55 protein-coding genes, 1 tRNA gene and 1 pseudogene (2 of these 57 only partly in view) are annotated in these 55,421 nt (G+C 62.0%); 36 read left to right on the plus strand and 21 right to left on the minus strand.

Annotated features, from left to right (window positions below):
• The 3 genes in view from ABLE86_RS12920 to ABLE86_RS12930 are tightly spaced (at most 17 nt apart) and all read right to left on the minus strand, a layout consistent with a single transcriptional unit that may run on beyond the window.
• Positions 1-397 carry the 5' portion of a TIGR04290 family methyltransferase gene (locus tag ABLE86_RS12920; protein WP_348779367.1) on the minus strand. The gene continues 356 nt to the left of window position 1, outside the view, so 397 of the gene's 753 nt are visible here — the first part of the coding sequence; it begins with the start codon at positions 395-397; its stop codon lies beyond the left edge, outside the window.
• A 17-nt stretch (positions 398-414) separates the two neighbouring features.
• Positions 415-1,026 (minus strand): histidine phosphatase family protein, encoded by a 612-nt coding sequence (locus ABLE86_RS12925; RefSeq protein WP_348779368.1) that lies wholly within the window; start codon positions 1,024-1,026, stop codon positions 415-417.
• Complete coding sequence (locus ABLE86_RS12930; protein ID WP_348779369.1) at positions 1,023-2,126, minus strand: inositol-3-phosphate synthase; 1,104 nt, start codon at positions 2,124-2,126, stop codon at positions 1,023-1,025. The genes ABLE86_RS12925 and ABLE86_RS12930 overlap by 4 nt, the downstream gene beginning before the upstream one ends.
• Positions 2,127-2,201: 75 nt before the next feature.
• Between ABLE86_RS12930 and ABLE86_RS12935 the strand changes: the two genes are divergently transcribed.
• Positions 2,202-3,998, plus strand: coding sequence for a hypothetical protein (locus ABLE86_RS12935; protein WP_348779370.1), 1,797 nt, complete (start codon positions 2,202-2,204; stop codon positions 3,996-3,998).
• A gap of 15 nt (positions 3,999-4,013) precedes the next feature.
• Here the strand turns inward: ABLE86_RS12935 and ABLE86_RS12940 are convergent, their stop codons facing one another.
• Entirely contained in the window at positions 4,014-4,574 is a 561-nt protein-coding gene (locus tag ABLE86_RS12940) for a sigma-70 family RNA polymerase sigma factor (protein WP_348779371.1), read from the minus strand.
• Between the two features lie 118 nt (positions 4,575-4,692).
• Here ABLE86_RS12940 and ABLE86_RS12945 point away from each other — a divergent pair, with 118 nt between their 5' ends.
• The gene (locus ABLE86_RS12945) at positions 4,693-6,102 is read left to right on the plus strand and encodes an Nramp family divalent metal transporter (protein WP_348779372.1); all 1,410 of its coding nucleotides are present in this window, start codon (positions 4,693-4,695) and stop codon (positions 6,100-6,102) included.
• 52 nt (positions 6,103-6,154) lie between these two features.
• On the opposite strand, the gene ABLE86_RS12950 is transcribed toward ABLE86_RS12945, so the two are convergent.
• Positions 6,155-7,567: a UDP-glucose/GDP-mannose dehydrogenase family protein gene (locus ABLE86_RS12950; protein WP_348779373.1), complete on the minus strand. Its 1,413-nt coding sequence runs from the start codon at positions 7,565-7,567 to the stop codon at positions 6,155-6,157.
• A gap of 176 nt (positions 7,568-7,743) precedes the next feature.
• Between ABLE86_RS12950 and ABLE86_RS12955 the strand changes: the two genes are divergently transcribed.
• Genes ABLE86_RS12955 through ABLE86_RS12990 form a run of 8 tightly spaced genes read left to right on the plus strand, consistent with a single transcriptional unit; the run spans position 7,744 to position 16,702 of the window.
• Entirely contained in the window at positions 7,744-8,841 is a 1,098-nt protein-coding gene (locus ABLE86_RS12955) for an SDR family NAD(P)-dependent oxidoreductase (RefSeq protein WP_348779374.1), read from the plus strand.
• Positions 8,838-9,938, plus strand: a complete 1,101-nt coding sequence (locus ABLE86_RS12960; RefSeq protein WP_348779375.1) for an SDR family NAD(P)-dependent oxidoreductase — start codon at positions 8,838-8,840, stop codon at positions 9,936-9,938. The genes ABLE86_RS12955 and ABLE86_RS12960 overlap by 4 nt, the downstream gene beginning before the upstream one ends.
• A complete protein-coding gene (locus ABLE86_RS12965) occupies positions 9,935-11,236 on the plus strand; it encodes a TIGR04295 family B12-binding domain-containing radical SAM protein (RefSeq protein ID WP_348779376.1) in 1,302 nt (433 codons plus the stop codon). Before ABLE86_RS12960 ends, ABLE86_RS12965 begins: the two co-directional genes overlap by 4 nt.
• 20 nt (positions 11,237-11,256) lie before the next feature.
• Positions 11,257-12,342: a glycosyltransferase family 4 protein gene (locus ABLE86_RS12970; protein WP_348779377.1), complete on the plus strand. Its 1,086-nt coding sequence runs from the start codon at positions 11,257-11,259 to the stop codon at positions 12,340-12,342.
• On the plus strand, positions 12,339-13,469 hold the full coding sequence (locus ABLE86_RS12975) for a glycosyltransferase (protein ID WP_348779378.1): 1,131 nt from the start codon (positions 12,339-12,341) through the stop codon (positions 13,467-13,469). The genes ABLE86_RS12970 and ABLE86_RS12975 overlap by 4 nt, the downstream gene beginning before the upstream one ends.
• The gene (locus tag ABLE86_RS12980) at positions 13,466-14,560 is read left to right on the plus strand and encodes a glycosyltransferase (RefSeq protein WP_348779379.1); all 1,095 of its coding nucleotides are present in this window, start codon (positions 13,466-13,468) and stop codon (positions 14,558-14,560) included. The genes ABLE86_RS12975 and ABLE86_RS12980 overlap by 4 nt, the downstream gene beginning before the upstream one ends.
• Complete coding sequence (locus ABLE86_RS12985; protein ID WP_348779380.1) at positions 14,557-15,702, plus strand: glycosyltransferase; 1,146 nt, start codon at positions 14,557-14,559, stop codon at positions 15,700-15,702. The genes ABLE86_RS12980 and ABLE86_RS12985 overlap by 4 nt, the downstream gene beginning before the upstream one ends.
• The gene (locus ABLE86_RS12990; protein ID WP_348779381.1) at positions 15,671-16,702 is read left to right on the plus strand and encodes a UDP-glucuronic acid decarboxylase family protein; all 1,032 of its coding nucleotides are present in this window, start codon (positions 15,671-15,673) and stop codon (positions 16,700-16,702) included. The genes ABLE86_RS12985 and ABLE86_RS12990 overlap by 32 nt, the downstream gene beginning before the upstream one ends.
• Here ABLE86_RS12990 and ABLE86_RS12995 read toward each other — a convergent pair.
• Positions 16,699-16,902: a hypothetical protein gene (locus ABLE86_RS12995; protein ID WP_348779382.1), complete on the minus strand. Its 204-nt coding sequence runs from the start codon at positions 16,900-16,902 to the stop codon at positions 16,699-16,701. The genes ABLE86_RS12990 and ABLE86_RS12995 overlap by 4 nt on opposite strands.
• A gap of 496 nt (positions 16,903-17,398) precedes the next feature.
• On the opposite strand from ABLE86_RS12995, the gene ABLE86_RS13000 reads away from it, so the two are divergent.
• From ABLE86_RS13000 to ABLE86_RS13015, 4 genes and pseudogenes are all read left to right on the plus strand, one after another.
• Positions 17,399-18,004, plus strand: a complete 606-nt coding sequence (locus tag ABLE86_RS13000) for a (2Fe-2S)-binding protein (RefSeq protein ID WP_348779383.1) — start codon at positions 17,399-17,401, stop codon at positions 18,002-18,004.
• Positions 18,005-19,033 carry a xanthine dehydrogenase family protein subunit M gene (locus tag ABLE86_RS13005; protein ID WP_348779384.1) on the plus strand — a complete coding sequence of 343 codons (1,029 nt, stop codon included), beginning with the start codon at positions 18,005-18,007 and terminating at the stop codon, positions 19,031-19,033. It begins immediately after the preceding gene.
• A pseudogene (locus tag ABLE86_RS13010) lies at positions 19,030-21,304 on the plus strand (xanthine dehydrogenase family protein molybdopterin-binding subunit). The gene ABLE86_RS13005 and the pseudogene ABLE86_RS13010 overlap by 4 nt, the downstream one beginning before the upstream one ends.
• A gap of 161 nt (positions 21,305-21,465) precedes the next feature.
• The gene (locus tag ABLE86_RS13015; protein ID WP_348779385.1) at positions 21,466-21,942 is read left to right on the plus strand and encodes a hypothetical protein; all 477 of its coding nucleotides are present in this window, start codon (positions 21,466-21,468) and stop codon (positions 21,940-21,942) included.
• A 121-nt stretch (positions 21,943-22,063) separates the two neighbouring features.
• On the opposite strand, the gene ABLE86_RS13020 is transcribed toward ABLE86_RS13015, so the two are convergent.
• The 3 genes from ABLE86_RS13020 to ABLE86_RS13030 form a co-directional block, all read right to left on the minus strand.
• The gene (locus tag ABLE86_RS13020) at positions 22,064-22,879 is read right to left on the minus strand and encodes a Ku protein (RefSeq protein ID WP_348779386.1); all 816 of its coding nucleotides are present in this window, start codon (positions 22,877-22,879) and stop codon (positions 22,064-22,066) included.
• Positions 22,880-22,939: 60 nt separating this feature from the next.
• A tRNA-Leu gene (locus ABLE86_RS13025) sits at positions 22,940-23,024 on the minus strand.
• Positions 23,025-23,130: 106 nt separating this feature from the next.
• Positions 23,131-23,982 (minus strand): alpha/beta fold hydrolase, encoded by an 852-nt coding sequence (locus tag ABLE86_RS13030; protein WP_348779387.1) that lies wholly within the window; start codon positions 23,980-23,982, stop codon positions 23,131-23,133.
• Positions 23,983-24,249: 267 nt separating this feature from the next.
• Here ABLE86_RS13030 and ade point away from each other — a divergent pair, with 267 nt between their 5' ends.
• Positions 24,250-26,061, plus strand: coding sequence for an adenine deaminase (gene ade, locus ABLE86_RS13035; protein WP_348779388.1), 1,812 nt, complete (start codon positions 24,250-24,252; stop codon positions 26,059-26,061).
• A 33-nt stretch (positions 26,062-26,094) separates the two neighbouring features.
• On the opposite strand, the gene ABLE86_RS13040 is transcribed toward ade, so the two are convergent.
• Both ABLE86_RS13040 and ABLE86_RS13045 read right to left on the minus strand, forming a co-directional pair.
• On the minus strand, positions 26,095-27,273 hold the full coding sequence (locus tag ABLE86_RS13040; RefSeq protein ID WP_348779389.1) for an alpha/beta hydrolase: 1,179 nt from the start codon (positions 27,271-27,273) through the stop codon (positions 26,095-26,097).
• Between the two features lie 117 nt (positions 27,274-27,390).
• Positions 27,391-28,848 (minus strand): TrkH family potassium uptake protein, encoded by a 1,458-nt coding sequence (locus ABLE86_RS13045; RefSeq protein WP_348779390.1) that lies wholly within the window; start codon positions 28,846-28,848, stop codon positions 27,391-27,393.
• Between the two features lie 226 nt (positions 28,849-29,074).
• Between ABLE86_RS13045 and ilvA the strand changes: the two genes are divergently transcribed.
• The gene (gene ilvA / locus ABLE86_RS13050) at positions 29,075-30,331 is read left to right on the plus strand and encodes a threonine ammonia-lyase IlvA (RefSeq protein ID WP_348779391.1); all 1,257 of its coding nucleotides are present in this window, start codon (positions 29,075-29,077) and stop codon (positions 30,329-30,331) included.
• On the opposite strand, the gene ABLE86_RS13055 is transcribed toward ilvA, so the two are convergent.
• On the minus strand, positions 30,324-30,689 hold the full coding sequence (locus ABLE86_RS13055; protein ID WP_348779392.1) for a hypothetical protein: 366 nt from the start codon (positions 30,687-30,689) through the stop codon (positions 30,324-30,326). The two genes, ilvA and ABLE86_RS13055, sit on opposite strands and share 8 nt — an antisense overlap.
• Between ABLE86_RS13055 and ABLE86_RS13060 the strand changes: the two genes are divergently transcribed.
• Positions 30,673-32,049 carry a DEAD/DEAH box helicase gene (locus ABLE86_RS13060; protein WP_348779393.1) on the plus strand — a complete coding sequence of 459 codons (1,377 nt, stop codon included), beginning with the start codon at positions 30,673-30,675 and terminating at the stop codon, positions 32,047-32,049. The two genes, ABLE86_RS13055 and ABLE86_RS13060, sit on opposite strands and share 17 nt — an antisense overlap.
• Positions 32,050-32,131: 82 nt before the next feature.
• On the opposite strand, the gene ABLE86_RS13065 is transcribed toward ABLE86_RS13060, so the two are convergent.
• Positions 32,132-33,106: an alpha/beta fold hydrolase gene (locus ABLE86_RS13065; RefSeq protein ID WP_348779394.1), complete on the minus strand. Its 975-nt coding sequence runs from the start codon at positions 33,104-33,106 to the stop codon at positions 32,132-32,134.
• 119 nt (positions 33,107-33,225) lie between these two features.
• A complete protein-coding gene (locus ABLE86_RS13070; RefSeq protein WP_348779395.1) occupies positions 33,226-34,047 on the minus strand; it encodes an SDR family NAD(P)-dependent oxidoreductase in 822 nt (273 codons plus the stop codon).
• A gap of 222 nt (positions 34,048-34,269) precedes the next feature.
• On the opposite strand from ABLE86_RS13070, the gene ABLE86_RS13075 reads away from it, so the two are divergent.
• From ABLE86_RS13075 to ABLE86_RS13100, 6 genes are all read left to right on the plus strand, one after another.
• Positions 34,270-35,304 (plus strand): cysteine synthase A, encoded by a 1,035-nt coding sequence (locus ABLE86_RS13075; protein ID WP_348779396.1) that lies wholly within the window; start codon positions 34,270-34,272, stop codon positions 35,302-35,304.
• The gene (locus ABLE86_RS13080) at positions 35,304-36,047 is read left to right on the plus strand and encodes an alanyl-tRNA editing protein (protein WP_348779397.1); all 744 of its coding nucleotides are present in this window, start codon (positions 35,304-35,306) and stop codon (positions 36,045-36,047) included. The genes ABLE86_RS13075 and ABLE86_RS13080 overlap by 1 nt, the downstream gene beginning before the upstream one ends.
• A 258-nt stretch (positions 36,048-36,305) precedes the next feature.
• The gene (sseA, locus tag ABLE86_RS13085) at positions 36,306-37,157 is read left to right on the plus strand and encodes a 3-mercaptopyruvate sulfurtransferase (protein WP_348779398.1); all 852 of its coding nucleotides are present in this window, start codon (positions 36,306-36,308) and stop codon (positions 37,155-37,157) included.
• A 2-nt stretch (positions 37,158-37,159) separates the two neighbouring features.
• A complete protein-coding gene (locus tag ABLE86_RS13090; RefSeq protein ID WP_348779399.1) occupies positions 37,160-37,726 on the plus strand; it encodes a GNAT family N-acetyltransferase in 567 nt (188 codons plus the stop codon).
• Between the two features lie 127 nt (positions 37,727-37,853).
• A complete protein-coding gene (locus ABLE86_RS13095) occupies positions 37,854-38,411 on the plus strand; it encodes an OmpA family protein (protein ID WP_348779400.1) in 558 nt (185 codons plus the stop codon).
• Positions 38,412-38,760: 349 nt separating this feature from the next.
• Positions 38,761-39,030 (plus strand): hypothetical protein, encoded by a 270-nt coding sequence (locus tag ABLE86_RS13100; RefSeq protein ID WP_348779401.1) that lies wholly within the window; start codon positions 38,761-38,763, stop codon positions 39,028-39,030.
• Between the two features lie 125 nt (positions 39,031-39,155).
• On the opposite strand, the gene ald is transcribed toward ABLE86_RS13100, so the two are convergent.
• Complete coding sequence (gene ald / locus ABLE86_RS13105) at positions 39,156-40,271, minus strand: alanine dehydrogenase (RefSeq protein WP_348779402.1); 1,116 nt, start codon at positions 40,269-40,271, stop codon at positions 39,156-39,158.
• Positions 40,272-40,420: 149 nt separating this feature from the next.
• Between ald and ABLE86_RS13110 the strand changes: the two genes are divergently transcribed.
• Both ABLE86_RS13110 and ABLE86_RS13115 read left to right on the plus strand, forming a co-directional pair.
• Complete coding sequence (locus tag ABLE86_RS13110; RefSeq protein ID WP_348779403.1) at positions 40,421-40,894, plus strand: Lrp/AsnC family transcriptional regulator; 474 nt, start codon at positions 40,421-40,423, stop codon at positions 40,892-40,894.
• A 235-nt stretch (positions 40,895-41,129) separates the two neighbouring features.
• Entirely contained in the window at positions 41,130-43,109 is a 1,980-nt protein-coding gene (locus ABLE86_RS13115) for a bifunctional 2',3'-cyclic-nucleotide 2'-phosphodiesterase/3'-nucleotidase (protein ID WP_348779404.1), read from the plus strand.
• Positions 43,110-43,188: 79 nt separating this feature from the next.
• Here the strand turns inward: ABLE86_RS13115 and ABLE86_RS13120 are convergent, their stop codons facing one another.
• Positions 43,189-43,551: a hypothetical protein gene (locus ABLE86_RS13120; protein ID WP_348779405.1), complete on the minus strand. Its 363-nt coding sequence runs from the start codon at positions 43,549-43,551 to the stop codon at positions 43,189-43,191.
• A gap of 256 nt (positions 43,552-43,807) precedes the next feature.
• Between ABLE86_RS13120 and ABLE86_RS13125 the strand changes: the two genes are divergently transcribed.
• The 3 genes from ABLE86_RS13125 (at position 43,808) to ABLE86_RS13135 (ending at position 45,208) form a co-directional block, all read left to right on the plus strand.
• A complete protein-coding gene (locus ABLE86_RS13125; RefSeq protein ID WP_348779406.1) occupies positions 43,808-44,101 on the plus strand; it encodes a Dabb family protein in 294 nt (97 codons plus the stop codon).
• Positions 44,102-44,506: 405 nt separating this feature from the next.
• Positions 44,507-44,755, plus strand: a complete 249-nt coding sequence (locus tag ABLE86_RS13130; protein ID WP_348779407.1) for a ParB N-terminal domain-containing protein — start codon at positions 44,507-44,509, stop codon at positions 44,753-44,755.
• Positions 44,756-44,962: 207 nt separating this feature from the next.
• Positions 44,963-45,208: a hypothetical protein gene (locus ABLE86_RS13135; protein WP_348779408.1), complete on the plus strand. Its 246-nt coding sequence runs from the start codon at positions 44,963-44,965 to the stop codon at positions 45,206-45,208.
• 42 nt (positions 45,209-45,250) lie between these two features.
• Here the strand turns inward: ABLE86_RS13135 and ABLE86_RS13140 are convergent, their stop codons facing one another.
• Positions 45,251-46,783, minus strand: coding sequence for an acyl-CoA carboxylase subunit beta (locus tag ABLE86_RS13140; RefSeq protein WP_348779409.1), 1,533 nt, complete (start codon positions 46,781-46,783; stop codon positions 45,251-45,253).
• Between the two features lie 138 nt (positions 46,784-46,921).
• Positions 46,922-47,362, minus strand: coding sequence for a VOC family protein (locus ABLE86_RS13145; RefSeq protein ID WP_348779410.1), 441 nt, complete (start codon positions 47,360-47,362; stop codon positions 46,922-46,924).
• A 217-nt stretch (positions 47,363-47,579) separates the two neighbouring features.
• Between ABLE86_RS13145 and ABLE86_RS13150 the strand changes: the two genes are divergently transcribed.
• The 6 genes from ABLE86_RS13150 to ABLE86_RS13175 all read left to right on the plus strand — a co-directional run bounded on the left by ABLE86_RS13150 (position 47,580) and on the right by ABLE86_RS13175 (position 51,852).
• Positions 47,580-48,173, plus strand: a complete 594-nt coding sequence (locus ABLE86_RS13150) for a cold-shock protein (protein ID WP_348779411.1) — start codon at positions 47,580-47,582, stop codon at positions 48,171-48,173.
• A gap of 124 nt (positions 48,174-48,297) precedes the next feature.
• Positions 48,298-48,804: a DUF192 domain-containing protein gene (locus ABLE86_RS13155; protein ID WP_348779412.1), complete on the plus strand. Its 507-nt coding sequence runs from the start codon at positions 48,298-48,300 to the stop codon at positions 48,802-48,804.
• Positions 48,805-48,838: 34 nt separating this feature from the next.
• Positions 48,839-49,609 carry an alpha/beta hydrolase gene (locus ABLE86_RS13160; protein WP_348779413.1) on the plus strand — a complete coding sequence of 257 codons (771 nt, stop codon included), beginning with the start codon at positions 48,839-48,841 and terminating at the stop codon, positions 49,607-49,609.
• A 327-nt stretch (positions 49,610-49,936) separates the two neighbouring features.
• Entirely contained in the window at positions 49,937-50,428 is a 492-nt protein-coding gene (locus ABLE86_RS13165; RefSeq protein WP_348779414.1) for a Spy/CpxP family protein refolding chaperone, read from the plus strand.
• 236 nt (positions 50,429-50,664) lie between these two features.
• On the plus strand, positions 50,665-51,513 hold the full coding sequence (gene cysE / locus ABLE86_RS13170) for a serine O-acetyltransferase (RefSeq protein ID WP_348779415.1): 849 nt from the start codon (positions 50,665-50,667) through the stop codon (positions 51,511-51,513).
• Positions 51,514-51,648: 135 nt separating this feature from the next.
• Positions 51,649-51,852, plus strand: coding sequence for a DUF3126 family protein (locus ABLE86_RS13175; protein ID WP_348779416.1), 204 nt, complete (start codon positions 51,649-51,651; stop codon positions 51,850-51,852).
• A 20-nt stretch (positions 51,853-51,872) separates the two neighbouring features.
• Here ABLE86_RS13175 and ABLE86_RS13180 read toward each other — a convergent pair whose 3' ends face one another.
• Positions 51,873-52,607, minus strand: a complete 735-nt coding sequence (locus tag ABLE86_RS13180; protein WP_348779417.1) for a hypothetical protein — start codon at positions 52,605-52,607, stop codon at positions 51,873-51,875.
• 163 nt (positions 52,608-52,770) lie between these two features.
• On the opposite strand from ABLE86_RS13180, the gene ABLE86_RS13185 reads away from it, so the two are divergent.
• On the plus strand, positions 52,771-53,298 hold the full coding sequence (locus ABLE86_RS13185; protein ID WP_348779418.1) for a gamma carbonic anhydrase family protein: 528 nt from the start codon (positions 52,771-52,773) through the stop codon (positions 53,296-53,298).
• Between the two features lie 120 nt (positions 53,299-53,418).
• Here ABLE86_RS13185 and ABLE86_RS13190 read toward each other — a convergent pair whose 3' ends face one another.
• Positions 53,419-53,937 carry a transglutaminase-like cysteine peptidase gene (locus ABLE86_RS13190; protein ID WP_348779626.1) on the minus strand — a complete coding sequence of 173 codons (519 nt, stop codon included), beginning with the start codon at positions 53,935-53,937 and terminating at the stop codon, positions 53,419-53,421.
• A gap of 421 nt (positions 53,938-54,358) precedes the next feature.
• On the opposite strand from ABLE86_RS13190, the gene ABLE86_RS13195 reads away from it, so the two are divergent.
• Positions 54,359-54,829 carry a nuclear transport factor 2 family protein gene (locus ABLE86_RS13195; RefSeq protein ID WP_348779419.1) on the plus strand — a complete coding sequence of 157 codons (471 nt, stop codon included), beginning with the start codon at positions 54,359-54,361 and terminating at the stop codon, positions 54,827-54,829.
• A gap of 7 nt (positions 54,830-54,836) precedes the next feature.
• Here the strand turns inward: ABLE86_RS13195 and ABLE86_RS13200 are convergent, their stop codons facing one another.
• Positions 54,837-55,421: the 3' portion of a PilZ domain-containing protein gene (locus ABLE86_RS13200; RefSeq protein ID WP_348779420.1), read on the minus strand. It continues 21 nt past the right edge of the window; 585 of the gene's 606 nt are visible here — the last part of the coding sequence; its start codon lies beyond the right edge, outside the window; its stop codon occupies positions 54,837-54,839.

The following is a 55,421-nucleotide window of genomic DNA, read 5'->3' on the forward strand; positions in this document are numbered from 1 at the left end:
GATAGAACACGCCCATGAACAGGACGATGTCGAACTTCCGCGCAAGGACACCCACGTCGTAAACGGAGAGCTGCCGGAAAAGGATGTCCACCTCAAGCATGCTTGCGGCGAATCGGGCCTGGGCGAGATATGCCTCGTCATGGTCGATCGCGACGACGAGGTCCGCTCCCCGGCGTTTCATTTCTATGGCGTAGAAGCCCGCATTGCACCCGATGTCCAGAACCGTGCAGCCGCGCAGGTCATCGGGAATTGCCGTGCAAAAGCGTCGCCACTTCACGTTCGGATAGTCGCCCAGATAGTGGTCCGGCGCCGTCTGGACGCCGGCGATGTTCATGTTGTGGAACCAGGGCCCAAGCTCTGCAATGCGTCGTCGGACCTCTTCCCGACTGAGCTGCATCAAAACCCACTCCTTTGCTAACCCGGAAACTCCTCTGCGGGCTCCTTCAGGCTCACCAATCCAAATTCCCCATCCCTTGCCTCCAGCTCACACAGGCAAGCATATCCAACCTCGAACCGGGACCAGTTGGCGGCGGACAATCCAAGACAATGGAATATCGCAGCCCTCACGATTTCCGCGTGGGTAACCAGAACCACGGCGCCTCCCTGGTGCAGCGCGGATAGCCTTAAGAGGCAGGTGCGCAGCCGGTCCTCGACATCATCCATTGTCTCGCCTGCCGGCGTCGCGGCCTGATCGCGAAGACTGTTCCAGCGGCGCCAGCGCGGGTCGTCCTGCAACTCGGTAAAGCTCTTGCCGGACCATTCACCGAAGTCGATTTCATCCAGCGCCGGTTCGATTGCCGGCTGCCCGGCTCGGCAGCCTGCCGCGATGATTGAAGCGGTTTGAAAGGCGCGCGTTCGTGGACTGGACACTACGCAGGCAACGTCTCTGTGCTGCAGCCGTTCTGCCAGACGTGTCGCCTGGGCGATCCCCTCGCGGCTGAGGGCAGCGTCGACCATGCGGCCGAGGAGCACGCCTTCACCAGCTTCGTGCGCGGCATGACGAACGAGGAAGAGGGTGCAACTCACGAAAGGGAATCCCGATGCAGCGCGCGATCGCCTGCTATGAAGGCGAGGGTGCGCTCGCGCGCTTCCGCGTCTGTGAACTGCTGCGGGGGAGATTTCATGAAATAGCTGGAGGGTCCGACAAGGGGGCCGCCTATACCGCGGTCCAGCGCAAGCTTGGCACAGCGGACAGCATCGACCACGACCCCAGCCGAGTTTGGGGAGTCCCAGACCTCGAGCTTCAGTTCCGCGCTGAGCGGCACCCCACCGAAGGTCGTACCCTCAAGCCGGATATATGCGCATTTGCGGTCTGCGAGCCAGGGCACGTAATCGCTCGGACCGACATGTATGGCCTCGCGCACCAGCGGCATGCCCAACTGGCTCGTCACGGAATTCGTCTTCGAAATCTTCTTCGACTCCAGCCGCTCGCGCTCGAGCATGTTCATGAAGTCGGTATTGCCGCCGAAGTTGAGCTGATAAGTGCGGTCGAGCCGAACGCCGCGCTCGCGGAAAAGATTGACCAGCTGCCTGTGGACAATGGTCGCGCCGACCTGGCTTTTGATGTCGTCTCCCACCAGCGGCAGGCCGCGGCTCTCGAAGCGCTCGGCCCATTCGCTCCTTGAGGCGATGAACACCGGGATGCAATTGACGAAAGCGCAGCCGGCTTCGAGCGCGCGCTCCGCGTACCATTCGGTGGCTTTCTGGGAGCCCACCGGAAGATAGCAGACCACCACATCGGTTTCGGCCGCAATCAACGTCTCGGTGACATCGGCCTCCGGCTGATCCGATTCATCGATCGTCTGGCGCAGATATTTTCCGATGCCATCCAGTGTTCTGCCCCGCTTGACCACGACGCCCAATGTCGGAACATCGGCAAAGCGGCACGTGTTGTTGGGAGGCAGGTAGATGGCTTGCGATACGTCCGTGCCGACCTTGTTGGCTGCGACGTCAAATGCGCAGGCAACCTCGACATCGGAAACATGATACCCTCCGAGGTCGACATTCATGAGCCCGGGCACGGGTTCGTTGCCGGGGGCTTCGCGATAGTAAGTCAGGCCCTGCACCAGCGACGAAGCACAGTTCCCCACCCCCACGATACCAATCCGAACCTTGCCGCGCGCCATGGGGCTCTCACTCCGGTTTCGCCTTGCTCTAACTTGTTCGCAGGAACTTTGTTCCTCGCTGGTCGGATCGCGGGCATGGATCAATTGGAGCGCGGGGAAGTTCGGTGCGACTTCAATCCAGGCAGCTCGCAAATGCTGATTTACGGCGACAGGTCTTGGGAGTCGGATGTGGAGACGTTGCGATCCTCGATCCGCAGAGCCCTGCGGATCGTCCAGGATCTGCCGCCCGGCTTAGGCCGCCACGCAGCGCTGGTGAATGCGCTCATAAAGGCCGGTGAACTGGCGCAGGCAGTAGCCGATGCCGAATTCAACAAGACGGGATTTGATCATCCGTCCGGCAGCAGGGCGTTGACCATTCGACTGGTTCGCCTGCTTGCAGCGGATGTTGCGCTTTCGTGGGAAAGCAAACTCGCAGGAGAGCTGAAAAATTCGCATCTGGAATTTCGGATCCTGAACCTTGTGCAGGAATGCAAACAAGTCCTGCTGCCTCGCAAGGCCGAAGGCTTTTCATATTACGCTGTCTATCCGGAGGCCTATTACGAAGCTGCCCGGCGATCGAACCTGTGCCGAGACAGCTCGGTGATAGGCATTCGCAGCATTGGCGCCAGCCTGGCGTGTATGGTCGCCGCGGCACTTGGAACGCGCAGGATTGAAACGGTTCGCCCCTGCGGAACGCCCTTTCAGCGAAGAATTGCCGCCAGCGAGTCATTCGCCAGACGCATCGGTGTGACGGATGGCAAGCGCATGTTTGCAGTTGTCGACGAGGGACCGGGACTGTCCGGAAGCTCCTTCGCGTCAGTCGGAGAATGGCTGGAACGGTTCGGTGTTACGAACAGGCAAGTTCATTTCTTTCCCAGCCATTCGAACGATCCCGGAAAACACGTCGCTCCGGCACAACTGCAGCGGTGGAGAACCAGCCAGAGGCACGTGTGCCGGTTTGGGGGCACCATTCTGGCGCCGCGCGATCCCGCGCACTGTCTGGCCTCTTGGGTTGAAGATGTCATCGGGCCGCTCGAGGGCCCCCTGATAGACATGTCCGCCGGCGGCTGGAGGGAATTTGCGGCGGGAAATGGCACCCTCCCATGCGACGCGAGCCTGGAGCGCCGAAAATATCTGGCACTCGCGTCCGGAGAGAGATGGTTGCTGAAGTTTGCCGGATTGGGTGAAGACGGAGAACGGAAGCTGCACACTGGTCGGTTGCTGGCTCGCAACGGTTTCATTCCGGAGGTGATCGCGCTTTGCCACGGCTTTCTGGTGCAGCGATGGGCGGAAGCCGAGACGCTTCACACTGCGCGCGTGCCGAACGAACGGCTGCTGCCGCGCCTTACGCAATATCTCAGCTTCCGCGCGCGCCTGCCGGCACCGGGTTCGGGCGCCAGCTTGAAACAACTTGTCGAAATGGCATGGCTTAACGTCAGCGAAGCCATGGGCAATCGGCAGGCAGACCGACTTGAGATTTTCTTCCGGCGTTTCGGCTCGGTCGAAGGCGTAAAACCGCGCCGCGTCGATACGGACGGCCGCCTGCATCCGGGCGAATGGCTGCATCTTGCGGACGGCACCCTTCTCAAGACAGATGCCCTCGATCACAGCAGCGGGCACGACATCGTAGGTTGTCAGGATATCGCCTGGGATATTGCAGGGGCTGCGATCGAGCATGAACTGGCCGCCACACAGCTGAAACGGCTTTGCCGGCAGATGGAGGGCGTCGAAATTGAAAGGGAACTCGTTCAGCTCATGATGCCCTGCTACATAGCCCACCAGCTAGGCAGTTGGACCTTCGCAAGGGAGCGAGCGAGCTCTTCCGACAAAGCAGCTATCGATACTCTATTGCGCAAATACCGGGCTGCACTGTTCGCTTTCCTGGAGGGATGACCACGCGAGCGCGGGTCAGCCGCGCCTGTCTACTTGCGAGAAACCTCGCGTAGCCGGCTCTATGACGGCCTCCGTAGAGTGTTCCCCCAGGTCATGAAGAAGGCCGGTCCGCGCACGGTTCAATCGGCTTTTGACGGTGCCGATGGCACAGCCGCAAATATCGGCGGTTTCCTCATAGCTGACGCCGAGCACACCTATGAGGATGATAACCTGGCGGTGGGACATCGGCAGCCGGTCGATGGCCGCGAGCACTTCCTTGCCGCGAATTGTCCATTCCTGTGTGGCCTCACCGGTCGGGCGGGTCGACGCGCAGCAAAGGGCGCCGGGCGCCTCGCGAACATAGGTCTTCATGCGCGTGTAGAATGCGTTGCGCATGATGGTGAACAGCCAGGATTTCAGCCTCGTGCCGGCCTCGAACTTGTCCAGATTGGCAAGGCCCTTGGTGAGGGTTTCCTGAACCAGGTCGTCCGCGTCCGTGGGGTCGCTGTGAAAGGTCCGCGCGAACGCCCGCAACGCTGGTATCAAATTCACGAAATCAGATGGGGTGCCATTTGCAGTTGATCTCAAGGGGTCCAAGGCCGTGCTCCCTGACCGTCAATCTGAATCGGCGATGGGGGATTAATGTCGGTCCGGAATCGAGGTTCCATCGAGCTTTGCGGATTTTTTCACTCTCCATGCAACCGGTGGTCCCAGGTTGAAAGGGAGCTTCCAGGAGCCGGAACCATTGGTCCGGCGGCAGGTTTTGCTCCTCGATCCTATTCCGCCCACAGCGGCGGCTTTGGCGGCGGATCGGCCTGGCAAGAGCCCTACGTTAATGACCCGGAAGCTGGACAACCGACCGGCAGTCTCATCCAAGCCCGGATTGCTCGGTGCCCTGGGTCCGGGCCTGATCACCGGCGCTTCGAACGACGACCCCAGCAGCATTGCGACCTATTCCCAGACTGGCGCGCAATTCGGCTATCTCCCAACCTGGGCGCTCCTGGTCTCCTTTCCCTTAATGGTTTCCGTGCAGATCGTAAGCGCACGGCTGGGCCGGGCGACAGGAAGGGGCATCGCCGGCAACCTGCGGAAGCACTATCCGGTCTGGCTGGCGTATGGTTGCGTCTCGCTGCTGCTGATCGCAAACACGATCAATCTCGGGGCAGACATAGGTGCGATGGCCGATGCCGTTCGCGTCATCATCGGAGGCCCGCAGCTCGGTTACGTTCTTTTCTTCGGCTGCTTTTGTGTGATCATGCCGGTCTACATACCTTACCGGCGTTATGTGAACGTCTTGAAGACGCTCAGCTTTGCCGTCCTGGCATATGTCGCGACCTTTTTCATGGTCGAGGTCGATTGGCGGGCGCTGGCAAGTGGAGCCCTGCTTCCGCACATCGCCCTTGAGAAGGATTATCTCGTGGCGATCGTCGCCATATTCGGCACGGCAATAAGCCCATACCTGTTCTTCTGGCAGTCTTCGCAGGAAGTGGAGGACATTCGAACCATCGCAGATCGCAAACCCTTGGTGCAGGCGCCCGAACAGGCCCAGAACGCGAATTCCCGCATCACCCAGGATACTTTGGTCGGAATGGGAGTATCAAACATCGTTGCGCTGGCAATCATGGTGACGGCTGCCGCGACGCTCCACGTCAGCGGCGTGACGACTGTCCAAAGCTCGGCACAGGCCGCAGAAGCGCTCAAGCCGATGGCGGGTTTTATGGCGGGAACGATCTTTGCGCTGGGCATAGTGGGCACCGGCCTCATGGCGGTACCGGCACTTGCGGGATCCGCAGCTTACGCGGTGGGCGAAACCCTGCACTGGCCCACGGGGCTGGACCGCAAGCCCAGGCAGGCGAAGGCGTTTTACGGCACTATCGCAGTCGCAACGGCGGTAGGCATCGTGCTGAATTTCAGCCCTGTCAGTCCCATCGAAGCGCTCTACTGGAGCGCGGTGATCAACGGCGTGGCCGCTGTTCCGATATTGGCAGTCATGATGCTGATGTCTTCGGATCGACGCGTAATGGGCGATGCTCCGATCGGCCCCTGGCTCAAACTGCTCGGATGGATCTCGACAGCGGTCATGGGATTGGTCGCGTCGGCCATGATCCTGGCGATGCTCCTTTAGCGACTGTTTCCCAGCAGAGGCAGCCAGCCGCCGATTCCGAGACGAACGTAGATCAGGTGGTTGGTGGTTGAACCGTTTCGTCCGCGGGGCCAATAGGGGAAAGCCGGTCCAAAGCAGGAATGGCACCGGATTTCTTTGGGCGAAAGCCGTTCACCGAGCCGTGGATGGGGGCCCGCCCGAGGCATACATATTTCAAGCCAGCGCGTGCTACATCGGGCGGAGAAAACAGGTTTCGATAGTCCATCAATGTCGCGCCGCGCATAAGCTGCGCCACGCGCTTCAGGTCGAGACCTCTGTAATCCTCCCATTCGGTTAGAACCAGGGCAAGATCGGCTCCATGTACCGCCGAATAGGGCGTGTCGAAAAAGCGGACGCCTGGCAAGCATGATCGGGCCGAGCCAATGGCCTTCGGGTCATGGGCTCGTATCCTGATGCCTGCGCTCTGCAGAATGGGGATGATGGTCAGTGCCGGCGCTTCGCGTACATCGTCTGTGTTTGCCTTGAAGGCCAGCCCCAGGACCGCGACGCAGGTGCCCGGGCCATGATGTTCGATCTCAGAAAACACCCGCTCGGCAAGCATCACCTTCCGGTGCTCGTTTCGTTGAATGAGCGTCTCGACGAGGGCTTGGGGCGCGGCATTCTTCCTGCCGATGGCTGCGAAGGCTCTTGTGTCCTTCGGAAAGCAGGAGCCGCCAAATCCAGGTCCCGGAGCGAGAAAGCGAGCGCCGATGCGGCTGTCCAGACCGAGCGCATGAGCCACAGTCTCCACTTCTGCGCCGAGTTGCTCGCAGAGATTGGCCACGTCGTTGATGAAGCCGATTTTCAACGCGAGGAATGCATTGGACGCAAACTTGACGAGCTCGGCGTTGACCGTGCTGGTTTCCACCAGCGGAACGCCCCGGACGGTCAAGGGTTCGTAGAGATTGCGCAAGCAGGCCGCCGCTCTCGGGTCGTCGGCTCCGACGATGATCCGGTCCGGCCGAAAAAAGTCTTCGACTGCGGTGCCTTCACGCAGGAATTCCGGATTTGAGCCTACCGAGAAGTCGAGGCGCGCGCGTGTCTTGGCTATGATTTTCTGGACGCGGCGGCAGGTGCCGATGTCTACGGTGGATTTGATGACCACGACGGCGCCGGGCTTGAGTTGCCGTGCAAGCTGTCTCGCCGCGTTCTCCACGAAACCGTGGTTGATATTCCCGTTGGAGTGGGAGGGTGTGCCCACGGTGATGAAAACCGCGTCGGCGCGATCGATCCCATCATAGCTGTCGGAAAAGTCGAGTTGCCCAAGCTCGATGTTGCGGGAAATCAGTTCGTGCAGGCCGGGTTCGAATATCGGCAGCCGTCCCTGCCGCAAGGTCTCCAGCTTGCGTTTATCGAGGTCGACGCACGTGACCGAGTGCCCCAGTTCGGCAAAGCATGCACTCGCAGTAAGCCCCACATAGCCGCCGCCGATCATCGTGAGTCTCATGGCATTTCCCATCCCAACAGCTCGCAGCCGGCAAAAAACGGCAGTCTAACTTCCGGAGGGCGCGTCTGTTCCGTCCGAGCTTCAACAAAGCTTCCCGGGAACAAAGAAGCTGCTCATGTGTTGGGGGGACGATCCCATATCAAGAGCGGCCCATATCAAGAGCGGCAGGCGAGACAGTGAAAAAGGTTCTGGTCACGGGTGGGAGCGGCTTCATCGGACGCCACGTCGTCCGGGAGCTTCTATCCGCCGGATACGAAGTTCTCGTTTTGGACAATCTCATCGAACAGGTGCATGGCGATCAGCCCGAAGACCAGCAAACGGAAACCCTCAAGGCCGACATCCGCGATGAAGACGCGGTGCGCCGGGCAGTGAGCGGTCAGGACGCCGTAATTCATCTCGCCGCCGAGGTGGGCGTCGGCCAATCCATGTACGAGATCGCGCGCTATGTGGGCACGAATGATCTCGGCACGGCCGTGCTGCTCGAGGCCTTGATCGAAGGCTCTGTGCAAAGGATCGTCGTGGCCTCTTCGATGAGCGTCTATGGCGAAGGCTCGTACAGGGACAGTGCCGGCACCCAGATCAATGCCAGGCGATCGCAACAGAGAATTGGGATTGGCCTCTGGGACCCCATCGGCAGCGACGGGCAGCCACTGAGGCCGGTGCCGACCGATGAGGGCAAGGCCGTCGATCTGGCCTCCATTTATGCCCTCACCAAATACATGCAGGAGCAGGCGGTCCTGATCTTTGGCCGGACCTATGGGATCGGCGCAGTCGCGCTGAGGCTGTTCAATGTGTTCGGACCCGGCCAGGCGCTATCCAATCCCTACACTGGTGTTCTCGCCAATTTCGGCGCGCGCCTCATCAATGGCTATGCCCCGACGATATTCGAAGACGGTCTGCAGCGCCGCGATTTCGTGCATGTCAGGGATGTCGCACGCGCCTTCAGGCTCGCGTTGGAGCGCCCCACTGCGGCGGGGCAGACCTTCAACATCGGAAGCGGACGCGCCTATACAATCCGTGACGTGGCGATGCTTTTGGCCGGGGCCATGGGCAAGAACTCTCTTGAACCCGAAATCCTCGGCAGGGCCAGGGCCGGCGACATAAGGCACTGTTTCGCCGATATCGGCCGCGCGCGGAATGTCCTCGGCTACGAACCCCGCCAGAAACTGGAAGACTCGCTCGAAGAACTGGTTAATTGGCTTTCTGCCTCGGAAGCCAATGACAGCAGTTCCGAGATGAGACAGCAGCTCAGTTCAAGGGGGCTGATCTCATGAGGCCCACCCCGCCGAAGGCTTCTGTGCTTTCCCGCCGGATCTCCACTGTTCTCATTACCGGCGGAAGCGGGTTCATCGGGTCCAATCTCGCATACAGCTTCCTGTGCGAGGGGCGAACCGTGGTGATAGTGGACAATCTGAGCCGCCCGGGCATTGCAGAGAACCTGGCCTGGCTGAAGGATCATTTTCCCGACAGGGTCAAGTTCCAGCAGGCAGATGTTCGCGATCGCGCGGCAATCGCGCCTGCCTTCGAAGAGGCTGACGCGGTCTTCCATCTGGCGGCACAAACCGCCGTCACGACAAGCCTGAAAGCCCCGCTTGATGATTTCATGGTCAATGCGCTGGGCACGCTGAATGTGCTTGATATCGTGAGGTGCGGCGGGCGGCGCATTCCCGTCATCTTTGCCAGCACCAACAAGGTATATGGAGATCTCTCCGATCTTGAGCTCATGCGATCGCCGGGCGGCTACGTGCCACGCGACGCGTTCATACGGAGCAGGGGCATCGATGAGGCAGCCGGGCTGAGCTTTTGCAGCCCTTATGGTTGCTCGAAGGGGGTTGCCGATCAGTATGTGCTGGACTTCGCAAAGTCATACGAGATCCCGACCGCCGTCCTGCGTATGAGCTGCATATTCGGTCCTCGACAGTTCGGAACCGAGGATCAGGGATGGGTGGCTCATTTCATCCTGCGCGTGTTGAGCGGAGAACCGGTGGTCATCTTCGGCGATGGCGAGCAGGTGCGCGACATCCTCTATGTCGGCGATGCGGTCAGCGCCTACAGGGCGGTTCTGGATGCCATCGATCGCCTTGAGGGGCAGGCCTTCAATCTTGGCGGCGGCCCGGAAAATGCGATCAGCCTCAATCTCCTGCTGCAGGAACTGGCTTCGATGACCGGGGTCGAGGCCGAGGTTCGATACAGTGAACAGAGACGGGGCGACCAGCTCTATTTCGTGGCGGATACGCGAAAGCTGCAGGCAGCAGTGGGTTGGGAAGCCAAGGTCGGGTGGAGGGAAGGGGTCCGGCAACTCACACAATGGCTTTCGGCGCACCGCGTCCCCGCCGGCTTGTCGAGACGCCTGAAAAAGGTGACGGCATGAAAGTCGCGCTCGTGAACCCCTGCTGGAGTTATGAAGGCAGCATTTATTTCGGCTGCCGCCACGAGCATCTTCCCCTTGAGCTTGGTTATGCCGCCGCGATGCTGCAACGCGACGGCCATCAGGTTTGCTTGCTTGACGGGCAGCTGCAGCAGCTCGGTAATGCAGAACTCGCGAAAGCGACGGCGGACTTTTACCCGGATTTCGTCGTGGTAACCACGGCCCCCACCTATTTGTTCTGGCGATGCGCTCCGCCGGAATTGCGAATCCCGGCTGATTTTCTGAACGCCCTTGCAGCCAGCGGCTTTGAAGGAAGGACAGTGGCTGTGGGTCCCCATGCCTCTGCGACTCCCAAGGCGACGCTGCGCAAGCTTGGCACTGAAATCGTCATCCGCGGCGAGTGCGAGGAGATCATCCTGTCGCTGGCTTCTGGCGCCGACTGGTCGTCCGTGAGCTCCACCGCGCGCCTCGAGGGTGGTGAACTCGTCCTCAACGGGACAAATCACGCCAGCCAATTCGTCGACCATCCTCCGCTAGAATGGCCGGATGAGTGGATAGGCGCGCATCGCCATCACCATCATCGCTTCGATGAAAAGAACCCGGCGGTCCCGGGTGCCGAGGTCGAAGCGTCTCGCGGCTGCCCCTATAACTGCAGCTTCTGCGCAAAGATCGACTTTCGCGACGGCTACAGGCGCCGCAGGCTTGAGCTGCTGCTGTCCGAAATAGACCGCCTGATCGACCAGGGTGTTGGTTATATCTACTTCATTGACGAGATTTTCCTCCCGCAGAAGGCGCTGCTGGAGGCGCTCGCCGATCGCGACGTGCGGTTCGGCGTTCAGACGCGCATAGATCTGTGGAAGCCCGAGCTGCTCGCGCTTCTGGGTGAGGCCGGATGCGTTTCCATCGAAGCGGGATTGGAAAGCCTCACTGTCGAAGGTCGCGAGATGCTCGCGAAGCGCTGCCGGCTCGACACTGAAGAGCTGGTGCAGCTTTTGATCACTGCGCGCCGGCATGTGCCTTTCGTGCAGGCAAATCTGATCGGCGTCCCCTCCGACAGCCCGGAAATGATCGCCTACTGGCGCCAGCGGCTCATCAGCAGCGGCATATGGGCCAATGAGCCGGTTCCGCTTTATCCCTATCCCAGCTCGCCGGAATACCGGAAGCTCTGGGGTGAGCCCGATGAGCGCGCTTGGGAACGGGCGCATGAACATTACCTGGCGTCTTTCAAGAATTTCAGCGACCTGCAGGACCAGGCACCGCTGCCTCTGGCCGTGCTGGAGGAAACATGCTCCAGCACTTGAGAACGCCGCAGAAGATACTGATGACGATCGATGCCGTAGGCGGGGTGTGGCGCTACGGTCTGGACATGGCGCAAGGCCTCAAGCGCGCCGGTGTCGAAACGGTGCTGGTTTGCCTTGGCCCGGGCCCTTCATGGGGGCAGATGGAGGAAGCCCGCCGTATCGGCAAGATCATCTGTCTGGATGAGCCGCTCGACTGGACTGCCCAAACCGAGCACGACCTCCTGCCTCTTTCCGACGCGCTAGAGGCTCTGGCCAGCACCGAGAGCGTCGATCTTCTGCACCTGAATGCGCCGTCTCAAGCATGGCGGCTGAGATGCAGGCGACCGGTGGTTACCGTATCCCATTCATGCCTGCCGAGTTGGCACGACTGCGTGCTTCGATCGCCTGTGCCGGACCACCTCGCTTGGCATGGAAAGATCAACCGCGAGGGGCTCTCTCTCGCGGATGCGGTGGTCACACCTAGCGAAAGCCATGCCGCCAACTTGCAGGCCCGCTACGGAACCATCCCCAATCTCCATGTCGTGCCAAACGCGGTGCGGCCCGTGCCGCAAGATGCGGCGAAGAAGCCTTTCGTCCTGGCGGTCGGCCGCTGGTGGGACAAAGGCAAGAATGGCCGCGCCATTGATGAAGCGGCAATCGGCACGGCGTGGCCAGTGAAAATGGCGGGTGCAACTGTCTCGCCCAGTGGCGATACCTTCACAGCCTCCCATGCGGAACAGTTGGGGGAACTGCCTTACGCGCATCTGCGCGAACTGATGTCTGCGGCCGGAATTTTCGTGTCGCCGTCCCTCTACGAGCCTTTTGGGCTGGCGGCGCTGGAGGCCGCGCATTCGAGAGCGGCCCTGGTGCTTTCCGACATTCCAACCTATCGCGAACTCTGGGAAGGAGCTGCGTTGTTTGCGCAGCCGGATTGTCCCGGCGCATTTGCGCAGGCCATCAATCGGCTCATCTCAGAGCCGCGGTTGAGACGGCGGCTCGTTCAACGAGCTCACGAGAAAGCGCAGTCGCTGTCGCCTGAACGGCAGGTCGCGAGCATGTTGAAGGTCTATTCGGCCGCATCGTCAGCGGCCGCAGATCGCAGGCTGACCACCATGGTGCAGCAATGAGGTTTCTGTTCTACACGCAGTCGCTGATTTCCGACTGGAACCATGGCAACGCGCATTTCCTGCGCGGCATCATGCGTGAGCTCATCGCCAGAGGCCATGAGGCGCTTGCGCTCGAACCCGAGGCATCATGGAGCCGGCTCAACCTGATCGCCCAGTGCGGCCGAGCTGCAATAGATCGCTTCCGCAGGGATTTCCCCGAACTGCGGACGATCATCTACGACGACGATTTTGCCCATGAAGAGCTGATCGCCGAAGCCGACGTCGTTCTCGTCCACGAATGGAACGAACCCTCGCTGGTGGAACGCATCGGCCGCGTCCGCCGCCTGGGCGGCAGGTTCACTCTTCTTTTCCACGACACCCACCACCGCGCCGTCTCCGCGGCGCAGGATATCGCCAGTTTTCCCCTCGATGACTTCGACTGCGTCCTTGCCTTTGGCGCAACCTTGCGGGAGCGCTACGATCGCGCCGGCTGGGGGCGCCGCGCGTTCACCTGGCATGAGGCGGCGGATGATCGGCTATTCCGCCCTCTTGAAGGAACCGATCCGCCGGGCAGGCTGGTGTGGATCGGCAACTGGGGCGACGAAGAGCGAACGGAGGAACTTGAAACCTTTCTGATCGAGCCGGTTCGGCGGCTTTCCCTGAACGGAAACGTGTATGGCGTGCGTTACCCGCCCTCCGCCATCGCCAAGCTCGAAAGAAGCGGGCTCCACTATCGCGGCTGGATTGCCAATGCGGACGTTCCACGAGAATTCGCACAGCACAGGGTGACGGTTCACGTGCCCCGGCGCCCATATGTGAATTCGCTGCCAGGGATCCCGACGATACGCGTCTTTGAAGCGTTGGCATGCGGAATACCGCTCGTTTCATCGCCGTGGAGCGACGACGAAGGCCTGTTTCGTGCCGGTCGCGATTTTCTTGTGGCCCGAAATGGCCAGGAGATGGCCGGTCTTTTGACGCAAGTGCTGAGTGATGTGGACTTTTCAGCCGAACTCTCTGCCGCTGGCCTCGAAACCGTCAGGAAGCGGCACACGTGCCGGCACAGGGTGTCGGAGCTCTTGTCCATACTGGATGAAGTCGGCGCCTATCGCCCGTCCGATCACGCCCGGTCAAGGGAGGCTGCGGGATGAACATTGCGTTCTACGGTTCAAGCCTGCTTTCGTCCTACTGGAATGGCGCGGCGACCTACTATCGCGGGCTGCTGCGCGCACTGGCGGCCCGCGGCTACGAAATCACTTTCTTCGAACCCGACGTCTACGATCGTCAGCAGAACCGCGACATCGACCCTCCGGACTGGTGCGAGGTTGTGGTCTACGATGGAACGCTGGCAGGGCTGGCGATGGTGGCGGTTCGTGCCGCCCATTTCGATGTCGTGATCAAGGCAAGCGGCGTGGGGTTCGAAGACGATGCCCTCATGGAGCGGGTGTTCGCAGCAGCGCGCCCATCGGCATTGAAAATCTACTGGGACGTAGATGCACCGGCGACGCTTGCGCAATTGCGCAGCGGTCCGGACCACCCATTGCGTCGGGCGCTGCGGACGCTCGATCTGGTGCTCACCTACGGCGGCGGAGAGCCGGTTGTGAAGGCCTATCGCGCACTCGGTGCGAGCGCTTGCGTGCCCATCTACAACGCGTTGGACGCCACAACGCATCATCGGGTTGCCGAGGATCCGTTTTTCGCGGCGGAGCTGGCCTTCCTCGGCAATCGCCTTCCCGACAGGGAACGCCGCGTCGAGGAATTCTTTCTCCGCCCGGCTGGCCTGTTGCCGCAAGCTGCGTTCCTGATCGGCGGGGCCGGCTGGTCGGAAAAGCCGATGCCCGACAATGTCCGCAACATCGGCCATGTGTCCACGCGCGACCACAACGCGTTCAATTCAACCCCCAAGGCCGTGCTCAACATCAGCCGCGACAGCATGGCCGAGACGGGCTTTTCGCCGGCGACCCGCGTTTTCGAAGCGGCAGGAGCCGGCGCGTGCATCATCACCGACGCGTGGGAAGGCCTGGACCTATTCCTCCGCGAGAACTGCGAGGTCCTGGTCGCCCGAGACGGCAAGGACGTTGCCGATGTATTGTCGGGGTTGAGCGACGAAAGGGCCCGGGAGATCGGTGAAGCCGCGCGCGAGCGTGTGCTGCGCGAGCATACATACGAGCTTCGCGCCGCCGAGGTCGACAAGCTGCTCCGAGCACAGTTGCAGCGTCGTTCCATAGAGGCCGCAGAATGAACGCCGGAGGTCTTCACATAGTCGTTCTAGGGCTTTCGCTTTCCTCCTCATGGGGAAACGGCCACGCGACCACCTATCGCAGCCTGATAAGGGGGCTGCGAGCCATCGGGCAGCGCGTGTCCTTCCTGGAGCGGAATACCCCATGGTACGAGGCGCACCGCGATCTCCCGGCTCCCGACTTCTGTGATCTCGCCTTTTACGAAGACGTGGAAGAACTTCGCAGCCGCTACGGAAACCTGATCGCAACTTCCGATGCTGTGATCGTCGGATCTTTCGTCCCCGACGGAGTGAACGTCATCGACCTGGTGGCGCAGCTTCGGCCAAAGCGTTTCTGCTACTATGATATCGATACGCCGGTGACCCTGGCGAGGCTTGCAGGTCGGGATGCGGGCGCAGAGCAATATGTAGCTCTCAGGCAGTTGCCGCTCTTCGACATCTGTTTTTCGTTCACTGGCGGTCCCACCTTGAGACATCTGGAAGAGTTGGGCGCGGCTCGCGTCGTCGAGCTCTACTGTTCGGTCGATCCATCCCGGTATCGCAACACGGCTGAACCCATCCAATGGGATCTCGGCTATCTCGGCACCTATAGCGACGACCGGCAGGAGAAGCTGGAAAGCCTGCTCCTGAACGTCGCAAGAGCGATGCCGAACAGGCTTTTCGTGGTGGCGGGATCACGATATCCGCCCGGCATAAAGTGGCCGCCAAACGTCGACCGCATAGAACATCTGCCGCCCGAGAAGCACGCGTCGTTCTACAGTCGCCAGCGCTTTACGCTGAACATTACCCGGCAGGACATGGTGCAGGCGGGCTGGTCGCCGAGCGTGCGCATATTCGAGGCGGCCGCATGTGAAACGCCGATCATTTCCGACTACTGGCACGGGTTGGACGAGCTATTGCCGATCGGCGTCGCGGTGATAGTAGCGCGCTCCACGGCCGATGTGGTGGCGGCTCTCGACAGTGTTTCCGAGCGCGAGCGCGCGAGTATAGCTGCAGAAGCAGGCGCAAGGGTCATGCGAGGCCACACCGCTGAAAGGCGAGCCCGGCAGTTGCTCGACGATCTGCTATCCATCGAACCACGCAGCGCAGGCCAAGTCCGAACGGGAGGGCCAAATGCAGCGAATCCGGTCGCAACAGCCTGGTAGTTCAATATTGGTGGCAGGGGGCGCCGGTTTCATCGGCACCAATCTTTGCGAAACGCTGCTCCGGGAAGGTCACGAGGTATTTTGCGTCGATGATTTCGTGACCGGCACCGTCGCATCGGTTTCACGTCTGTCGCAACACGCCAAGTTCACCTCGATTGTCCACGACATATGCCATCCGCTCGTTATCGATCGCAAGCTGGCCGCGATCTACAATCTTGCCTGCGCGGCCTCGCCGCCGGCCTACCAGGCAGATCCGGTTCACACGATGATGACGAATGTGTTGGGAACGAAGAACCTTCTCGATCTCGCCCAAGAGCACGGCGCCGTGCTGGTCCAGGCATCGACCAGCGAGATTTACGGAGATCCCGAACAGCACCCGCAGCAGGAGACATACCGTGGCCTCGTAAACTGCACGGGTCCGCGTGCTTGCTACGACGAAGGCAAACGGGCGGCGGAGGCGCTGTGTTTCGACTATTTACGCGCCGGCAGGGCAGATGCGCGGGTCGCAAGGATATTCAATACCTACGGCCCCTATATGCGGCCTGACGACGGGCGCGTGGTGTCCAACTTCATCGTTCAGGCGCTCTCCGCGCGGCCGATAACAATCTATGGCGAGGGATGCCAGACGCGGTCCTTCTGCTATGTGGCCGACCTTGTGGACGGCCTCAGGCGGCTGGCAAATGTGGAGCCCAACCCGCAGACCGCCATCAATCTCGGGAACCCTCAGGAGTATACGGTTTGTGAGCTCGCGGACGAGATCATACGGCTGATCCCCCATCAGGTTCGGAAGGTGAACAGGCCGCTGCCGATCGACGATCCGAAACACAGGCGGCCGGATATCCGCCTCGCCAGGGAGATTCTGCGATGGTCGCCTCGGGTTCAATTGTCCGAGGGTTTGGCCCGAACCATAGACTGGTTTCGCCAGTGTTTGCCCGCTGCGGATGCCAACGAGGCGCGCCAGCCGGCAAAGACCATGATGGGCGAGGGCGCCGGTCGCTAGCGCCAGGCTTTTTCGTTCTTTTCCTGATAATCGCGAAATGCCTTGGCCAGCCCGCCAAGCACTTCGGCCGAGGTTTCGAACATTGCCTTCAGTTGCGGCTCATTGATCTTCTGTATGTCTTCGCGAAGATGGTCTTTCAGTTCCTCAAGCGCCTTTTGCATCTTCTGGACATGGTGGCGAGGATCGGAAGCGGTTTCCACGGCGATCTCCTTGTGTTGGCGTTCTGAACGGGTCGGAACCCTGTTCCGGAGTCTACTGAATTAGAACAACGGTTCCGGATTAGAGTTCCGCGACTGGGGAGGAGCGGCGGAGACCGTTACGCAGGAGGAAAACGGAACCAGGCGCCGCTGGGTGAGTTGAGTGACCGGGTGCGGGACGTCTGAGAAAGGCTGTGTCCCGGGCAGGAGAGCAGTCGGGAGCCCGAGTAAACGATGGAAAAGATACCCGCCAATAAGGCAAAGCAGGCCCGACGTGGTGTCCACGTTTTGGTCATTCTCCTCGTCGCGTTGGTGCTGGCAGGAGTGGTTTGGATAGGGGTCGAATACTTCGTGCCCCGCTGAAGACACTTGGGGGCCAGAAGCACCCAAGAACGTGGCAGCCCAGCCTCCGCCGCTCCCGAGACTTCTTTCACAAGTGATGGAACCACGACCGCGTGGAGCGATTACGCCCCATCGCTGCGGAATTCTGGGGAGCTTGATGCCGAACCGTCCTTCGAAAACCGGCTTGAGCCGGCGCAACTTCATGGTCGGAACGGCTACCGCTGCGGCCTCCATACCGTTGCTGGCCACGCGTGCCGCAGGCTCCCCGCCGGAACAATCACCTCGCCATTCAGGGCCGGTCAGCCTGACCATAAACGGTCAGCGCCACGACCTGGCTCTCGACCTCAGGACAACGCTTCTCGACGCGCTCCGGGACCACGTCGGGCTGACAGGAACCAAGAAGGGCTGCGACCACGGCCAGTGCGGCGCCTGCACCGTCCTGATGGACGGAATGCGTGTACTTTCCTGCCTGACATTTGCGGTCATGGCCAGCGGACGCCAGGTCACGACGATCGAGGGATTAGCCAAAGAGGGCGGTCCGCTTCATCCCATGCAGCAGGCCTTCGTGGATTGCGATGCGTTCCAATGCGGCTACTGCACGCCGGGGCAGATCATGTCAGCCATTGGATGCGTGCGCGAGGGACACGCCGCATCTGAAGCGGACATAAGAGAATACATGAGCGGAAATCTCTGCCGATGCGCGGCCTACCCGAACATCGTGGCCGCCATTCTCCAGGCGCGAGACGAGACGAAGGGGGCCTAGATGCGGCCCTTCAGCTACAGCAAGCCCGAAAGTGTCGCCGAGGCGATAGAGATGGCGGCGGAACTGAGCGACGCCGAGACGCCGCCGACACGATCCCGCGCCCAATTCATCGCCGGCGCTACGAACCTGGCCGACTACATGAAGCTCGGCGTGGCGGCACCGGAGCTTTTGATCGAGCTGAACGGACTTTCCGATCCCGCGCTGAGGCGCATCGACGTCTCGGACGAAGGCATACGCTTCGGCGCCCTGGTCCGCATGAGCGAAGCCGCTGATGACGAGACAGTGAAGCGGCATTATCCCGTGATCGCGGAGAGTCTCAAATTCGCCGCGAGCGGACAGATACGCAACGCGGCCACACTGGCGGGTAACATCCTCCAGCGCCCTCGATGCGAGTATTTCCGGGATATTTCGTGGCCATGTAACAGGCGCAGCCCCGGATCGGGTTGCGCAGCCATGGAAGGCATAAACCGGCAACATGCAGTGCTCGGCACAAGCGAGCACTGCATCGCCACCTACCACGGAGATTTTGCGCAGGCTCTGATCGCGCTTGGCGCGACCGTGGAGATCGAGGGCCCCGGTGGCACGAGGCAGCTCAGCTTTTCTCGTCTGCATCGGCTCCCCGCCGACACTCCAGACATTGAGACCAACCTCGCGCCGGACGAGATCATAACCGGCATCTCTGTTCCGGCCGGACCCTGGACGCAACGATCGCGATACCTGAAGGTTCGCGACCGCGAGTCCTATGCCTTTGCACTCGCGTCTGCTGCCGTCGCGCTGCAGCTGTCGCAAGACACGGTTCAAGAAAGCCGCATAGCGCTCGGTGGGGTGGCAACCATTCCGTGGCGCGCCCGGCAAGCGGAGGACGCCTTGCGAGGCCGCCGACTGGACGAAGATGCCGCCCACGCAGCAGCCGAGGCAGCGTTTGCCGGTTCCAGGCCACGCGGTGGGAACGCCTTCAAGGTGCCGCTGGGCAAGCGAACCCTCGTGCGAGCTCTGCTTGAGGCGCGCGACATGAGGATTTCGACATGAGCAAGGAAGCGCCCGCGCCCAAGGAAAACATGGGGACGCCTGTACCGCGCATCGACGCGGTACTCAAGGTTACGGGCCGGGCGTCTTATCCGGCCGATATTCCACTGGCCGATGTCGCCTTTGGCGTGCTGGTCACCAGCACCATCGCCAAGGGTGCCATAGCTGCGCTGCACACAAGCGACGCCGCCCGGGTGCCCGGCGTTCTCGGCATTTTCAGCCATGGCGACATGGCCGGCGTGGAGCCGCCGAAATTCGGAAGCGCGGCAAGTTCGATCGGACCGCTCCACAGCGATCGGATATTCCATGACGGACAGATCATAGCGCTGGTCGTCGCCGAAACCTTCGAGTCGGCCAGGGAAGCAGCCATGCTCGTCCGTGCCGAGTACGACAAGGAGCGGCCGAGCGCCGGCTTCGACTCGCCAGACACGGAAACGACGCCCGCGGCCGGCGCGACACCATTTTTCGGCGAAGATGTCCACGCCGGCGACTTCGCCGCTGCGTTCGCCGCCGCTCCGGTCAAGATTGATGAGCGCTATTCCACCCCCACGCAGCACCACAACCCGATCGAGCTCTTTTCCACCACCGCCGCCTGGAGTGGCGACCAACTGACGGTTTACGAGCCCACCCAGAACGTGACCGGATGGAAATCGGAGCTTGCACGCCAACTCGGCATCAGCCCCTCCAGGGTGCGTATCGTGAGCCCCTTTGTCGGGGGCGCATTCGGTTCTAAAGGGCCGATGACGGCGAGAACTGCAATTGTTGCCGTCGCCGCGCGGCGCCTGGGCCGCCCGGTGCGTTGCGTGGTCACCAGAATGCAGGCCTACGGGACCCAGACATATCGCGCCGAGACCAGGCACCGCGTCAGGATCGGAGCCGACAGGGAAGGCCATATCACGGCGTTCGGGCATGAGGGCTGGGAGGTCACTTCCCGACCCGATCCCTATGTCGTGGGCGGCACGACAGCGACCGGCCGGATGTATGCATATGGCTCGGTCGCGACTCACGTGTCCCTGGTTCACGCCGACCGTAACACGCCGGGCTACATGCGCTCGCCGCCCGAGACGCCTTACGTCTACGCGCTGGAAAACGCGATGGACGAAATGGCCGTCGCACTTGGCATGGATCCGGTTGAATTCCGCCGGATCAACGAGCCGGTCAGGGAGCCGATCGGCGGCAAGCCGTTCTCGAGCCGCTCGCTCCTCAAGTGCTACGATGAAGCGGCCAAGGCCTTCGGCTGGTCCGACCGCGACCGCGCGATAGGCTCCATGCGCGACGGGGACTGGCTGATCGGCATGGGATGCGCGACGGCCGTCTATCCGACGAACGTCGCTCCTTGCGCGGCGCGGGTTCAGCTGACCGCGGAAGGCAATGTGCGGGTGCAATGCGGCTCGCATGAAATCGGCACGGGTATCCGCACCGTCGCCGGCCAGATGGCCGCCGAGAGGCTGGGGGTCGATATGGCCAAGGTTACCGTCGAGATGGGCGACAGCGCCTTGCCACCGGCGCCCGTATCAGGTGGATCCAACTCGACTGCGAGCGTTTGCTCCGCCGTCATGAAGGGCTGTGAGGCCATTCGATCCCGGCTGTTTTCGGCAGTGACCGGCGAGGGGGCGCCCCTTGCGGCAGCCCACAACAGCGAGCTGGAGCTCGCCCACGGGAAAGTGATCGCCGAGGACGGGAGAACGGTCGATCTGGCCGACGCCTTTGCAATCCTGCAGACCCAGGTCATCGAAGAGTATGCTGAGTTCGCTCCAAAAGGTGCGTCGCCGCAAGCGCTCAAAAAGCTATATGCGGGGCGCCCCGAGTTCCGCGGGGGCGACCGCGATGACGCTGTCAAATACGCTTTCGGAGCCGAGTTCATCGAAGTTCGCATTCACAGCCGGACGCGCGAGATACGGACCCCGCGCATAGTCGGGGGCCTTTGCTGCCGGGCGCATCATGAATACGCGGACCGCCCGGAGCCAGCTGATGGGCGGTATGATATGGGGCATAGCATCGGCGCTTCACGAGCAAACCGAACTTGATCCCCGCAATGCCAGATATGTGAACAAGGATCTGCAGGACTACCTTGTGCCGGTCAACGCCGACATCGGCGAGGTCGAAGTCATCCTGGTTCCGGAGTTCGATCCGGACGTAAATCCGGCAGGAGTCAAGGGTTTGGGCGAACTTGGCAACGTCGGTACGGCAGCGGCCATAGCGAGCGCCGTCTATCATGCCACCGGAATTCGGATACGAGACCTGCCGATCAGGCTGGACGATCTGCTGGTCTAGGCCTCCAGGCCGGGGAGGTGCGAGCGGAACCTTTTTGTTTGGGTCGCGTTTTTTCTGGACGTCCGAAAAGGGCCAGCCCGCACGATAATCGCTTAGAGGCCCATCCCCCCACGATCATCGCAGGCATTGAGCTCCACGGACAGTTTCCCTTGGAGAAGACAATGAGACGCTATCTCTCGACACTCGCATGCTCGGCATTGCTCGGCATTGGCACGCTCTGCGGCACTTCCGCTTTCGCCGGGGTCATGGTTCCCGATATCGCCCCGATGGCTGGGCCGAGCCAGGGCGGTCTTGACACGGCCCTGCTGATACAAAGGCCATCCGACGGCGCAAGCGGCCTTCAGTTCGTTCACGGCGGTGGCGGTGGCGGTGGCCATGGCGGCGGCGGCGGTATGGGCGGCGGCCACGGCATGGGTGGCCACGGCATGGGCGGAGGCATGGGTGGCAACTTCCACGGCATGGGTGGTTTCCATGGCATGGGCGGCTTCCATGATGGCCGCTTTGATCATGGCCGCCACTTCCGCAACGATGGCTTCTTTAACGGTGGCGGCGCCTTCTTCGGATTCGGCCCGTGGTATCCTGTCTGCGACCCCTATTACGCTAACGTCTACGGGACCTGCTATCCGGGATACTACTGATCGCGCCGGATCCCGCGCGCTACCTGCCCAGACTTGCTAGGGGCAGCCAAGACACCGGAGCCCGCCACCTGGACACATGCGGCGGGCCCTCATGTTTGCGCGTCGGCGAAAGCCGAACGGTTCAGCTCTTTCGCTTCTTTCCGTTCGGGCGGATTATACCTTCCTGCTCCAGGCTCCGGCGCAGCAGACCGGCCAGGTCCTTCACGCTCTCCTTCGGGCGCGGGGCGGGCTTCGGCATCGCCTTGCCTGTGCGTTTCGACTCGACAAGTTTCCGCAGCGCGTCCTCGTACTCGTCCTCGAACTTTGATGGGTCGAAGTGGGTCGCCTTCTTGTCGATGAGCAGACTGGCGATCTCGGTCATGTCCGGGTCGATCTTCACGTCTTCAAGCTCCCCGAAGACCTTCGATGCTGGCACGACCTCCCTGGCGTCGCGCAGGATCGTCAGCAGGATGCCCTTGCCCAGCGGCTCCAGCAGAACGTGCCGCTCGCGTTGCCACAGCACGACCGTGGCGAGCGCGACCTTGTTCGTCTTGACCATCGCGTCCCGAAGCAGGCTGAACGGATCCGTGGAAGGCTTGTCGGCCGGCGAGAGGTAATAGGGCTTTTCGTAGTAGAGCGGGTCGACTTCGGTTCGGTCGACGAAGCCGTCAATGGTCATCACGTGTTGGGAAAGCGGCTTGAGGGCCGCGATTTCCTCGGGTTCGAGCAGCAGATATTCGTTCTTGTCGACCTCGTAGCCCTTGACCTGGTCGTCGGGCTCGACGGTCTTTTGGGTCACTTCGTCGACATAGGCGGCTTTGACCGGCTGCCGGGTCTTTCGGTTCAGGATCCTGAAATGGATCGTTTCCGCCTCGGTCCAGGCACCCGTCAGCCTCACGCCGCAGCTGACATTGCCAAGACGAAGAAAGCCCTTCCACAGGGACCGCACGGCACTCATGACACGCTACTCCACCACAGGGCTGGAGAACGGCTGCCTGCTTCAATCGTTCCGTTTTACTGGTGCGGACGGCGGGACTCGAACCCGCAAGGCCAGAGGCCGGCAGATTTTAAGTCTGCTGCGTATACCATTTCGCCACGTCCGCCTCGGCCGACACTGGTAAACATGCCGGGCGAGATTGCAAGCCCCGGCAATAGACGGGGCCCGGTGGGCAGGCGCGGTTGCTGACATCCGCAGCGATTGGCGGGTCGTTACTTGCCGTCGATGAAGTCGAGCACCGATTTGCTGTAGCCGTCCGGGTCCTGCAGCATGGCGAAGTGACTGACATCGGGAAGGATGATCAGCTTCGCGCCGGGAATCGCCGAGGCCATGTACTCGGTGTGCTCGCGCTTAATCGCCTCGTCATGGTCGCCGGCCACGATTGCCGTCGGTACGGTGATCTTCTCCAGTTGCTCCTTGGTCCAGGCCGGCTGGCTCGCCCACATGTGGCTTATCTGCTCCAAGAAGGCGTCGTATTCATGTGGGGTCCTGGAGAGGCGGGCATAATCCTTGCCCGAGCGGTCGATATAGGCGGCAAAGGTCTTGTTGGTGAGCACGCCGGGATCGACGCCATCGGTGGTCACGTTTGCGGCTTGCGCATAGAGCCTGGTTAGCCGCTCGGGATGGTTCATGGCGATGTCAAGGCCGATGATGCCGCCATCGCTCCAGCCCACAAGCGCCGTCTTGTCGATCTTGAGGTGGTCGAGAAGGGCCAGATAGTCGGATGCCATCAGGTCGTAGCCGAAGGGCTGGTCATTACGGGTCGAGCGGCCGTGGCCGCGGCTGTCGGCAACGATCACCTTGTGCGTCTTCGACAGCGTGGCCACTTGGCTTGCCCAGATGTCGGCGTTGCCGAGCCCGCCATGGATCAGCAGGATCGGGTCGCCGGAGCCATAGACGGCATAATACATCTCGATGCCGTTGACCTTTGCAAAGCCGCTTTCGTTGGCCGGCGGCATGGGCGCCGGCTCGGGCAGGGTTTCCCAGCGCTCCAGCGCCTGGCAAGCGCCGGAGGAAAACAGGGTCAGCAACGCAAACGCCAGTGCAGTCCACAAAGCACGCATTTCCGCCTCCATTGCGATGAAGCAGTGAAGTCACCGCCTTTGCGCAAAAAATGTCAATGGCCGCTCGCTGAAGGCCAAAGTTCCATGCGGGGAAGGCGGCCGGTAGACAGACGAATTCTGGCAGTGAAATTCATGACTTACCGGCCTATCCTGAATCAAAACATCTGCACGGAGCTGATTGCGCGTTCCGGCGGTGGAATTGCCGCCGGGTTGGCTGGTCAAATCGCTGAAGCCTTGGCACAGTCGGCGAAAGAGGAGCTGCATATCATGGCCAAGAATCAGGCTTTCCACGCACCCAAACCCTGGTCGAAAATGGCGCCGACGCTTGTCGACGTTGCGATGGGGCGAAAGCCCGCCGATCTTGTCGTGCGCAATGGCCGCTGGGTGAACGTCCATTCCGGCGAGGTTATCCCGGGCACCGACCTGGCCATCAGCGGCGGGCGTTTCGCCTATTGCGGCCCGGATGCCAGCCACGCCATCGGGCAGGGCACCAAGCTCGTCGATGCCGGGGGGCGCTATCTCGTGCCGGGGCTGTGCGACGCGCATATGCATGTCGAAAGCGGCATGGTGACGGTGACCGAGTTCGCGCGGGCGGTGATCCCGCATGGCACCACCTCGATGTTCATCGACCCGCACGAGATCGCCAACGTGCTGGGTCTCGAGGGCGTGCGCCTCATGCATGACGAGGCAATGGCCATGCCCATCAATGTGGGCGTGCAGATGCCTTCCTGCGTGCCTTCCGCGCCGGGGCTGGAGAATGCCGGTGCCTCGCTGCAGCCGGAGGACGTCGCCGAGGCCATGACCTGGCCAAACATCGTCGGGCTCGGAGAGGTGATGAACTTTCCGGGCGTTGCCGCCAACGACCCTGTCATGGTGGGCGGCATTGCCGAAACGATGAAGGCTGGAAAGACCGTCGGCGGTCACTATGCGTCGCCGGATCTCGGCCGGCCCTTCCACGGCTATGTCGCCGGCGGGCCGGAGGACGACCATGAAGGCACGCGCGTTGAAGACGCTATCGCACGCGTGCGCCAGGGCATGAAGGCCATGCTGCGCCTCGGCTCGGCCTGGTACGACGTCGCCACCCAGATAAAAGCGATGACGGAACAAGGGCTTGACCCGCGCAACTTCATCCTCTGCACCGATGACAGCCATTCCGGCACGCTGGTGCATGAGGGGCACATGGACCGCGTCGTGCGCCACGCCATCGCCCAAGGGTTGAAGCCCGTCACGGCGATCCAGATGGCCACGATCAACACCGCGCAGCATTTCCGGATGGAGCGCGAGCTGGGCTCCATCGCGCCCGGACGCCGCGCCGATTTCCTGATCGTTTCCGACCTGGCGGAAATGAAGATCGACGAGGTTTATGGCCGCGGGGTGCGGCTGGCCAAGAGCGGAAAGCTGGAAGTCGATATCCGCGCCTACGACTATCCGGAGAGCGCCAAGAACACGGTCAAGCTCGGCAAGCGACTGGAGGCGCGCGACTTCGACATCGAGGCGCCCGAAGGCGCCAACGAGGTCCGGGTGCGCGTCATCGGCGTCATCGAGAACCAGGCGCCGACGCGCGCGCTCGAGGCCGACCTCTCGGTCGAGAATGGGCTCGTCGCCATGGACCGCCCCGGCGATGTCTGCCAGATCGCGCTGGTGGAACGCCATCGCGGCACCGGCAGCGTCACCAACGGTTTTGTCTCTGGCTTCGGCTATATGCAGGATTGCGCGCTTGCCTCCACCGTGGCGCATGACAGCCATCACATGATCGTGGTGGGCACCAACAAGGAGGATATGGCCGCGGCCGCCAACCGCCTTGGCGAGATCGGCGGCGGTGTCGTTCTCTATTCCAAGGGCAAGGAACTGGCGGCGGTGGAAATGCCGATCGCCGGCCTGATGTCGGACGAGCGCGCCGAAATCGTCGCGGAAAAGGCCGAGAAGCTGGTGGAGGCCATGCGCGCAATGGGGTGCACGCTCAACAACGCCTATATGCAGCACTCGCTGCTGGCGCTGGTGGTGATCCCCGAACTGCGTATCTCCGACGTCGGCATCATCGACGTGACGAAGTTCGAGAAGGTCGACCTGTTCGTCTGAGCGGCGGCCAGCCGCTTCGGAGAGTTTGGCGGCCTACGTCTTTGGGCCGCCAACCACAACACTCATCACCTCGAACGGCGTGGTGATGACGATTTCGGCGGCGGAGGTGATCGTCTGGGTGATGCCGCCGGCGAGCGTTCCCAGCCGATCCCCCACACCGCGTTCGCCGGTGCCCAAACCGGCATCCTCGTGGAGCTTGTCGCCCAGAAGCTTCACCAGAACCGGGTTGTCGGCGAACTTGGTGTGGTTCAGCGAGTCGCCGGCGGAAACCTGGCTGAGATCCACGACCGTCACGCCGAGGCTCGCAATGTCGGCGGCATCCTTGTAGCCGCCGAGCCGCGGCTTGTTGCCGGCAATGATGCGCGACACTTCCAGTGCGCGGTCGTCACCCGACAGAAGCAGGAAGAATGGCTTGTCGGGCTTGCCGTAGCGACGCATCTGGCTCTTGAACACGTCGACATCGATATCAGGCGAGGCCAACACCACGTCGCCAAGACGGTCGCCCAGGTCGGGGTCGCCAGCAGCGGCGAGCTGCCGCAACGCTTCCATCGTCACCCAGTTGCCCATCGAATGGGCGATGATATCGATGCGCTTGGCGCCGGATCTGGCCACCAGCCGCAGCGTCTCTTCCAGCGCGTCGCGGGCGGCGGTGGCGCTGTTGGTGTCGTAGACGTAATCGACCACTTTGCCGCTGGAGGCCCAGGAGAACAGAACCGGCGTGCCGGAATAGCCGGAATCGTGCGCGATCTGCGTCAGGCGATAGACGGCGCTGTCGAAGGCGGTGTTGTAGCCATGCACGAAAACCAGCGCGCGGCCGCCCCGCGAGCTGATGTCTGCGCGCAGGGATTTTGAGAACTCTTCGGCCTTGTCGAAGGTCGAGACCTTTTCCGCGATGAAATATTTCGCGGGGTCGGGGCTTTGGCCGCGCTTCCGGCGCTCGATGTTTCCCGGCTTGTGGCCGGCCGGAACCGTTATGTCCACGCGTGCGAAGCTGACCGTGGGCGCGCGCTCGCCCGCATAGACTTCCTTGCGGTCTGTAGCCTTTGCGCGCGTGGTGGCCACGAATATTTCATGACGGCCCGCGATGGCGCCCGCGGGAGCCTCCACGACACGGCTGCTGACCAGTTCGCGCATATCCTGGCCGGCACAGCCCGAGATGAGCATAGCCAGCGCAATTGCGCCCAACCCCGCCGCCACACTTCGAGACATCATTTGCTCCGGCCCATCCCCGGCTACCTGATAGCCGCTGGCGCTCGCAGGGTCCAGCCAGGCAGAGGGCGCCGCCAAGCGTGGGCAGGTCGGGTGTTGCAGCCGGGAGACGGGCGGCCGTCAGCGTCCCCAGAAGGTCGGGGTGAAGATGACCAGCACGGAAAGGATCTCGAGACGGCCAAGCAGCATGGCAGCCGAGAGAATCCACTTCGCGGCATCTGGCAGCGTCGCGAAATTGCCCACCGGGCCGATGATCTCGCCCATGCCGGGACCGACATTGGTCAACGCTGTCAGGGCGCCGGTTATGGCGGTCATGAGGTCCAGGCCGGTTGCCGCAAGCAGGATTGTGCCGATGGCCCACAGAACAAGGAAGGCAGCGATGAACAGAACCACGCTGCGTTGCATGTCCTCGCTTATCGTGCGGTCACCATAGCGCACAGGCTGTACCGTGTTGGGATAGATCAGGCGGCGAAGCCCGTTCGCCATCAGCTCGAACAGGATGAGGAACCGATAGGCTTTGATGCCGCCGGTGGTCGAGCCAGAGCAGCCGCCCAGGAAAGTGGCGACGAACAGGCAGGCAACGGCAAACGGCCCCCACTTCGTATAATCGTCGCTGGCGAAGCCGGTGGTGGTGATGATCGAAATGAAGTTGAAGGTCGAGTGGGTGAGGGCGTCGAAGAAGGGAATGCCGAGCTTCACTCGCAGATAGATCGCAACCGACAGGGCGAAGACGACGCAGTAGCCGGCGAAGACGCGGATCTGCGGATCCCTCAGGGCGTCGGTGCGGCCGCGCACCACGAACAGGATCATGATCGAGAACGGCAGGCCGCCGATGAACATGAAGATGGAGGCGATCCACAGGATCGATGGCGTGTTGGTATAGCGCGCAAAGGAGGTGTCGTGGGTCGACATGCCGCCGGTGGCAAGGGTCGACATTGCATGGTTGATCGCGTCGAAGCCCGTCATGCCCGCCGCGGCGTAGCAGATGGCGCATATCGTCACCAGCGACGTGTAGATGACGATGAGGCTGAGCGCGAAAGTGTGGAATCGCGCGAAGGGACGGTCCTCGATGTCGGACGACTCGATCTTGAAATAGGACACGCCGCCGATGTTGAGGAAGGGCAGCAGGAAAAGGCCGAGTGCGATGACCCCGAGGCCGCCAATGAATGTCAGCAGCGAGCGCCACAGCAACAGGCCGGGCGGCGCCTTATCCAGCCCGTTGATAACGGTCGAGCCGGTGGTGGTGATGCCCGAGACGGATTCGAAGAACGCGTCGGCAAGGCTCAGCCCGAGCGACGAGGCCAGAAACGGCACCGCCCCGGCAATGGCCAGCGTGAGCCACAGCAGGTTGACCAGAAGGAACCCGAAACGCGTGGTGGCCTGCGGCGGGCGCCCCTGCGTCGCCAGCGCAACCGCCATGGCAAGCCCGCCCATGAACAGGGCGGAGAACGCGAAGGCGCGCCAGTCCTTGCTGCCGTAATAGAGATCGACCGCCGCCGGAATCAGCATCGCGGCAGAGAGATACATGGCGAAGATCGCAGCAACGTGGATCGCGGCGCGAACGGCGGTTCTATTCACGGAAAGGACCCTGGTTACTCGGAAATCCCCGTTCCATGAACGTGGCGACAAGGTGACGGGGCGGCGACAGTGGCGTCATCTTGGCCAATATGCAATAGGCGGAACCGGCCATCGACAGCTACGTGTCGTTGCGGCCAGGCGATGGCGGCAGTTGTCGTATTCGCATATGCCGGCGCCGGCGTTGACCTCCGCGTGGCGCCTTCGACCAGAATGGAGCGATTTGGCGATGACGAATTTTGTCGAGCGGGTGGATGACGCGACCCGCACACTGCGCGAGCTGTTTGCCGAAACGCCGCTTCAGGAAAATGCATATCTGTCGCGCAAGACTGGCGCCCACATCTTCCTGAAGCGCGAGGACCTGTCGCCGGTGCGCTCCTACAAGATCCGTGGCGCCTTCAATTTCTTCCGCAAGGCGCTCGCCGGCGGCAGCCGAGCCGAACTGTTTGTCTGTGCTTCGGCCGGCAACCACGCGCAGGGCTTCGCCTATGTCTGCCGCCATTTCGGCAAGAAGGGCGTCGTCTTCATGCCGGTGACCACCCCACAGCAGAAGATCGACAAGACGCGGCTGTTCGGCGGCGAGTTCGTGGAAATCCGGCTGGTCGGCGACTTCTTTGACGATTGCTACCGCGCGGCCATCGAATTCACGGAAACGTCGGGTGCGCATCTGGTGCCGCCCTTTGACCACAAGGACATTATCGAGGGGCAGGCGAGTGTCGCCGCTGAAATCGCATCGCAGATGCCCGATGGGCGCGAGCCCGACATGATGTTCCTGCCAATCGGCGGCGGAGGCCTGGCCGCGGGCGTCACCCACTATATGCGCGAGAAAGGAGCCGCCACGCGCTTCGTGTTCTGCGAACCGTTCGGCGCACCAAGCCTCAAGGAAGCGCTGAAGCTGGGCAAACGGGTGAAACTCGACAAGGTCGACAATTTCGTCGACGGCGCGGCGGTGGCCGAAATCGGCCGCGAACCGCTGCGCTACCTCAAGGAGTTTGACGAAGCCTCCGTCAGGCTCGTTCCGGAGAACCGGCTGTGTGCGACGATGATCGAGATGCTCAACGTCGAGGGCGTCGTGCTGGAGCCGGCTGGTGCGCTCTCCATCGATGCGCTCAAGGATTTTCCCAAGAAGGAAATCAAGGGCAAGACCATCGTGCTCGTGATCTCGGGCGGCAATTTCGATTTCGAGCGCCTGCCCGATGTGAAGGAGAGGGCGCTGCGCTTCGAGGGCCTGAAGAAGTATTTCATCTTCCGCTTCCCGCAGCGTCCGGGCGCGCTGCGCGATTTCCTTGAGCTTCTCGGTCCCGACGATGATATCTCCCGCTTCGAGTATCTGAAAAAGTCGGCTCGCAACTTCGGCTCGGTGCTGATCGGTATCGAAACCAAGGACGCCCGCAATTTCGCGGTGCTGGCGAAGCGTTTCCATGAAGCGGGCTGGGCTTACCAGGACATCACAGAGAACGAGACACTCGCCGAATTCATCATTTGAACTGGCGCAGCCGACAAGACCTCCACGGGTCTTCTTTCGCACTGCAACATATATTGGTTGCTTTTTCCGGCCGAATGGGCCATATGCGGCAACATGGGCGCTTGGGCCGGGATTCCGGCTTTCCCGACAGATGGGACAGGTTGCGTCTGCTTTCCTCCGTTTTGATCGAGAGATCACCGGAGAAAAAGCCCTGCGGACATGGTGTTCGCGGGCACGACAGCGCAACCGTGCGGGCTTTTTTCAGCCCGCCGCCTTGTCGTTTCCATAGAGACATTTCGCCGGCAGGTAGCGCCTTGCCGCGATCATCGTTTGCGGCCATGGCCGCGTGAAAGAAGAACAGATTGACGAACGAAAACATTGTCGAGTCGGCAGGTTTTGCCGAACTCGGAATTTCCGGCCCGCTGCTCAAGACTACCGCAGGCGCCGGCTTTGACATGCCGAAGCCGATCCAGGCCGGCGCTATTCCCCCGCTTCTCGAAGGCCGCGATGTGCTGGCCGTGGCCCAGACGGGCTCGGGCAAGACGGCTGCCTTCAGCCTGCCGATCCTGACGAAGATCATCGCGCTTGGCACCAAGCGCCTGCCCAAGACGGCGCGCGCGCTGATCCTGGCGCCGACCCGCGAGCTTGCCGTGCAGATCGAGGAGACGATCCGCGTGCTCACCAAGGGATTGCACGTGTCGACCGCGCTGGTGCTCGGCGGCGTGTCGCGCTTCAGCCAGGTCAAGAAAATGGCGCCTGGCGTCGATGTTCTGGTCGCCACCCCTGGCCGGCTCGTCGATCTCGTCCGCGAGGGCGAGGTGAGCCTGCAGGAAACGCGCTGGCTGGTGCTCGACGAGGCCGACCGCATGCTCGACATGGGCTTCATCCATGATGTGAAGCGGCTGGCCAAGGCCACCCACAGGGACCGCCAGACGGCGCTGTTCTCGGCCACCATGCCCGAAGAAATCGCGGCGCTGGCCGAAGGCATCATGAAGCAGCCCGTGCGCGTCGAGGTGGCGCCGCAGGGCACGACGGCCGCCGAGATCAAGCAGAGCGTCGTGCTTGCCCGCACCAAGCAGAAGCGCAAGATCCTCTCCACCATGCTGGCAGATGAAGCGATGCGTCAGGTCATCGTGTTCGCGCGCACAAAGCACGGCGCCGACCGTGTCACCCGCGATCTCGAGCGCGACGGTTTCGAGGCCGCTGTCATCCACGGCAACAAGTCGCAGAACGCACGCCAGAAGGCGCTGAACGGTTTCCGCGATGGCTCCGTGCGCATCCTCGTCGCCACCGACATCGCCGCCCGCGGCATCGACGTTCCGGGCATCAGCCATGTCGTTAACTTCGACCTGCCGGACGAGGCAGAAAGCTATGTCCACCGCATCGGCCGTACCGGCCGCAACGGCGCTGACGGCATCGCCATCACGCTGTGCGACCCCACCGAAAGCGCCAAGCTGCGTCAGGTTGAGAAGATCATTCGCATGAAGCTGCCGGTGGCGGCCGATCATCTCGACCAGCCTGACCCCAAGCCGGAACCGCGTGCGGCGATGGAGCCTGCGAACGATCGAAACGCTCCGCGCGCTGACAAGCGCCCGCAGGGGCAGAAGCCGCGCGGCAACGGTTTCGGCAAGAAGCTGTTTTCCGGCCGGCCGGCCGACGACAGGCCGGAAGGACGCAAGCCGTCCCGGCCCAAGCGCCGTGGCTTCGGCGGGCGCAAGCCGGCGACGCGAGCCGCCTGACGGCTAACAGTCTGTCGGCCTCACCACAGGGCTGGTGAATGAACATATTCAAGCGGCCGGAGTGCTTTGCTCCGGCCGCTTTCTATTGCACCACGGCCTTGATCCAGACTTCGATCCGCTGCGCCAGGAAACGCGTCGTGGACGGCGACCGCACGTCGCCGGCTATGACGTGGTTGTCCGGGTCGCCGGATGTTTCGACCGGCACGAGCTCATGATAGCTGCCCCAGCGCGCCGCTATCTGGCGCGTCAGGTCCTGGCGGGTGACGCCGTCGAGATCCGAGAAGATGAAGAGGGCAGGGATCGTGATGTTCTCCACCGGCGTCTCGCTCGCGAGCTTGGTCAGGGCGGCCATCGGCAGCGTGGCGCTGGTCGGGTAACGCGTGGTCCAGAATTGTTCGTGTTGCGAATTGCGCGGCTCGAAGCTTCGCTCCTTGCCGGCGACCAGTTCGGCGATCTGCTTGCCCCAGGGCAGCGTCAGGATTTCGGCGCCTGCGGCCCGAACGCCGAAATTCGGCGAGATCAAAGCCATGGCCACGACGCCATCCGAAGCGCCTTGCTCGGCGGCCGCATGCACGGCCAATGCCGCACCCGTCGAGGTGGCGATGACGACGACCTTTTCACCGATCTCGCGGCCGATGGCGATGGCCTCGGCATAATCGTTGATCCAGTCGTTGACCGTGGCCGTGCCCATGGCAGCTCCGTCCTGCCCGTGACCGGTCAGTCGCGTGTAGAAGAGGTTGGCATCGAGTGCGTCGGCCACTTCGTCGGGCAGCGGTCGCACCTCGGCCTTGGAGGCGGAAAAGCCGTGGACGTAGACGATGGAAATCGGCGTCTTCGCGTGGATCAGCGGATTTGCCCAGACGATCTCCTTTTCCAGCCCGTTGCGGATGCCGGCCAGCTTGCCTTCGGTTCGCTCGAGATAGGCCTCCGGATCGTCGCCGATGGCGCTCGGGTCGAATGTGATGCGCGTGTCGACCGTCACGCGCGGGCCGAGCGCAAAGGCTGCGACGAGTGCCGCAAGCAGGATCAGAATGGCAATGGTTATGCGGCGGCTCAAGGCAAGTCCTCCAGAAGCCGATCGGTCGCCGATGCGGCCGAATCGAGTCCCTGACCTACAGATTTCCTGAATCCACGCCAAGCGCCAATAGCGATAGACGGCGTGAGCGCCTTGGCTGCTCAGTCTCGCCGCTTGCGCCCGGCGGCCATGGGGCGCTTGTCCCATCCGGTCATCTTGTGGATCAGCCAAAACCGCAGTTCGAACGGCAGCATGCGCAGCAGCTTCAGCGAAATGGTAAAGCGGCGCGGGAAGCTGGTTTCGAACCCGCCGCTGCGCACAGCGCGAGCTATTCGCTGCGAAGCGTCTTCCACGGGAATGAGCGCGGGCATTGAAATGCGCGTCTTCTGCGTCAGCGGCGTGTCCACGAAGCCGGGATTTACCACCTGCAGTCGCACGTTCATCTTGTCGAAGTCGTGCTTCAGCGCCTCGGCGAGGTTGTTCAGCGCCGCCTTCGAGGCTCCATAGGCGCCGGCCGACGGCCAGCCGAAATAGGAAGACGCCGAGCCGACAAGCACGACGTGGCCGCGCCCGCGGTGCCGCATGCGTTCCACTACCGGCACCAGCCCGTAGAGAACGCCGAACAGATTGACGTCGAAAGTGTTGATGATGTGGAGGGCGTCCAGGCGCTCGCCGCGCGTCGGGAAGTAATTGCCGGCGCTGAAGATGGCCAGCACGATCTCGCCCACGTCGCGCTCGATGGCCGCCACGGTGTTTCGCATGCCATCTTCATCGGTCACATCGCAGAAAAACGGCACGATGCGCCCGGGCAAGTGTGCAGTTTCCTCGACCAGCGTGTGAAGGCGGTCTTCGTCTCGGGAAGTAACGGCGACAGTATAGCCAGCGGTTGCAAGATCACGTGCAAGGAACCGCCCGATGCCGGTGCTGGCGCCGGTAATCCATGCCACGCCGTCCTTCGGGTCGGCCCGGTAAAGTACTGCCATGCCGTGAATCGCCCCTCTCAGTCCCCAATATAAGTACCCCTGCCGTTCGGCGATGGGAAGGGGGCCGTCGAGTCAATTGGCCAGTAGCGGGCGACAATCGTTCCCCTCGCGTCCCGCTCGACGGAAATTGAATCGGGCTTGCCTCTGGACCAGGCAATTTCATCTCTTGAAAGCCCGGTCGCTGGTTTTTACTCTGTCGCTTGAAAGAAAAGGAATTTTTCCATGCATCGTTCGGTGATCGACGTAATCGGCAACACGCCTTTGATCAGGCTCAATCGGGCTTCGGAGGAAACCGGTTGCGAAATCCTCGGCAAGGCCGAGTTCATGAATCCGGGGCAGTCGGTCAAGGATCGTGCCGGCCTGTTCATCATTCGCGACGCCGAGGAAAAGGGTTTGCTGAAGCCGGGCGGCGTTATCGTCGAGGGCACGGCCGGCAACACCGGCATCGGGCTCACCGTGGTCGCCAAGGCGCTCGGCTACCGCACCGTCATCGTCATTCCCGACACGCAGAGCCAGGAAAAGAAGGATGCGCTGCGCCTGCTCGGCGCGGAACTGATCGAGGTTCCGGCCGTGCCTTACAAGAACCCGAACAATTATGTGAAGGTTTCGGGCAGGCTTGCCGAGCAACTGGCCAAGAGCGATCCCAACGGCGCGATCTGGGCAAACCAGTTCGACAATATCGCCAATCGCGACGGCCACATCCACACCACGGCGCAGGAAATCTGGAAGCAGACCGAAGGCAAGGTCGACGGCTTCGTCTCGGCCGTGGGCACCGGCGGCACGCTTGCCGGTGTCGCCGCGGGCTTGAGAGAAAAGAACCGCAACGTGAAGATCGCGCTCGCCGACCCGCTGGGCGCGGCGCTCTACAGCTATTACACCAGCGGTGAGTTGAAGGCCGAGGGCAGCTCCATCACCGAGGGCATAGGGCAGGGGCGCATTACCGCCAACCTGGAAGGTTTTACCCCCGACTTCTCCTATCAGATCCCCGACGCCGAAGCGCTGCCGATCATTTTTGACCTAGTGCAGGAGGAGGGCCTGTGCCTCGGCGGCTCCACTGGCATCAACATCGCGGGCGCCGTCCGGCTGGCGCGCGATCTCGGTCCCGGCCACACCATCGTGACGGTGCTGTGCGACTACGGTACGCGTTATCAGTCGAAGCTGTTCAATCCCGACTTCCTGCGCACCAAGGATCTGCCGATCCCCGAATGGATGGATCGCCAGACTGAAATCCCGGTGCCTTTCGAGGCGGTGGCGTAATGGCGCACGACACCTACGCAGTCTTCCGCGACGACGCCTATCTCGCGGAAGCCGAAGCACAGGTCGTGGCCGTGAACGATCGCGGCGGCATCATTCTCGACCGCACGATCTTTTACGCCACCTCCGGCGGCCAGCCGGGCGACACCGGCTTGATGACCCGCGCCGATGGCAGCCGCATCGCCATTGCGGCCACCATCACGGGCGAAACCAAGAACGAGATCATCCACGTTCCCGCGGCGGGGCAGCCGCTGCCCGAACCGGGCGAAAAGCTGGCGCTCGCCATCGACTGGCCTCGGCGGCATCTCTTGATGCGCATGCACACGGCCTGCCATCTGCTCACGGTCGTGTGCCCGTTTCCGATCACCGGCGCTTCGGTGGCGGAGGACGATTCCCGCGTCGATTTCGACATTCCGGATGCAGGCTTCACCAAGGAAGACGTGACGGCCTGGCTGATGGAACTGATCGCCGCCGACCATCCGGTGTTCACAAGGCTTATCTCGGATGACGAGCTTGCCACCAATCCGGGCCTCGTGAAGTCCAAGAATGTCAGGCCGCCGACCGGAAACGGCCAGATCAGGCTGGTCTGCATCGGCGAGGACGGGTTGGTCGACAGCCAGCCCTGTGGCGGCACGCATGTGCGCAGCACCGGCGAGATCGGCGAAATCCATATTGGAAAAATTGAGAAGAAGGGCCGCGAGAACCGTCGCTTCCGAATCCGCTTCGGAGCGCCGCCTGCCCAGTGAAGGTGACCGGGTGGTCCGCCCAGGCACGTAAGGTTACACGGCGCCTCGGGGGTTGGCGGGGTTCTTGCAACCGAAATTGATTCAACGCGATGCCAATATGTTGCATCATGCCGGCGAGAGGAGTCGCCGGCCGGTTCAACCTCATGTTGCGCTGGATCAAGGCGCTTCATGAAACGCCGTTATAGCTTGGCGCCAAAATGGGAAACACGGCCGCATGCCTGTCCGGCGCCCCCATCGCGGCCACCGAGGGAGTGAGAAATGTCCGAGACCAGTCCGTTCGTCGTCGATGCCGATTGGCTCCAATCCCGCCTCGGCACGCCGGGACTGTCGATCGTTGATGCTTCCTGGTACCTGCCAGCCCAGAAGCGGGACGCGCGGGCCGAATACGATGCGGCGCATATCCCCGGCGGCGTTTTTTTCGATCTGGACCTCGTGGTCGATGTGGACTCCAGCCTTCCCCACATGCTGCCGCGCCCTGGGATATTTGCCCAGCACGCCAGTTCCATGGGCATCTCCGCCGACGACACGATCGTGGTCTATGATGGCCCGGGCTTCTTTTCCGCTCCGCGGGTCTGGTGGATGTTTCGCGTGATGGGGGTTTATCAGGTCTTCGTGCTGGACGGCGGCTTCGACCGCTGGAAGGCGGCGGGGCGGCCGGTGACAACTGAGCCGACCAAGATCGCTTCGGGTTTCTTCCACGCCAATTTCGACGCCAGCCGCGTCGCCTCTCTGGCCGACATGCGCCGCATCGTGGAAACCGGCGAAAGCCAGATCGCCGACGCGCGCTCGCACGCCCGGTTCACGGCAGCCGAACCGGAGCCTCGGCCTGGCCTGCGCTCCGGCCACATGCCGGGCGCGAAGAACGTGCCCTATTCCTCACTGTCCGAGAATGGCGAGTTCCTTCCGCTGGAGCGCCTTGTAGAGGTGCTGGAGGACGCCGGATTGGACCTGACCAAGCCGGTGGTTACTTCCTGCGGATCCGGCGTTACGGCAGCGGTAATCACGCTGGCGCTCGAAAGCCTCCGCCACCGCGATCACAAGCTCTATGACGGCTCCTGGGCCGAGTGGGGCGCGCAAGCAGACACGCCGGTGGTGACCGGCGAGGACTGAGCATGACCGAACATGAGAATTCAACAACCGTGCCCGTCACGGTGACTTTCCTCGAAATGGCGGCGCCATTGGCGCACTACCCACCGCTGCCGCTCAACAAGCAGATCGCCCTTTTGCGGGCACGCAACATCCCGCTGCACTTCTATCGCTATCTGATGGACCGCGTGGGCCGCAAATGGCACTGGGTGAACGCCCTGCGCCTGACGGACGAGGAACTCGCGGCCAGCCTCCACCGCGAAGAGCGCGATATCCGCGTGCTATACCTTGAAGGGGCGCCAGCCGGTTTCTTCGACATCAAGCCGCATCTGCCCCACGAGGTCGAGCTTGCCTATTTCGGCATGATGGATCACGCCATAGGCCAGGGGCTGGGACGGTGGTTCCTCGGCGCTGCCATCGAGACCGCCTGGTCGTACAAGCCCCAGCGCGTAACTGTCCAGACCTGCACCATGGATCATCCCGCAGCGCTTCCGCTCTATCAGAAGCTGGGCTTTGCGCCTGTGGGCCAGAAGCACGAACTGGTGCGCACCATGACCTTGGCCGAGCGGTCAGATAGCGTCATGCGGCCCTGAGGGGCCCACCTACGGCCATTAACCACTCTTGCACGAAGCTGAAGACGCCGTTCATCGGTCCTTCAGCATCGCCGGGGCATGTTCGCGCCATCAATTCGGCCCCCGGCCATCCATGCAGGAGACACACATGATCAATCGCCGTCATTTCGCAGCAGCCATGGTCGCTCTGCTTGCCTTTCCGACCGTCGCGCCGGCCCAGAACATGATGCCTTCTGCCTCCCAGATCGAACGCCGTCTGGAGGAGGCGCCCACGCGCAAGCTCCGCCGCGACCAGCGCGTCACCGTGCGCGAGTTCAAGCGCCGGCCGGAACTGCGCCGCATGGCACCATCGATCGACATCCAGGCGATCAACTTCGAGTTCGGCTCGGCAGAGTTGCCACATTCGCAATACGGCAAGGTCAAGCAGATCGCCAACGCGCTCGAGCGCATCATTCGCCGCCGGCCGCACACGCGCATCCTGATCGAGGGGCATACCGACGCCGTCGGCTCCTTCGAAGCCAACCAGATCCTGTCCGAGCGCCGGGCGGAATCGATGAAGCGGGTGCTGGTGCGCGAGTTCCGCATCCCGTCCCACGTACTGGAGACGGTTGGCTACGGCGAGGAATTTCTGCTGGTGCCGACGCAGAACGAGAACTGGCAGAACCGACGCGTGACGCTGCGCCGCATCGACGATTTCCTGCGCTAGAAGCCCGCTTTCTCGACCTCCTCACAACAAGGCCCGCCGACGGTTTTTCGTTGGCGGGCTTTTTCTTTTGCCACCGCTGAAAAGCTTGTTTTTCAGAGAATTAGCAGTGACACGCGTCCGTGAAATCGCGCAAACGGCAGTCGCGGTGTTGTGATTGGGAAGTGTGCCGAAAAATACATATCTCCTCATCGTGGAAGAAATGAACCTTGGATAAGAAGTTTTTCTGACCAGCTCAGCATGACGCAAAAGACGGTTCAACCCGGTCGCCAAGTTTCGCTGGCTCCAGGCGTTTCTCCGCGGCTGTGTTTCAGAATGGAAGCAGCCATCGTTATTGATAAGGAGAAGGCAGATGGATAAGTTTCTATTCGCTTTTGCAGCAGTTCTTCTTGGTTCCGGCGCCGCCTTGGCCGATTCCGCACCGGCCACCGTAATCGTTCATCCGAGCCATGTCGTTCGCGAGACCTACGCGCAGGCCCTGTCCACGGGAGATACCGCGCCTACGGTGAAAGTGGTGAAGCAGTCGCGCATCAATTATGCCAGCGCAGCGGCCATGCAGGCTCTGGGCCACGCCCCCGTGTTCAATCCTCACGGCGGAGATGCGGCGCCTCCAGCCCGTTGAGCCGGTCACCCGCACTGCGATCCTTGAGCGGATGTGAGTTTCGAGGGCGACGGAGTTGATCCGCCGCCCTCTTGCTTTCCAGAGGTCCTGTGCAGTTGCGGCTTGCAAGAAGCAGGCCGTAATGGTCACGCGGCTAGCACTGCTTTCGGCTCGGCCGCTTCATAGCCAAGCGCTTCCGCCACGGCGCGATTGGTTATCCTGCCCTTGTGCACATTCAGGCCGTTTCGCAGGTGCGGCTCGTCCACCAGCGCCTTCAGCCCCTTGTCGGCCAGTTGCAGGCCGAAGTGCAATGTCGCGTTGTTCAGCGCATGCGCCGACGTCACCGGCACCGCGCCCGGCATGTTGGCCACGCAGTAGTGGATGATGCCGTCCACATCATAGGTTGGATTGGCGTGCGTGGTCGCGTGCGAGGTCTCGAAACAGCCGCCCTGGTCGATCGCCACATCCACCAGCACCGCTCCCTTCTTCATGCCTGACAGCATTTCGCGCGAAACCAGCTTCGGGGCGGCAGCGCCCGGGATCAGCACTGCGCCAATCACCACATCCCCCGTGAAGCATTCCTCTTCCAGCGCTTCGACGGTGGAGTAGCGGGTATGTACCCGCCCGGCAAAAATGTCGTCGAGCTGGCGCAGGCGCGGAATGAAGCGGTCGAGCACGACGACCTCGGCGCCGAGGCCGACGGCCATCTTGGCGGCGTTCAAGCCGACCACGCCGCCCCCGATGATCACGACCTTGCCCGGCAGAACACCGGGCACCCCACCCAGCAGCACGCCGCGCCCGCCATTCGGCTTTTGCAGCGCGGTGGCCGCCGCCTGTATGGCCAGCCTGCCCGCCACTTCCGACATCGGCGCCAGTAGCGGCAGGCCGCCTCGGTCATCGGTCACCGTCTCGTAGGCGATAGCGGTGACGCCGGACGCCAGCAGGCCCTTGGCCTGCTCGGGGTCGGGTGCGAGATGAAGAAAAGTGTACAGAATCTGACCGTCGTGCAGTTGCACCCACTCGCTCGGCTGCGGCTCCTTCACCTTCACGATCATGTCGGCACGGGCAAACACCTCCTCGGCGGTCCTGGCTATGGTTGCTCCGGCAGCGCGGTAGGCATTGTCGTCTGCGCCGATTCCGGCACCGGCACCTGTCTCGACAAGGATTTCGTGGCCATGGGCGGCGTATTCGCGCACCGCGCCCGGGGTCAGTCCTACTCGGAATTCGTTGTTCTTGATTTCCCTGGGGCATCCAACGCGCATGTGGGTCCTCCACTGTTGCTCCCTTGACGTAGGGTAAGGTGATGAAATCACAGATTCGCTCGCGCATCCTTGCGAATTTTGTTGCGTGGTGCTGATGGCGCGGATAATTCTTGCGTGAAATAGATAGTTATTCGAAGGAATGCCGAAAAGTGTCACTCGATCGCATCGATATCGCCATTTTGGACGCCCTGCAGCGCGATGGGCGCATTCCCAACGCTGCCCTGGCCGAGAAGGTCGGGCTGTCGCAGTCGGCCTGTTCGCGCCGGCTCGACAACCTTGAAAAGAGCGGCGTGATCCGGGGGTACCATGCGCGACTTTCCAATGCGGCGCTCGGGCACCAGATGACGGCGATCGTGCACATTTCGCTTTCGGGGCAGTTCGAAAAGACGCTGTCGGATTTTGAAGCCGCGATCAAACGCTGCCCCAACGTGCTCTCCTGCCACCTCATGTCGGGCGAATACGACTACATCCTGCGCATCGCCGCCAAGGACCTGGCAGACTACGAACGCATCCACAAGGAATGGCTGACCGCCATGCCGCACGTGACGAAGATCAACTCGTCCTTCGCGCTGCGCGAGATCATCGACCGCACCGCCTTGGGCATGAAGCCCGAGCTGGCCTGACGGCCGTCTTCCTTTCCATAACGCCGCCATCGTGGTGAGCGTCCTCGTTTTGCGAGGGTGCCAGGCCGGGCCGGTTGGTTCGGCTTTCGCGCATCCGAAATCGCCATGCCTGTGCTGCAGTCAGCGGCCTGTCATTGCCCCGTCATCCTCCCCTGCTGGACTCGTCAGGAATTCGGCGCGAAACTCCGGGTTTCGACGTCGATTTTTTTGAGCCTTTTCACAGGAGAGAAAACGCATGTCGCAAGTGCTTCCCTCGATTTCGCGCCGGTCATTTCTCACAGGCTCCGCCGCTGCCGGCGCCCTGGTGATGCTGCATCCCTTTTCGGCGCGCGCACAGGCAAACCAGGCCCATCTCAGGATCATGGAGACCACCGACATCCATGTGAACGTGCTGCCCTACGACTACTACGCCGACAAGCCGAACGACACGATGGGGCTTTCCCGCACGGCTTCGCTGATCGATGCCGTGCGCAAGGAAGCCACCAACACCATGCTGGTCGACAATGGCGACCTTCTGCAGGGCAGCCCCATGGGCGACTACATCGCTTATGAGAAGGGGCTGAAGGAAGGCGACGTCCACCCGATCATGAAGGGCATGAACCTGCTCGGCTACGAGTGTTCGACGCTCGGCAACCACGAGTTCAACTACGGCCTGTCCTTCCTCGATAAGGTGCTGGCCGGCGCCAATTTCCCATTCGTTTGCGCAAACCTGATCCGCGGTACGGAGCTCGCCTCCAACCCTCGCGACGACAAGCTCTATCTCAAGCCCTACGTGATCCTCGACCGGAAGATCAAGGACGGCGCCGGCGAGGAGCATCCGATCCGCATCGGCGTCATCGGCTTCGTTCCGCCGCAGATCATGATCTGGGACGCCAAGAATCTTTCGGGCAACGTAATGACCCGCGACATCGTTCAGGCAGCCAAGGCCTGGGTGCCGCAGATGAAGGAGGAGGGCGCCGACGTCGTGGTCGCACTTTCGCACTCCGGGATCGACACCAAGCAAAGCGACATGATGGAAAACGCCTCCTTCTTCCTGGCCGGCGTGGAAGGCATCGATGCGATCTTCACCGGCCACCAGCATCTCGTCTTCCCGGGAAAGAAGGATTTTCAGGGCCTCGAGGGGGTGGATGCCGAAAAGGGCACGCTGATGGGCAAACCCGCCGTGATGGGTGGCTTCTGGGGCTCGCATATGGGCCTGGTCGATCTTTTTCTCGAACGCGACGGCAGCAAGTGGCGCGTGGTGTCGGCAACCTCGGAGGCGCGGCCGATCTACGAGCGCGTCGACAACAAGAGCAAGGCCCTCGTTGAGGACGACAACCGCATCGCCGACGCTCTCAAGGAAGACCACGAGGCAACGCTGGCCTATGTCCGCCGGCCGGTCGGCAAGACCACGGCGCCGCTCTATTCCTATTTCGCACTGGTGGCCGACGATCCGTCGGTGCAGATCGTGAGCCAGGCGCAGATCTGGTACATCAAGGACCTGCTCAAGGAAACGAAGTGGAAGGACCTGCCGGTGCTTTCTGCGGCGGCGCCTTTCAAGGCGGGCGGCCGCGGCGGTGCGGACTACTACACCGACGTGCCGGCCGGCGACGTGGCGATCAAGAACGTGGCCGATCTCTACCTCTATCCCAACACCGTGCGGGCGGTGGAAATCACCGGCGCGCAGGTCAAGGAGTGGCTGGAGATGTCGGCTGGCATCTTCAACCAGATCGAACCCGGCAAGGCCGACCAGGAACTCATCAACAAGGACTTCCCGTCCTACAATTTCGACGTCATCGACGGGGTGACCTACAAGATCGATCTGTCGCAGCCGCCGAAATATGACCCGAAGGGCAAGGTGGCCAATGCGGGATCGAGCCGCATCATCGACCTCATGTTTGACGGCAAAGCCATTGATCCCCAGGCGAAATTCGTGGTTGCCACCAACAACTACCGCGCCGGCGGCGGCGGCAATTTCCCGGACATCAACGAAACCAAGATCATCGTCGAGGCGCCTGACACCAACCGCGACGTCATCGTGCGCTACATCGTGGAGCAGAAGACCATCAATCCTTCCGCCGACAGCAACTGGTCGTTCGCGCCAATGCCTGGCACGGCCGTGATTTTCGAAACCGGACCCAAGGCGAAGGAGTTTCTCGACCAGGTCCAGAGCGTAAAGATCGAAGCCGCGGGCGAGGGCGCCGACGGCTTTGCGAAATATCGCATCATGCTTTGATAGACACGCACGGATGGGCCACAGCAAAGGGGCGGCAGGATGACCTGCCGCCCCTTCTGCAACCTGCGCTAGTCGGGGACTAGCGCTCGAGGATGACGTCCTGCGGATTGACGATCACCGAGGAAGGTGCGGCATCGCCGCCGCGCATATTGGGTGTGCTAGTTGCAAAGCCGCCAAAACCTGCGCGGCCCGTGATGTCGAGGCTGGTGGGCGGGTTGACGACAACGGACGAAGGTGCCGCGTCGCCGCCGCGCATGTTGGGTGTGGTAGTTGCGAACCCGCCAAACCCGGCACGGCCTGTTATGTCAATGTTCGTCGGTGGATGGAACAACACCACAGGCGGGGCCGCGTCGCCGCCGCGCGGATTGAAGAACTGGGCTGAAGCCATGGAAGCACTTGCGGCTACAATGCCCAGGGCGATGGGGATAATGATTTTTTTCATTTTTGTTCTCCGTTTTTCTTTGCCCATCAAGTAATGGGCCAAGAATTTCGAAGATAAGTTGAGGGGGACTTATTCCTATCTTCGCTCACATACCAAAAAGTAGGCCTGCCATTCCTCAACATCAAATCACTGACTCGCGATTGTCGAGCGGGGCTGAGGCAGGAGTCCGTGATGAGGAATCTGGCACGCGCATATGCATTGACGAGCGCCGCCGCGAGATCCCAAAAGGGCGCCTCCAGACTCGAAGGAGGCGAAATTGATCCGGCACATTGTATTCTTCAGCGCCAAGCGAGGGCAGGACGTCGAGACTATCCGCAACGGGCTGCTCGCGCTTGCTGTCATACCGCATTCCAGCCACTTCGAAGTGACGGTCAACACCAAGGTCGACCCGATGTGCGATGCGATCGACCTCGTCGTTTACGCGGAATTTGCCGATCAGACGGCGCTGGCCGCCTTTAAGGCACACCCCATCTATGATGAAACGACCCGCAAGGTCAGGCCCATGCGCGAACTGCGCTTTTCGGCCGACGTTGTCGCTGACCAAAGATAGCGAACACCCTTCTCGATCTGGTGCGACCGCCGCCATGCCGAAATTGGGACAGCTGTTCTCTTTCGGCGACGTTGTTGGCCCAAACCGGGTCACACTGTGTCATTCGCGCAGCCTGCTCATCTTTGCCGCCGCGAGCAACACGCCGGAAAGTCCCGCAGTTGTCGCGGCCAGGGCTCAAAAATCATGATTGGCACGGATGTTGCTGCCGAGGTGATGTGCGTCGCTCTCGCGCCAGCCGTTGGGGGGCTTGCGCGATGACGCCGACGCAGCCTTCAGGGGAGGGCACCCGGTCGGAGCGCAGCGTAGAAGCGCGCTCTGGCCGGGTCACTCTCGAATAGCGGGGGGCATGGACATCCGGCGCCAAAGCACTAATCATGGCGAAGCTCCACATCCGTTGGCGAGGCCATGCTGAGACCTCAGAAAATTCCGATCAGTCAGATCTATGTCCCGGCAGCGCGCCGCAAGACGCTGCATCCCGAAACGGTGCGCTTCATTGCCGAAAGCATCGTCGAAAACGGGCAGCAAACACCGATCCAGGTGCGCTTCGACGGCAAGCGATATGTTCTGATCGAGGGGCTGCATCGCCTGGAAGCCATGAAGTGGCTCGGCGAAACGACCATCGAGAGCTATCTGGTGCAGGCGCGCCGCCACTGACGTCCTCCAATCCAAAGCCGCCGCAAATAGCGTCAAGCCTCTCCCGTGATAATCTGATCGTGGCCTTGAGTGAGTCGGGCCTGTCATCGTGTGTCCGGTCGCCGCGAAAAAGTCGCTGAAGCCGTAAGGCTGGCGCAAGCGACCGCCTCCATTCTGCAAAGCGTTCGTTGCTGTATCTGTGTTTGGGCAATTGGCGAGGGGCTGCCGATGCAGAACATTATCGAAGATTGTCTGAAGCCGCGCCTGACGGAAAGCGTCGATATTCTCACGGCGGTCAACATCCTGCGTTCGCGCGGCTACGAGCAGGACGATCTGATCGCCGAGATTACCAGGCTCTTCTACGTCGATCTGGACGAATACAACCTTGTCATGCGCCGGCTGGCCTTCGCCGGCGTACGCTATGATGGGTTTGCATTCCAGGACGATGCCCTTGCGGTCGGCTCGGCGGCCTGAGGAGCAATAGCCTGAAGCGCCGGCAGCTGGCGCTGACCGCTCTCAAAGCGGAATGTTGTCGTGCTTCTTCCAGGGGTTTTGCAGGTCCTTGTTGCGCAGCATGCGCAGCGCCCGCGCCACCCGCCGACGGGTGGAATGCGGCATGATCACCTCGTCGACATAGCCGCGCTCGGCCGCCACGAAGGGAGAGAGGAATCGATCCTCATAGGCCTTCGTGTGCGCGGCGATCTTCTCGGCGTCGCCGATATCCTTGCGGTAGATGATTTCCACTGCGCCTTTGGCGCCCATTACCGCGATCTGCGCTGTCGGCCAGGCATAGTTCATGTCGCCGCGCAGGTGCTTTGAGGCCATCACGTCATAGGCGCCGCCGAAGGCCTTGCGGGTGATCACGGTCACTTTCGGCACCGTCGCTTCCGCATAGGCGAAAAGAAGCTTGGCGCCATGCTTGATCAGCCCGCCATATTCTTGGCTCGTGCCGGGCAGGAAGCCCGGAACGTCGACGAATGTGACGATCGGGATGTTGAAGCAGTCGCAGAAGCGCACGAAGCGCGCCGCCTTGCGGCTGGCATCGGAATCCAGCACTCCTGCCAGCACCATCGGCTGGTTGGCAACGAAGCCGACCGTGCGGCCCTCTATGCGGCCGAAGCCGACGACGATGTTCTTGGCGAAGCTCGGCTGGATCTCGAAGAAGTCGCCCTCGTCGGCGATCTTCAGGATCAGTTCCTTGATGTCGTAGGGCTTGTTGGCGTTGTCGGGGATCAGCCGGTCTAGAGACAGGTCGTGGTCGGTCACTGACTGGAAGCACTCGATCTCGGGTATCTCGGCCGTGTTGGAGGCCGGCAGGAAGTCGATCAGCCGGCGCATCTGCAGCAGCGTCTCGACGTCGTTGTCGTAAGCGCCGTCGGCGATCGAGGATTTCGTCGTGTGGACGGAGGCGCCGCCGAGGCTCTCGGCCGTCACCGTCTCGTTGGTCACGGTCTTCACCACGTCCGGCCCGGTCACGAACATGTAGGACGTATCGCGCACCATGAAGATGAAGTCGGTCATGGCAGGCGAATAGACGTCGCCCCCGGCGCATGGGCCCATGATGACGGAGATCTGCGGAATGACGCCCGAGGCGAGCACATTGCGCTGGAACACCTCTGCATAGCCGCCAAGTGCTGCCACGCCCTCCTGGATGCGCGCGCCGCCAGCGTCGTATAGGCCGATGATCGGCGCGCGGTTGCGCAGCGCCATGTCCTGCACCTTCTGGATCTTTTCCGCATGCGCCTCTGAAAGAGATCCACCGAAGACAGTGAAATCCTTGGCAAAAAGGAAGACCGGCCGCCCGTTGACTGTGCCCCAGCCGGTAACGACACCATCGCCGGCGACCTTGGTCTTCTCCATGCCGAAGTCGGTCGAGCGGTGCTCGACATACATGTCGAACTCCTCGAAGGAGCCTTCATCGAGGAAGATTTCGATGCGCTCGCGGGCTGTCAGCTTGCCCTTGGCGTGCTGGGCCTCCACGCGGGCCTTGCCGCCGCCGGCACGCGCGATTTCGCGCCGGCGCTCGAGTTCCTTCAGCACGTCTTTCATTGCGAAACGCTCCCTCGGGCCCAAACCTTCCATGAAGGTGTTAGCACGACCGCAAGGGCGCGCAAACATCGCCGCGAGGCGCAAGCGCCCCGCTTGCCCGCGTGCCTCCCTGGAAAAACGCGGGCGCAGTTTCGCCTGCTACCAGGTGCCGGTGTTCTGCATGGACGCCCAGGGTTCGGCCTTCTCCTTCGCCTCGCCCTTCTGCAGCAGTTCGATCGAAATGCCGTCCGGCGACTTGATGAATGCCATGTAGCCGTCGCGCGGGGGGCGATTGATGGTCACGCCCTTGTCCATCAAGTGCTGGCAGGTGGCGTAGATGTCGTCCACCTCATAGGCGAGATGCCCGAAATTGCGGCCGCCGGTGTAATTTTCCGGATCCCAGTTGTAGGTCAGCTCGAGCAGCGGCGCCTTTTTGGAGGCGGCGGCACCCTCGTCGTGGCTGGCGGCGAGATAGATCAGCGTGAATCGGCCCGCTTCGCTTTCGTAGCGGCGCATCTCCTTCATGCCGAGCTTGTTGCAGTAGAAATCAAGCGATGCCTCGATGTCGGCAACGCGAACCATGGTGTGCAGATAGCGCATTTTTCCAGTCCCTATTTGGAGCTTACGAACATATGGCAGCGGTGCTGCGGCGCGGCAACGGACAAAGCCTTTGCCGCCGGCTCGTCGAAGTTGATCCACAGTATTACGCGGGCTTGAACGAAAAATCCGGCCCCCGGCTCTTGCACACGAGCAAACCCAAAGTGTTAATCTGCATTTAAGAATCAGTTGCGTCGTTACGAGAAAAAGGTGCGGTCGAATGGGGGACAGAGCCTCTTTCGCGGGGCGGGACTTGGCCGGAGAAGCGGCCTTGAAACGCGATGAGATCGACGAAGGCGTCGATTTTGTCGAGGTCTCGGGCGCCATCAAATGGTTTGACGTAGCCAAGGGCTACGGCTTTATCCGTCCGGACGGCGGCGGCGCCGACATTCTCCTTCATGTGACCTGCTTGCGCCGCGACGGCTTCCAGACCGCGCTCGAAGGCGCGCGCGTCGTCTGCCTTGTGCGTCAGGGCGACCGCGGCCTGCAGGCGTTCCAGGTCCTGTCGATGGACAATTCGACGGCGGCGAATCCTGCCGAGAACAATGTGCAGCGCACCCATGTGGCGGTGACCGCGGAGAGCGGGCTCGAGCGCGCGCTGGTGAAATGGTTCAACCGCACCAAGGGCTTTGGGTTCCTGACCCGCGGCGAAGGCACGGAAGACATCTTCATCCATATGGAAACCCTGCGCCGCTACGGGTTGACCGAGCTTCGCCCCGGCCAGGTGGTTCTCCTGCGCTACGGAAAGGGTGACAAGGGCCTCATGGCAGCCGAAATCCACCCCGATATCGGCACACTGCCCATTCCGCACTAGGCTTGGCCTCCGCCTGTCCGGCCCGGCCGTCGTTCCAAATTGCTCTCCATCTGCATGCGCCGGGCGGCTGCTTCTGGTACGATGGCGGCCGGGCGCGATGGCCCGCGATAGAAGAGACATTTTTATGATCCGCAGGTTCTGGTTGGCCGGCGCGGTGCTTGCCGCAATCGTCGGCATAGTCACCTCTCTCGTTTTCTTGCAGCCGTCCGCCGCCGACGGGCAGCCCATGCTTTTGCCTACCGACGCGACACCGCTCGTGGCGGTCACCGGCAGCGGCGAGCGCGCCTTTTCGATCGAGATTGCCGACGACGATGCCGAGCGCGCCGCCGGCCTGATGTTTCGCGAGCAGATGGGAGACGACCATGGCATGCTGTTCGTGTTCGAACAGACGCGGCCGGTCGGGTTCTGGATGAAGAACACCCCTATGCCGCTCGACCTCATCTTCATAGGCCAGGACGGCAAGGTGAAGGCGGTGCGCCGCGGCGAGCCGTTCTCGGAGGCCTTGATCGCGCCCGACGATCCGGTGCGGTTCGTGCTTGAATTGAAAGCCGGCATGGCCGAAAAGGCCGGCATCCAGGAAGGCGATCTCTTCCGCCATCCGGTCATCGGCGCTGTCCAGCCCGGCAACTAGGCTCGGCGCGCCTTTTCAGTTGGGGCTCGCAAGCGTGACGCAGTTTTTTTCCCACGACGGTTTCGAACTCGCCTTCATCGACCGTGCACCGCATCACGGTGAGGCTGAACCCGTTCTCCTCATTCACGGCTTCGCATCCAGCCACATCGTAAACTGGGTTGCGCCGGGCTGGGTCAAGACGCTGACGGAAGCAGGCTATCGGGCCATAGCGCTCGACAATCGCGGCCACGGACTGTCGACCAAGAGTTATAACGCCGACGACTATACGCCGGAGAAAATGGCGAGCGATGCCGCGGCCCTGCTCGACCATCTCGGCATCGAGCGGGCCCATGTCATGGGCTATTCGATGGGCGCTCGGGTTTCGGCCTTCATGGCACTGGCGACGCCAGAGAAGGTCGCGACGCTCGTGCTGGGCGGTCTGGGCATCGGTATGATTGAGGGCGTCGGCGACTGGGACCCCATCGCCGAGGCGCTTCTGGCGCCAGATCCCGCAGCGATCGGCCACACGCGCGGCCAAATGTTCCGGGCCTTCGCCGACCAGACCAAGAGCGACCGCGCAGCACTTGCCGCCTGCATCTCCACCTCGCGCGAACTGCTGAGCGAAGCGGAAGTCGCCCGCATCATGCAGCCAACGCTGATCGGAGTAGGCACCAGGGATGACATTGCCGGTTCCCCTGAAGAACTGGCGGCGCTCATGCCCAATGCGGTGGCGTTCGACATTGAGGGCAGGGACCATATGCTCTCGGTCGGCGACCGGACCTTCAAGAAGCGCGTGCTGGAATTTCTCGCGGAAAACCGGCTGTAAACCGGGCTGACCGGCACCGCGCCGCACCGTAACAGAAGTCCGGGATCTCGCTTCCGGGCTCCGCCTAAATACGCATGACACTTCGGCTAGCTCCCGTCCAACTGGGGGCGGCGTTCCCTCGCGCCCTTGGCCATGCCGCAAACGTGATCGCCGCGCATGCGGTTCGCGGCGGCACCGGCAGGGCAAATTGCGTTGGATCAAGGAACGGCTCTGTGCCGTTGGCAGAATGCCGGAGGTTGCTTCCGGCAACCTTTGGGTCCCACTTCCGGACCCGCAGAGCCCAACTAGGCCGATCACCATCTTTTCGGAAAGAAAAGGAAGATCAACATGTTGCGAACAGCACTTGTCGGGTTGACAGCCCTGCTCATCGCTGGGCCAGCGCTGGCCCAAACTCAGACGCCATCCGAACGCGCCCAGGAGCTGCTGAACTCGGTCGATTGGAAGGCCTTGACGGATGCCAGAATTGACGTGGTCAAGACCGCGCTTCAGCTCACGCCCGAACAAGAAAAACTATGGCCGCCCGTGGAGCAAGCTATCCGTGCCCGGGCAGAAGCCAGACATGCCCGCCTTGATGCAATGGCAAAGCCGCGCGAGGAGAAGCGCGACGTGTTCGAATTCTTGAACGACCGTGCCGACAACATGGCCAAGCGAGCCGCCACGCTCAAGCAGCTCGCGCAAGCCTGGCAGCCCCTCTATCAGAGCCTCGACGACAAGCAGAAGATGCGGCTGCGCGTTCTGGCAATGCATGTCCTGCACGAGATGAGGGGCGCTGCCGAAAGCCACATGCGGGGCATGGAGGATGACGACGCGGAAGATTGACGCGCCGCATTGTCCTCAACCCTGCCGTGGCAGGGCGCCTCACTTCGCACGATACGATTCTGTAACTGCAAATGCCCGCGCGGCCACCGGCGCGGGCATTTTTTTCCTTTTGCGCCCTAGAACGCCAGCAAGCACAATCCCTTGAAGCTTGGTTCAGGAAAATTGGGTTCAAACCTGGTATCTTCTGACCTATATGTCAGCCTGACGTTGATGCCGCCTGGCAACGGAGACTTCCCATGACGACTAGCAGCGCAACTCGCCACGGAGCGCTTCAACCCATCGACCCGATCTGGAGATCGGTGCAGGAGGAGGCAAGGGAAGCCGTATCGCGCGACCCGGTGCTTGCCGCCTTCCTCTACTCCACCATCCTGAACCAGGACAGGCTCGAGGATGCGGTGATGCATCGCCTGGCAGAGCGCCTGGCGCACCAGGACCTCGGTGCCGATCTCATCCGCCAGGCCTTCAAGGCCATGCTGGCCGACAATCCGGGCTGGGCGTCGACAGTGCGGGTGGACATCCAGGCCTATTACGATCGCGATCCGGCCTGCGACCGCTTCCTGATGCCGATCCTCTATTTCAAGGGCTTCCACGCCATCCAGACACACCGGCTGGCGCATTGGCTGTGGAACTGCGGCCGGCGTGATTTCGCACTCTATCTTCAGAGCCGCTCCTCTTCCGTCTTCCAGACCGACATTCATCCGGCTTCGAAAATCGGCAAGGGCATTTTCATCGACCACGCCACTGGGCTGGTCGTGGGCGAGACGGCGGTGATCGAGGACGACGTTTCCATCCTGCATGGCGTGACGCTGGGCGGTACCGGAAAGGCGGGAGGTGACCGTCATCCCAAGATCCGGCACGGCGTGCTGATCGGCGCCGGCGCCAAGATCCTCGGCAACATCGAAGTGGGTCACTGCGCGAAGGTTGCAGCCGGATCGGTTGTGCTGTCTTCCGTCCCGCACAACAAGACGGTGGCCGGCGTACCGGCCCGTGTCGTGGGTGAAACCGGTTGCGACCAGCCTTCGCGCCAGATGGATCAGTTCCTGCCCTCGCAGGCCATGGACCACGTTGTCAGTTTCGACATCTAAGCTCCGGGGTTCCTGGCAGCTGCTGGCGGGCGCTGCCATTTGTCCGGTGAGTTTGTGCCGTGCGCCTTTACATTGCCGTTCAAGGCGTGTCAGAAGCGCTGTTCATCGAACCACCCCGCCACCGGGAGAAGAGTGTTGAAGCCGGAAGAAATCAGAAAACTCGACGCATATTTCAAGCGGACCTTCCAGAATCCGCAGTTGCAGGTCAAGGCGCGGCCGCGCAAGAACGACTCGGCCGAAGTCTATATCGGCGACGAGTTCCTCGGCATCGTCTTCAAGGATGAGGACGACGGCGACTACAACTTCTCGATGGCCATTCTCGACGTCGATCTGGACTGACACCGTCCCTGCCGGCCGCGTCAGCGGCCGGTCTTCACGTATTGCGCGGCCTTGGCCCGCACACTCGCCTCCAGGCGCTGCCAGTCCTCCAGGAGTTCTCTGGAAAATCGGTAGCTGAGGCTCAGTTCGTCGCCGAGGTGAATGTCGCGCTCGCACGGGGCAAGCGATTCCTCCGCACTCGGGCCGACAAGGCAGCGCGCCACGAAAGGCTCCTCGCCTGGGCGTTCGGCAACCGCCAGTTCTTCATTGATGTAGCCAGATTTCTCGGTGAATCCGTAGAGCATGAGTCCGCCCGGACCGGCCGTTCCCGGCCGCTCGATCAAGGAACTGTAGATCGGCGCGAAGCGTCCGCTCATGTCGCGCGACATCATCCGCTCGTCGAAACTGAGAAACAGGATGTGCCGCCCGCCGTCGGCGTTGTTGAAGTCGTCGCGGGTCGCGCTCGTGTAGCCTTCCATCTCCGGCCAGCGCAAATAGATGTCGAGTCGCGTTGCGATGCCGTCGCGTCTTGCCTTTTCGAAGCGGATCGCATTTGCCGGCGCCGAAATCACGTTGTTGCCGATCACGACCTCATGCCGACGCGTGTCGTCGGTGTGGCCGGCCAACGCCAGAGACCGGCCGAGCCAGTTGCCGCCATAGCTGATGGCGGCGGATACTAGCCCGAGCGCGGCGAAGATGTGGAAGACCTTCTTCATCAGCACATTATCGACGGATCTGACGGCTTCTTGCGGCTGCGGCACGGCGGCCCGCTTCATGGTGGCTCTCCTGGTGGCCGACGCTGCCAACCTTGCAATCTCATGGTAAATGGCTGGTAAACGAGGGCCCGGTGGAGCAGCTCGGTCACGGCTTGCCGCTGGGCGCTCCGCCCGGCTAGGCTGGTCTCCAGGCCGCGCGCTACATCTCAGGCAGGGAGAAGAAATGCCTCTTTACGCAATCGATGGGACGAGACCCGAATTCGAGGACGAGCAAAGCAGCTGGATCGCGCCCGACGCAACCGTGATCGGCAGCGTCGGAATCGGCCGCGACGTGGGCATCTGGTTCGGCTCGGTCATCCGTGGCGACAATGAGCGGATCGAGATCGGCGCCGGCAGCAATATCCAGGAACATACGGTGATGCACACCGATCCCGGCTTTCCGCTCACGATCGGGCAGGGGTGCACCATCGGCCATCGGGCCATTCTTCACGGCTGCAGCATTGGCGAAAACAGCCTGATTGGAATGGGCGCGATCGTGCTGAACGGAGCGAAGATCGGCAGGAACTGCCTGGTCGGGGCGGGCGCCCTGGTCACCGAGGGCAAGGAGTTTCCGGACAATTCGCTGATCGTGGGTTCGCCGGCAAAAGTGGTGCGCATGCTGGACGATCAGGCAGTCGAACGACTGCGTGAGTCTGCGACGCACTATGTCGAGAACGCCAGGCGGTTCAAGGCAGGGCTGCAGAAGCTCTGAGCCGGCCCCGCGGCTTTCGTTTCGGGCAAGAAAAAGGGAGCCGGCCCTATTGGGGAAGCCGGCTCCCAAAGCCCGGTCTTTGGGGAAGGGGGGACAGGACCGGGTTTTCTGTCGTCCCGCTCAATACAAGCTTGCCACCGCGTCGGCACGGCCGTCGTTAATCTGCATCCAGACGCCGGAATGCCGCTCCGACTGGCGCTTCAGATAGGTGTATTCAGTGTCGGTCCAGGCCAGCACTCGCGGCTCCAGATTGTCGAGAATGAAGTCGCCATGGCTGGTCCGGACGGTCAGAACGGCGTGGCCGTCGCCGTTGGACTGGCGCACCACCGTCATCAGCAGGTCGCCCGGCTGCAGGCCTAGCGCCATCAGGCGACGGCGCTTCTCCAGCGCGTAGTCCTCGCAGTCGCCGAAGCCGTTTTCGGGATAAGCCCAGTGCTCCTCTTCGCCGTAGTTCTCCATGTCGGTGCGCGGCTGGATCTGGCTGTTGACTTCATTGTTCACGGCAACGATCGCAGCCCAAAGCTTGCGCGTCAGCTCAAGCTCGGAGTTCCTCTCCGTCTTCTGGCTGCACTCCTTCGGCAGCTGGCGGCAGAGATCATAATGCCCCACCGGCTGCGTCGTGCGTGCGCCCACCTGCATGAATGCTTCGGCGGCGTAAGCCTCTCCGGCCAGCCCGCCAAGGCCCAGAAACGCCGCTACGACCAACGCCAGTCTTTTTGTTCTTGTCACTGTGACACATCCCATTTGCGGTCACACTGACACGAGCGGATTTATTCCACGCAAAACATCGCCGTAGATGTTGAGTGAAATGCGCGTCAAATGAAGTAGTTATTTGAGGAAACTAATAATAAAATTGAATGCAAATTTTCTGAAAAATTGAACGGATTCTGATGGAAACCGTTCACCTTCGTGGCTACGCCCAGTGCCCGGCCGGTTCCAATTGCTCGCGGCAGGGGCGGCGCGTATGCTGTGCTGATTAGCGTGCGCCCGAGCTTAGCTGGAAGGCGGCTGCTTGGGAGTTATTTCAAATGCGACTTCAGCCCGCACGGAGGAGTGCGCAATGAAGAACGACGTCAGTAAGGCCGATCTCCAGGATCAAGACAGGCAGGCAATCAGGGCGCTGATCGCGCGGCAGTTTTCAAGCTTGAGCTGGACGCCGAACAATCCAGGCGACTGGGATGCCTTCTCGGCAGACTTCGTGCCCGAAGCGTTTCTCTATGCCAGCGCCCGGCCTTCGCGCGGCCAGACGGTCCAGGCGTTCATGGATCGCATGAAGAACCTGGAGCAGACCACGCTAAGAATGTTCCAGGAATCGCTTGAGCGCTGCGAGATTTGCGTGTTCGGCAATGTCGCGGTGGCAGCCGCTGTTTGCGAGCAGGTCGAAAACGCCGGCCGGGCAAATCGCACCGTGGAAATGTTCCTGCTGGTGCGCAACGACGATGGTTGGCGCATAGCTTCCCAGGCCTGGGACATGGAAACCCAGGCCAAGCGCATTCCAGAGCGGTTCTTTCCCGACGAGACGGAAGATTAGTCGCGCCTCAGGAAAACTCGGAATCGAGCGTTTCCGGCCTCTGCACCACTGCGAACTCGACGGCGATGCCCTCTTCGAAGTGGCGAACCACCTGGCCGCGCATGGTTCCGAGCATCACCTGCACGCCCAAGGCGGGCTTCACCTCTATTTCGATGGCTGCGCCCGACAGCGACAGATCGATGATCCGGCAGTCATACTGGCGACCGTCCGCCAGCCGCAGCGTGCTCATCGGCTTGCGCGGCGACACGCGTTCGTGCCTGCGGTCTTCCGGCAGGTCCAGTTCGTGCTTGTTGGCCAGCCAGGTCAACTGCGCGGCGAGCTTGTCCCGCTTGCGGTCCGAGGCCGCGATGGTCATGGCAAAGCCGTTCGGCAGCAGTCGGGTGATGGCGCCTTCCACGCGGCCGATGTGATCGAGATAGGCGATCACCTTTTGTCCGGGCTGGCCCATTCCGTTGCACAAAAGGGCTACGCTGCCCGGCGACATGTCTATGACCTTGCAGGGATGCTCGCTGCGGTCTTCCAGCATCAGCCGCCCATGGATATGGACGCGAACGCGTTGGAAATTGCGCTTCTCGACCGTTGACGGCGCTTG

It is taken from the genome of Mesorhizobium sp. KR2-14 (genome assembly GCF_040049255.1).
GTDB lineage: Bacteria > Pseudomonadota > Alphaproteobacteria > Rhizobiales > Rhizobiaceae > Pseudaminobacter.

Bases quoted from the DNA above. Each gene is read 5' to 3' on its own strand.
- ade (WP_348779388.1), top strand. From the start codon at position 24,250: ATGGCCAAGAATCAGGCTTTCCACGCACCCAAACCCTGGTCGAAAATG.
- ABLE86_RS13005 (WP_348779384.1), top strand. From the start codon at position 18,005: ATGCGGCCCTTCAGCTACAGCAAGCCCGAAAGTGTCGCCGAGGCGATA.
- ald (WP_348779402.1), bottom strand. From the start codon at position 40,271: ATGCGCGTTGGATGCCCCAGGGAAATCAAGAACAACGAATTCCGAGTA.
- ABLE86_RS13095 (WP_348779400.1), top strand. From the start codon at position 37,854: ATGATCAATCGCCGTCATTTCGCAGCAGCCATGGTCGCTCTGCTTGCC.
- ABLE86_RS12970 (WP_348779377.1), top strand. From the start codon at position 11,257: ATGACGATCGATGCCGTAGGCGGGGTGTGGCGCTACGGTCTGGACATG.
- ABLE86_RS13190 (WP_348779626.1), bottom strand. From the start codon at position 53,937: ATGCAGGTGGGCGCACGCACGACGCAGCCGGTGGGGCATTATGATCTC.
- sseA (WP_348779398.1), top strand. From the start codon at position 36,306: ATGTCCGAGACCAGTCCGTTCGTCGTCGATGCCGATTGGCTCCAATCC.
- ABLE86_RS13100 (WP_348779401.1), top strand. From the start codon at position 38,761: ATGGATAAGTTTCTATTCGCTTTTGCAGCAGTTCTTCTTGGTTCCGGC.
- ABLE86_RS13080 (WP_348779397.1), top strand. From the start codon at position 35,304: ATGGCGCACGACACCTACGCAGTCTTCCGCGACGACGCCTATCTCGCG.
- ABLE86_RS13130 (WP_348779407.1), top strand. From the start codon at position 44,507: ATGCTGAGACCTCAGAAAATTCCGATCAGTCAGATCTATGTCCCGGCA.
- cysE (WP_348779415.1), top strand. From the start codon at position 50,665: ATGACGACTAGCAGCGCAACTCGCCACGGAGCGCTTCAACCCATCGAC.
- ABLE86_RS13145 (WP_348779410.1), bottom strand. From the start codon at position 47,362: ATGCGCTATCTGCACACCATGGTTCGCGTTGCCGACATCGAGGCATCG.
- ABLE86_RS12975 (WP_348779378.1), top strand. From the start codon at position 12,339: ATGAGGTTTCTGTTCTACACGCAGTCGCTGATTTCCGACTGGAACCAT.
- ABLE86_RS12980 (WP_348779379.1), top strand. From the start codon at position 13,466: ATGAACATTGCGTTCTACGGTTCAAGCCTGCTTTCGTCCTACTGGAAT.
- ABLE86_RS12965 (WP_348779376.1), top strand. From the start codon at position 9,935: ATGAAAGTCGCGCTCGTGAACCCCTGCTGGAGTTATGAAGGCAGCATT.
- ABLE86_RS12950 (WP_348779373.1), bottom strand. From the start codon at position 7,567: ATGAGACTCACGATGATCGGCGGCGGCTATGTGGGGCTTACTGCGAGT.
- ABLE86_RS13030 (WP_348779387.1), bottom strand. From the start codon at position 23,982: ATGCGTGCTTTGTGGACTGCACTGGCGTTTGCGTTGCTGACCCTGTTT.
- ABLE86_RS13015 (WP_348779385.1), top strand. From the start codon at position 21,466: ATGAGACGCTATCTCTCGACACTCGCATGCTCGGCATTGCTCGGCATT.
- ABLE86_RS13115 (WP_348779404.1), top strand. From the start codon at position 41,130: ATGTCGCAAGTGCTTCCCTCGATTTCGCGCCGGTCATTTCTCACAGGC.
- ABLE86_RS13040 (WP_348779389.1), bottom strand. From the start codon at position 27,273: ATGATGTCTCGAAGTGTGGCGGCGGGGTTGGGCGCAATTGCGCTGGCT.
- ABLE86_RS12960 (WP_348779375.1), top strand. From the start codon at position 8,838: ATGAGGCCCACCCCGCCGAAGGCTTCTGTGCTTTCCCGCCGGATCTCC.
- ABLE86_RS13140 (WP_348779409.1), bottom strand. From the start codon at position 46,783: ATGAAAGACGTGCTGAAGGAACTCGAGCGCCGGCGCGAAATCGCGCGT.
- ABLE86_RS13075 (WP_348779396.1), top strand. From the start codon at position 34,270: ATGCATCGTTCGGTGATCGACGTAATCGGCAACACGCCTTTGATCAGG.
- ABLE86_RS13120 (WP_348779405.1), bottom strand. From the start codon at position 43,551: ATGAAAAAAATCATTATCCCCATCGCCCTGGGCATTGTAGCCGCAAGT.
- ABLE86_RS13070 (WP_348779395.1), bottom strand. From the start codon at position 34,047: ATGGCAGTACTTTACCGGGCCGACCCGAAGGACGGCGTGGCATGGATT.
- ABLE86_RS12935 (WP_348779370.1), top strand. From the start codon at position 2,202: ATGGATCAATTGGAGCGCGGGGAAGTTCGGTGCGACTTCAATCCAGGC.
- ABLE86_RS13195 (WP_348779419.1), top strand. From the start codon at position 54,359: ATGAAGAACGACGTCAGTAAGGCCGATCTCCAGGATCAAGACAGGCAG.
- ABLE86_RS13180 (WP_348779417.1), bottom strand. From the start codon at position 52,607: ATGAAGCGGGCCGCCGTGCCGCAGCCGCAAGAAGCCGTCAGATCCGTC.
- ABLE86_RS13055 (WP_348779392.1), bottom strand. From the start codon at position 30,689: ATGTTTTCGTTCGTCAATCTGTTCTTCTTTCACGCGGCCATGGCCGCA.
- ABLE86_RS13020 (WP_348779386.1), bottom strand. From the start codon at position 22,879: ATGAGTGCCGTGCGGTCCCTGTGGAAGGGCTTTCTTCGTCTTGGCAAT.
- ilvA (WP_348779391.1), top strand. From the start codon at position 29,075: ATGACGAATTTTGTCGAGCGGGTGGATGACGCGACCCGCACACTGCGC.
- ABLE86_RS13135 (WP_348779408.1), top strand. From the start codon at position 44,963: ATGCAGAACATTATCGAAGATTGTCTGAAGCCGCGCCTGACGGAAAGC.
- ABLE86_RS13150 (WP_348779411.1), top strand. From the start codon at position 47,580: ATGGGGGACAGAGCCTCTTTCGCGGGGCGGGACTTGGCCGGAGAAGCG.
- ABLE86_RS13155 (WP_348779412.1), top strand. From the start codon at position 48,298: ATGATCCGCAGGTTCTGGTTGGCCGGCGCGGTGCTTGCCGCAATCGTC.
- ABLE86_RS12930 (WP_348779369.1), bottom strand. From the start codon at position 2,126: ATGGCGCGCGGCAAGGTTCGGATTGGTATCGTGGGGGTGGGGAACTGT.
- ABLE86_RS13185 (WP_348779418.1), top strand. From the start codon at position 52,771: ATGCCTCTTTACGCAATCGATGGGACGAGACCCGAATTCGAGGACGAG.
- ABLE86_RS13000 (WP_348779383.1), top strand. From the start codon at position 17,399: ATGCCGAACCGTCCTTCGAAAACCGGCTTGAGCCGGCGCAACTTCATG.
- ABLE86_RS12985 (WP_348779380.1), top strand. From the start codon at position 14,557: ATGAACGCCGGAGGTCTTCACATAGTCGTTCTAGGGCTTTCGCTTTCC.
- ABLE86_RS13165 (WP_348779414.1), top strand. From the start codon at position 49,937: ATGTTGCGAACAGCACTTGTCGGGTTGACAGCCCTGCTCATCGCTGGG.
- ABLE86_RS12990 (WP_348779381.1), top strand. From the start codon at position 15,671: ATGCAGCGAATCCGGTCGCAACAGCCTGGTAGTTCAATATTGGTGGCA.
- ABLE86_RS13090 (WP_348779399.1), top strand. From the start codon at position 37,160: ATGACCGAACATGAGAATTCAACAACCGTGCCCGTCACGGTGACTTTC.